Source organism: Tamlana sp. I1 (assembly GCF_015355625.1).
In the GTDB taxonomy this organism is placed as follows: domain Bacteria; phylum Bacteroidota; class Bacteroidia; order Flavobacteriales; family Flavobacteriaceae; genus Pseudotamlana.
Map to the genome: position 1 here is coordinate 57,672 of NZ_JACLAF010000016.1, position 54,152 is coordinate 111,823.

Consider the following 54,152-nt stretch of genomic DNA (forward strand, 5'->3'; position numbering starts at 1 on the left):
AGCAAAATAGCGAGTTTTACGATAACTTTTTAGAAATGGGTTACGACCTGTCTAAAGTTATGTTTATAGCGACTTCCAATAGCTTATCAACCATACAACCTGCTTTGTTAGATCGTATGGAAATTATAAATGTTACGGGCTATACCATTGAAGAAAAGGTTGAAATTGCAAAACGTCATTTATTACCAAAACAATTAAAAGAGCACGGTTTAACCGATAAGCATTTAAAAATAGGAAAACCACAGTTAGAAAAAATTGTTGAAGGTTATACACGCGAATCTGGTGTTCGTGGGTTGGAAAAACAAGTGGCAAAAATGGTGCGTTACGCAGCCAAAAACATCGCCATGGAAGAGGATTACAACATAAAAGTAACCAACGAAGATATTATTGAAGTTTTAGGCGGCCCAAAAATGGAACGTGATAAATACGAAAATAATAATGTTGCTGGTGTGGTAACAGGATTAGCGTGGACACGTGTTGGTGGCGATATTTTGTTTATCGAATCTATTTTATCTAAAGGTAAAGGCACCATGACCATTACAGGGAATTTAGGTAAAGTCATGAAAGAATCGGCTACCATTGCCATGGAATATATAAAATCGAATGCTGATGAGTTTGGTATAGACCCAACAGTAATTGATAATTATAATGTACACATTCACGTGCCTGAAGGTGCAACGCCAAAAGATGGACCAAGTGCTGGTGTTACCATGTTAACCTCGTTAGTGTCTTTATTTACGCAAAAGAAAGTGAAAAATAGTTTAGCGATGACTGGCGAAATTACACTACGTGGAAAGGTGCTTCCTGTGGGCGGAATAAAAGAAAAGATTTTAGCAGCAAAACGCGCTAGAATTAAAGAGATTTTATTGTGTGAAGAAAATAGACGTGATATTGAAGAAATAAAACCTGAATATTTAAAAGGGTTAACCTTTCACTATGTTACCGATATGAGCGATGTAATAAAAATAGCGATAACCAATCAAAAGGTTAAAAACGCTAAAAAATTATAATTTGAAAATATTTTTAAAAAAACCTCGAAATTCATCGAGGTTTTTTTATGCCTTAAAATTTCAGACAGTAATATAGCATAAACGCTTTTCATACATTTAGTATCATATAATTAAAACAGAATAAAACCTAAGAAACTATAATTTATTCATCTTAAAATGTAGCAACCACATTAAAATATTTTATAGCATTAATCCTATATAAGCCTGAAACTTATTAATCAAATAAAAACATCTCTCTAGTATGTTTTTTATGTAGATGTATTTAATTGAAGTGCGCTAAAATGTAAAGCGATTGTTGTGGCTTTACAATTAACTTTAAATTAGTTAATTATACTGATTTTTAAGTATAAAAAATTGAAAAAATAATAGCGGTTTAGTAAAATTATTTTTTATGAAAATTAAAGCTTGTTCTTGTTTTGGACGATTCAAAACACCACTTTTGATTTCTAAAGATTGAATTACTGAATTTTTTTTGTTCTATTGATGATTTTTGACTTATAGACAGACTACCTTTATTAACGCTATTAAAGAAGCCGCTTTAGTGGCTACTGAAGATAGAGACTTTCATAAATAGAAAAAATATGACAGACTTAACTTTAGTTTATTTTTCTTAATTTTATGAGATATTAAAACTATAACTTAATTAATCCCTTTAACTATTTACCCAAAAAGAACACATTATGAAAAGAACTTTACTTGTATTAGGCATTATGATGTCAGTAAATGTTTGTTTATCACAAACAACATCAGTTCCAGACAACAATTTTGAACATTATTTAGAAACCCATAATGCTGCAGGAACTGCAGTGCCAGTAGGAGATCCTAATAGTATGGGCGATGGAACCGATGGAAATAACTTGGTTTTAACTAATAGAATTGACACTGTGCAATCACTTAATGTCAGTGGTTTAAGTATTGCGGACTTAACAGGTATAGAGGGCTTTTTATCATTGAGCGATTTAAACTGTAGTAATAACCAGATTGCAATGTTGGATTTACAATCTAATTTGTTCTTAACTAATTTTAATTGTAGTAACAATGGTATGAACAGTTTAATATTCGCTTCTAGTCCTCCTTTAGGAGGCATGACTAGCCTAAATTGTAGCGCCAACCAATTAACTGCTTTGGATGTGTCTAATATGCCTAATTTGCAAACGTTGAATTACAGCGAAAATCAAATCTCTAATTTAGATTTATCAAGCAACCCCGATTTGGAAACCTTAAATTGTAGTGGAAACCAACTTGCCGATACAGATACAGCATTAACAAGCGTGACCAATAATTTGAAAAATTTATATTGTTTTGACAATACGATTTTAACTTTAGATTTAACCAGTAAAAGTAATTTGGTAGAATTGGCATGCTATAATAACGGCATGACCAGTTTAACTCTGCCAACTACTGCATCTTCATTGACCACAGTTAATTGTTATACCAATGCGTTAACAGGTACTATAGATTTTACAAGTTTTGCAGCTAGTTTAACTAATGTTGATTGTAGTGAGAACCAATTAACAGGAGTAAATGTTACTGGTTGTACTTTATTGGAGAGCTTAGCTGTAGAAATAAATGACTTAACAAACTTGGATGTTTCTACCTGTAGCGGATTACAATATCTTGAGTGTGGAACCAACGATATGAGTAGTGGTGTTTTAACTTTGCCAAGCACAACCACTAATTTAGAAGAATTGTATGCATACGAGATGAATATTTCGGCTTTAAACTATGCTAGTTATACGGCGCTTACCGATTTAGATCTTAGTTCTAATAACTTTTCAAGTTTAGATATTAGTACAATGCCTAATTTAACATCGTTTTATTGTAACGATAATGCGTTGACTACGCTTAACATAAAAAACGGGCAAAACGGTATTTTAGCTTTTATGCATGCTGCTAATAATACAGGGTTAACCTGTATTCAAGTGGATAATGTTACTGGGGCCAATGCTAAAACCACAGCTGGCGATTGGCAAAAAGACAGCTTCGTTTTTTATAGTTTAGATGCAGGTTGTACAGGTACTCCAGTTACAACTATTTCCGATGTTAATTTTGAACACTATTTAGAAACCCATGATAAGGATGGTAATATCGTACCAGTAGGGGATGCCTCGAGTCTGGGTGATGGATCAGACGGTAATGGGGTGGTCTATACAGACCAGCTAGAAACGGCTTTAACTATATATGCTATTGCTTCGAGTATTACAAGTTTATCGGGTATTGAAGTTTGTACGGATTTACAAACTTTAGATTGTACTGCAAATCAAATAACAACTTTAGATTTATCTAGTAATACCAATCTGGTGTCCTTAAATTGTACAGATAATTCAATTAGTAGTTTAACTTTACCAACAACGGCTGCATCATTAACCACTTTAAATTTAGAAAACAATAATATAAATGGATCACTAAATTTATCAACTTTTACAGCTTTGGAAACCGTTGATGTTAGTAATAGTGGAATAACAGGTATTAATGTATCTGGGTTATCAAACTTAACAGTGTTGGAGGTTGATAACAATAATCTTTCAGCCTTAAATGTTTCAGACAATGGTGCTCTAGAAGAGCTTTATTGCAATAACAATACCTTAGGGGCAAATTTAACTTTGCCATTAACAAAAACCAATTTGGTTGTTTTAGATGCTTCAGAAATTGGAGCGTCTTCTTTAAACTATGCTTTATATACAAACTTAAATGAATTGTATTTAGCCGGAAACAGTTTTACGGATATAAATGATGTTAGTGCCTTAACACAGCTTACCGATTTAGACTGTTCTGATAATAGTCTTACAAGTTTAGATGTATCTGCAAATGCCAATTTGGGAATTTTTGTATGTAGTGGGAATGCTCTAGGAACTAATTTAAATTTACCAACAAATACGAGTAATTTATATCATCTAGGGGCTTCAGATATTAGTACAAGTTCTTTAAATTATGCTAATTATCCGAACTTACAAACTTTATATTTAAGTGAAAATAACTTTACTGATATAGACATAAGTGGTTTAACAAATATTCAGGAATTATATTGCGATATGAACCAGTTATTAACCTCTTTAAATATAAAAAACGGCACTAATAATGCTACTTTAAATGTGATGGAGGCTAATAATAACAGTAGTTTAAGCTGTATAGAAGTTGATGATGTAACAGTGGCAGAAGGAAAGGTGTTTTGGGTTAAGGATGCCAGCGTTTCTTATAGTACAGATTGTAGTACTTTGAGTGTTAATGAGGCTGATAGTAACAAGCTGTCTCTGTATCCTAACCCAAGTAGTGATAAAATTTATGTACAGCTACCGGCACCCGCTTCATATCGTTTGATTAATATTTATGGACAGGAAGTGTCTAAAGGTGCATTTGTGCAAGGAAAAAACACTTTAGATGTTCAATCCTTGGCTAAAGGTGTTTATTTCTTAAAGACTGAAACCAATAAAGGAGGAGCCATTAAAAAGATAATTAAAGAATAATACAGCACGGTATTTATAATAATAATAATAATAATAATAATAAGCAACCTTAACGGGTTGCTTTTTTATTGAAGGTGTTTTTTAGGTGGTATGTGTAGTTTAATATTAATGAAATTAACATGCTATGGATGATCTTCAATTCCCATGAAAAGCCCTAAATTAATGAGTTCGAACCAACTACTTTTATCTAATTCGGATGAAATAATAAAAACGAATTGATTTTTGAAAGCGGTAAAATAAGGTTTGTAAAATAATTCAAATCATTCCAATAAAAATGAAATAGCAGAATTGGATATTTCTGAAGCTTCTCGATTTGGCCTCGCTATTAATACATCGGTTGAAAAATGCCTGTCTAAATCTAAAAAAGATAATTCGGGGTAATTATGACTGTTTTTTAAACTTCTTGGCACGATAGAAACCCCTAAACCATGCCTTACTAATTGAATTATGGAATTGATATTATTTGATTCGTGAACCACATTTGGTGTAAATTTGTATTGCGCACAAATTTCAAGAAGTGAGTTGTAAAACATGGGCGCATACTCTTTATTAAAAAACACAAAGACCTTGTCTTTCATATCCCCTAAATCTTTAACGTTTTCAAATAATGTATTGTTGTAAACCAGGGCATAAGCATCTTTAAACCAAAGTTTAGAGTTGACTTTTGTAGATATTAACGGCGCTCTTACAATGCCTAAATCCAGTTTATTTTGTTCTAAAGCTAAGATTTGTTTAGAAGTAGAGACCTCGTATAATTTAATTTTAAGAAAAGGGTATTTTTCGGTTAGAAACTGAACAAGTTCTGAGATTTTATTGGAGAAGGTAGAACTAATGTACCCAATTCTATATTCGCCATTTACATGTGTTGAAATTTTTCTAGTTTTTAAAACTACCGATTCTAAATCTTGTAACTGGCCAACTATTTCATGCTTAAAAAATTTTCCAGCTTCGGTTAAAGTGACCTTTTTGTTGTTTCTTTCAAACAACTTGGCGCCTATTTCATTTTCAAGTTCTTTTATCTGCCTGCTTAATGGCGGTTGCGAAATGCAAAGCTTTTCAGCAGCTTTTGTGAAATTTAATTCTTCGGCTACCGCTAAAAAATATTTTAAATGTCTTAATTCCATAATAATACTTAAAAGGTATTAATAGTTGACAAAATAAGTCTTTTTAAGTTAATTTAAAAAATTATAGATTTGAAATATCAAATAAAATATAGAAATGATGAGCAAATCAACAGTTAAAGAAATTAGAGAACGATTTGACAATGACGTAGAACGTTTTTCAAATTTAGACACCGGGCAAGTGGCCACCATTGATGCTAAAATTTCTCTTGAACTTTTAACAGAAGCTTCAAAACGCATAAAGCCTGATGCTGAAAGTTTGTTAGACATTGGTTGTGGTGCAGGCAATTATAGCTTAAAAATGTTAACTAAAATTGCCAACCTTAATTGTACTTTAGTTGATTTGAGTAAACCTATGCTTGACAAAGCAAAGGAAAGGGTTTCAGAAAAAACGAAAAATCAAGTAACGACCATTCAAGGCGATATTCGAGAGATTGATTTGAAAGAAAATAGTTTTGATATTATTTTAGCTGGTGCTGTTTTGCATCATTTAAGAGATGATCAAGACTGGGAATCTACGTTTGATAAATTATTTCGTTTATTAAAACCTGGCGGATGTTTAATGATTTCAGATTTAATAACTCAAGAAACACCTGCTGTAAATGATTATACCTGGGAGCGTTATGGCGATTATTTAGAAGCTATAGATGGTAAAGCATACCGAAAAAAAGTGCTTGATTATGTTGAAAAAGAAGATTCACCCCGATCCATGACTTATCAATTAGAGTTAATGAAAAAGGTGGGTTTTAAACAAACAGAAATTTTACATAAAAACATGTGTTTTGGTGCATTTGGCGCCATCAAATAATAAGCCTAATAGGTGTATCATAAGGTCGTTATTACTTCAATTCTTTACTGAAATGAATGTAATAGCGACCTTACTGCTTAAGTTGCCTTGCAATCATAAATCAGCCAAATCAGGATGATTTAGTATTCAAAACGTCACTCATTTAAATCATGAAAGTTATCCAGATGATTTCCTTTATGGAGTTGAAGATATTGTGGCAGATTTAAAATCTATAATTTTTAAATGGTTTGCTTTTGAAGATTTGCCAGAATCTGTCATTTAAAGCCAGAAGCATTGATGAATTAAATTTAAGACATTAGCATAAGTAATGTATTACAACTATCTGATAAATTGGCGATTAAGTCATTTAAAATTCTAAAAAAACAGTTAAAATTGGTATATTTCATTTGCACCCAACTTGAAGTAAACGTACTATTGCATGAACGATGCCTGAAATTTTAAAAATAAAATTGAGAATGATACGAAATTATTGGAATGAGGAATGGAAAACGATTGAATTTGACGACAAGATTTCCGAAAAAGAAAAATTTAAAATATCGAATTACGGTAGACTTTTAAACTGTAAAACAGATCAGGAATTTTTAGTTAAAGAGTACTTTATAAACGGATACCAAAATTTACCCCTTAAACAAAAAAAGAACGGAAAACAGACTAGCAGATACGTTCACAAACTTGTTGCTGAACATTTTCTGGAAAAAAATAACGGCGTTTGTGTGATTCATTTGAATTATGACAAAACCGATAATCGTGTTGAAAACCTTAAATGGGCTACCAAAAGAGAAAAAGAGCTTCACCAATTTAACAACCCAAAATGGGAAGACATTGTGAAGCGAAGAAATAAAAATATAGGGAAATTAACCGAAGGGAAAGTAAAAATTATTAAACGCCAATTAAAAAACAACCGAACTCGAATTAAAATGATTGCAAAACGTTTTGGAGTGTCTGATATGCAAATTCATAGAATTAAAACGGGCGAAAACTGGAGTTCTGTAACCGAATAGTAATGCAGGATTTAAACCTGTATAGACATTTTAATGAATCCATGTAACACTTCAACAATTACACATTTAAGCAACTTCAGTATTAATTATGATAATGCACAATTCTATTATTAAGCGGTTGTTCGTTTCTATAATTATTTAAAGGCATGTTGTTTTTAAGTTTTAAAACTTCATCTACCGATAAAATAATGGGTTCTTTAAAAACAATCCAGTTCACACTTTCGGAGCAAGGTGGTGTGGTTAACGAGCCTCCATACGAGTAGTAATGCCTGTTTTCAAGCTTTAAACTAGACAAATCAATTTCTTGATGAATTTCTTTTTTGGCCCCTGCTTTTAAAGGCAGAAAACTTTCAAGAAATTCGAACAATTCACTTTCTTTTCCTTCCTTACCTAGTAAAGCCAAAACTGTAATTTCTCCCGAAGTATTGGTATGTACAAAATGAATTTCAATCGGATAGGTTACACCATCAATTTTATGTTCAGAGGGCTCATGGAAATGAATTTGTTTTAAGCAATAACGCTCGTTTTTGTAGTTGATATAATCGCCCATTTCAAAATCAAACTGGATGCTATGGCCGTTATTTTCAACATCATTAATAAGTGTTGAAGGAGCATACTCAAACTGCAATTCATTTTTAACATGAGTGGAATCAGAATTTATATGAATGATGTTTATAGGAGACTGTTGCGTACCATTGCAATCGGATTGTTTTTCAATCTCAGACCAATTTTCTGGAGCTGTTTCTCCAGAGTAACTCCAATGTTTTTTGTTGTTATGGTTTTTAGTAGAATGCGTTTCATGTTGGTTAGCATATTGGTGATAAGGAAAGGTTGCTAGTCCTATAAATATAAGTATGACGGTGAATAATTTAGAATTCATAATGCGTTGATTAACTTGGTTATAAACTCAAAATTAAGGACAGGACATGAAAATAAAACTGACTTTTGTTAGTTCAATAAAAAAAAATGAAATTTTTAACGACAACTTTTATATTTCGGGGTGTTTTATGAAGAATTAGTCGTTTGGTTTGATTTTATCCATCACTTTTCTAATTAGTTTATAGAGAAAAGCATTGGTTTTGGCATAATGAAAAGCAATAAAGCAAACCACTAAAATAAATAATAAGGCTCCAATTATAGCTTCGGTAGGGGTTAATGCTTTATTGAAAAAACGTTTTAATCCGAAGCCAATAAAACTTCCGTAAAGCAGAATAAAATGAATGACATAAATAGACAATGTTTTTTCTCCTATTTTAGAAATAATCGACTGTTTTAAAAAGCGTTCTAAACTGTAAAATATTCCGAAAATAATTAAGGCATCGCCCAAGCGGATAAACAAGTAATTGTAGTTGGCACTACGTTCTAAAAGTTGAATACCTGAAATATCATAAAGGCTTAATAATAAGGATGTCGAGCCAAAAATCAGAAAAAATCCAACAGCAAAAAAACTGATTATCGTTAAAGTTTTAAAACGATCGCGATGGCCATGTCTTAAAAAAACAGTGGATATAAAAGCACCAAATGCCGAATAACCAAACCAAGGTAAAATTGTAAACACCGAACCGTTACTTTTGGTCATATAATTGGCAATAAATTTAGGAACATTTTCTAAAGTAAGGTTTCTATAAAGTGGTTCGCTAATAAAACAAATGCAGCCAATTACAAACAAAACGGTAGAAAATAGATAGCTGTGTTTTTTGAAAAGCATGTGTAAACCAACTAGAAAAATAAGCGATAATCCAATACACTGTAAAACATCGATCACAAAAAAATACGGATTAAAATAGCCAGACAACCAGCTAAAAATATTAATACGTAAACTATAACCAATGGCAATTAAAAGCAGCCCTCGAAATACCCCTTTTTTTATTCTAAGTTTATCATCGCCCTTTGCATAAGCACGGGAAAGCAGGTAAGTAAACACCAAACCAGAAATGGTAAAAAACATGGGCGCAGTAACACCCCTAAAGTAGGTCCAAATGTTGAAAGCTAAGTTGTTAGTATCGCGATATATAGGCGCTAACAGCGTATCGATAAAATGCCCTTGAAGCATCATTAAAATAGCAAATGCTCTAACGGCGTCGATAAAATATAAACGATTCGTTTGCAACTTAATTTGGTTTGGTTGCGGCAAATATACTCTTATTTTGTTCTTGATTTCCTTAAAAATGCACAACACCCAATTCAATTTCACTAAAAAAAACAAAACCTCGTAAACATAAAGCTTACGAGGTTTTTGCGGAGAAAGAGGGATTCGAACCCCCGGAGGTGTGACCCTCAACAGTTTTCAAGACTGCCGCATTCGACCACTCTGCCATTTCTCCTTGAGTGCCTCATCAGGTATTCCCTGAATGCGGGTGCAAATATAGAAACCTTTTTCAGTTCTGTCAAATAAAAAAACACTTTTTTTTAAAATAAATTTTAAGCACTCTAAAACAGCTATTTTTTTCCATTAATGTAGTAAAAAAGAAACACGCATACCTTATTTTTGCAAAAACTCAAAACCAACTAATGGATATTATAAAGCAGTTAAAATGGCGTTATGCTACAAAAAAATTCAATGCCACTAAAAAGCTTTCCTCAGAGAAATTAGATATTATAAAGCAAGCCTTTAATTTAACCGCAACATCATTCGGTTTACAAACCATAAAACTCATGGTTATCGAGGATCAAGCCATTCGCGAATCCTTAGTAAAATCGGCATTCAACCAAAAACAAGTAGTTAATGCCTCGCACTTGTTGGTAATTTGCATTCAAAACGACATTAGTCCAGACGACATCAATAACTATTACAAAAACATACAAGGCATCCGCCACACCTCAAACGACATACTAAATCCCTATCGCGAAGACCTCATAAAAACCATGCACAACATGTCGGTTGCCGAGCGTTTACAATGGTCTACCAACCAAGCCTACATCGCATTAGGAAATTTAATGACCGTTTGTGCCGTCGAGGGCATCGATTCCTGCCCCATGGAAGGTTTTCTACCAGGCGATTTCGACCAAATTCTCGAACTCGACAAACGTGGTTTAAAATCCGTATTACTATTACCCATCGGTTATCGCGCCGACGACGATATGTTTTCCGGATTCAAAAAAGTTAGAAAACCCCTAGCCGAAGCCGTCATAGAACTATAAATAATAATGGCGTTACCACAAGGGTCGGGCTTTCGGCAGTCGCTTTTTTGTGTAGCAAACCTACCTATCGGCAGGCAGGCCACACAAAAAGAGCTCCAACAAAGCCTCAATCCCTAACGCAAAGCAGAACATAAATTAATGTTTAAGTAAAAATAAAATTATGCCAGGATTTGAATTATTTGGAGATTTAGAACGCAAGGAAGTAAACGATGTTTTAGACAACGGTGTACTTATGCGTTATGGTTTCGATGGAATGCGTAATGGCCATTGGAAATCAAAAGAATTAGAATCAGCATTACAAAACACCTTTCAAGCTAATCACGTACAGCTTGTATCCTCAGGAACAGCAGCCGTATCTGTAGCATTAGCTTCAGCAGGTGTAGGGGCGGGCGACGAGGTTATTATGCCAACATTTACCTTCGTAGCAAGTTTCGAAGCCATTATGTTACTTGGCGCCATTCCTGTGCTTGTCGATATCGACGATACCTTAGGGCTTAACCCCGAAGCTGTAAAAGCAGCAATAACACCAAAAACCAAAGCCGTAATGGTTGTGCAAATGTGCGGAAGCATGGCAAATATGACAGCCTTACAAGACATTTGTAAAGAAAATAATTTGTTACTAGTAGAAGACGCTTGCCAAGCCATTGGTGGTACTTTCAACGGAAAACCTTTAGGAAGCATTGGCGATTTAGGCTGTTTTTCATTCGATTTTGTAAAAACCATAACCTGCGGCGAAGGTGGTGCCGTAGTAACTAATAATAAAGAATATTACCTAAACGCCGATCATTATAGCGATCATGGTCACGACCACGTAGGGAATGATAGAGGCGCCGAAACCCATCCGTTTTTAGGCTATAATTTCAGAATATCAGAATTACATGCCGCCGTAGGATTGGCACAAGTAAAACGACTGCCAGAATTTATAGCACTTCAAAAAAAGAATTTTAGCATTTTAAAAGAAGCCCTTTCAGAAATTCCAGAAGTTACCTTTAGAACCGTTCCCGAAGGCGGCGAAGAAAGCTATGCTTTTTTTAATTTCTTTTTACCAGATGCAGAAACTACTAGAGGTGTTATTAAAGAGTTTCAGCAAAATGGGGTAGATGCTTGTTGGAATTATTTCGATAACAACTGGCATTATATACGCAAATGGGATCATTTAAAAGATTTAAAATCATTATTCCCAATAACTGAAGAAGTAAAAAAAGGACTGGAATACCTTCAAACCAAAACCTTCGAAAAATCAGATCATTACATTTCAAGAAACATTTCTTGTCTTATAAAATTATCATGGACCGAAGCCGAGGTAAAAGACCGTGCCGCTAAAATGGTAGCAGCAATAAAACAGAGTTTGTAAAAAACACAAAATACTTTTTATACAAAAGGCTAAAACATTTTATGTTTTAGCCTTTTGTTTTTTTTCAAAATCCGAATCATTCTTGGTTAAGAATATCCTCTAAAGGGGGATTATAGGGTGTTTACTATCAATAGTAAAAAATAAACAGCCAAGCCCAATACTATTCTATAGTTTTTAAAAGTTGCGAAGTTTCAATCGCAGGATACCATCCCGAAACGGTAGCGTCATCTATAGAAATTGCAAAAGTATAGTCGTTCGAAATCATAGTACCAAGATAAGACTGGTATCCAAATGTTTCTCCGCCATGACCATAAGATAAGTCTAACAGATTAATAACTCCAGCACCGTATTTAACAACACCAGGAACCATATCATTAAAATATTCTGTTTTTATAGATTTTAAAGTTTTAGGATCTTTAAACAATAAACCTTTGTTCCAAGCGGCAATAAAAGTTTGCGTATCATCTAAAGTAGATAAAATTTCGCCTGCTGCTCCTGCATAAGTAAAAGGCAATAAAACCTCTTTATCTTTATAATGGCCTTTCGGTCTTTTATCTGTTGGGTATAAAGAACCATAGAAGGTATGTTCTAATTTTAAAGGCTCTATAATATGTTCTTTAGCGTATTCTTGATAGGTTTGTTTCGATAATTTTTCAATTATCATCGCTAATAATATGTAATTCAAGTTGCAATACCTAAAGCTTGTACCTGGAATAAATAGTTTTTGGTCTGGGTTTGCTTTAGCCAAGGCTATCAAATCTTCATTCGTAAAAACTAATGCTGGATCGCTATGAATTTCAAGCTCTTTTAATTCATCATCTAAAAAATAGTCAGGTAAACCCGCAGTGTGATTTAGTAAATTAATCACTTTAATAGAATCGATGTAGTTTTTACCATCAATAACTATTAAGTCTTTTTGTAAACTAGCATTTGGTAAAATTGATGTTAAAGGGGTGTCTAAGCTAAGTTTATTTTTTTCAATAAGCTGTAGTATAGAAGTCGCAGTAAACATTTTGGTAATGCTGCCAATTTCATACAAATCATCGAAATTGGTAATTTTTTTGTGCGTTCTTCCGTCAAAACCACTATAATAACTAGCGGTATTTGGACCTTTAATAGCGGCAGTCGTTCTGCAGCCATTGGTGTGTGCTACTTTAAAAACGATGGAGTCTAATGCAGCTTTAATAGAATCTGAAATTTGTAATTCGGCAACTTCTGTTGTAGAGCTGCTAGTTGTTTTCGATTTGTCTACATTGCTTTTGCAGGATGTAATTACAAAAAGAAGAAGGATTAAGTAATTAATTTTTTTCATGACTTTTGATTTAAAGTTAAAACTACTGTTTTTTTTCTAATTGAAGTGCCGGGGTTATAATAATTTGTAAGATTGTATTGTAAGCCGAATCTGTAGTTTTTTGTTTCAAGAATATTTTCATGCCAATTAATTTATTACTTTGCAATAAATTAAGTTTAAAATAATTTTGAATAGTATTGAAAAAGAAACTTTAGAATCTTTTATACCTCGCTTAAAAAAGGGAGACAAAAAAGCATTTAAATTAATTTTCGACACATATTTTAAAAGACTTTATGCCTTCTCACTGCAATACGTTGAAGACAAATATGCAGCCGAGGAAATTGTTGAAAACACCTTGCTTAAGCTTTGGCAAAAACGCGACAAGTTAGATAAAATAGATAATTTAAAGTCTTATCTATACACTATGGTTCGTAATGGTTCTTTAGATTATATTAAAAAAGAAAAGAAATTTATACGTTTAGATTTAAAGAAACATGATGCGATAGCTTTAAAGGATCAATTCATTATAGAAGAAGAAACCTATGCTGTTTTGTTTCAAGCTTTAGAAAATTTACCAACTAAATGCCGAAAAGTTTTTGAATTATCATGTTTGGAAGGCGTAAAATATAAAGACATCGCAGAGGATCTTCAAATAAGCATTAATACCGTGAAATCTCAACGCGCACGCGCTATAGAACTTCTTAAGTTTCATTTAAAAGACTATCCTTTATTTCAAATATTATTGGCTATTTTATAATATTTTTAATTTTATTTCATTTTTTTTCCACCCGAAACTTCTTTTTTGCAGTCCTATAGATATATTGAGACATTGACAAAGAAAATGTTATATAAATAGCATATTCGAAAATAATTAAATCACATTTTATTAAATTGAGTGTTATGCACGATAAACTATCAGAATTTCAAATTGCACAATTGATAATACAATCGATTACAAAAACAATTACTGCAGAGCAACAAGTGATTCTGGACCATTGGTTAGCTGATAAAGAGCATTTAGCACTTTACAATAAAATTATAGACAAGAATAACATTCAAGATAAATTCGAGATTTATAAGCAGATAGAAACCGAGAGGATTTACAAAAATCTTGAAGAGAAAATAGCAAACAACAACAAGAAGCTTAGAAGATTAAAAGTTTTAAATAGTTTAAAATACGCGGCAATTGCTATTGTTTGTTTAGGAATTGTTTATGTATACCAAACAGGGTACTTTAATAGTAAACCTCTATTAACACATCCTGTCGAGAATATTACGCTTCAGCTAGAAAACGGAGCTGTTAAAATTATTAAAGAAGATGGTACTTCCGAAGTAAGAGATTCTAAGGGTAATATTATAGGAACTCAAAATGGGAATCAAATTGTTTATAGCAATGATGATGCGAATGAAACCTTAGTTTACAATACCTTAAAAGTACCTTATGGGAAACGTTTTGAAGTTTTATTATCAGACGGGACTCATGTGCATTTAAACGCAGGAACCTCATTAAAATATCCTGTTAAATTTTTAGCAGGACATAATCGTAAAGTTTTCCTAAAAGGGGAGGCTTATTTTGATGTGGCTAAGGATACAGACCATCCATTTATAGTAAAATCCGATGCTTTGTGTGTTAAAGTATTGGGAACGCAATTTAACTTTAGTAGTTACCCAGAAGACACCGAAAACGATGTGGTTTTAGTCGAGGGATCGGTGAAATTATTCACGACAACAGATAGGCAAAATAAGGTGGTTTTAAAACCAGGCTTTATGGGAAGTTTAAATAAAAGAGCTACTGCTGAAATTTATACAAAACCTGTAATTACAGATGTTTATACCTCTTGGATAGATGGTGAATTGGTATTTAGAAACATCACTTTTGGTAATATTCTTAAAAAAATGGAACGCCATTATAACATCACCATTATAAATAATAATGTTGATTTAACTAACGAAAGGTTTAATGCTAGTTTTAGAGACGAGCCTATTGAAAAGATTTTAGAATATTTCAAAATCACTTATAAAATAGATTATCAAATATCAAATAATCAAATAATTATTAATTAATAAAACATGTTTTGCCTATGAAATAATCATAACATTATTTAACCACAAAAAGCATGTCTTAGGTTTATTTATTTTTAAAAATGAACAAAAAAAATCGAGAAATGGTGACGCATTTCCCGATTCAAATAAGACGTGATTAAACTAAACGTATAACCACAATTAAAACACTTCAAAAGTATGAAAAAACTTCTTAACAAGACAAGAAGCCATCATCTACCATTATTAAAATTCGACTTAAAGATGAAGCTAAGTGCTCTATTTACAATTGTTGTCTTTTTTACCTTACAAGCTAATAATTCGTATTCGCAAAAGGTGAAAATTTCATTGAACTTAAATAATGTCACCATCAACCAACTTATAGATAAAATTGAAAGCACTACAGAATTTCGATTTCTCTATAAAATAAATGATGTGAATCTCGATAGAAACATTTCTATAAATGTTGAAAAAGAGTCTATTAAAAATGTCCTAAATAATGTATTTCAAAACACAGAAACAACCTATAATATTATTGATAGGCAAATCTTCTTAATTAAAAAAGAAAAGGATTCCGCTCAAAAAAGCATGGGTGGTGTGGCTAATATAAAGACAGCTAACATACAAACTTGGGCAATAAAGGGTGTTGTTACCGATAGTTTCGGACAGCCATTACCTGGAGCAAATATTATTGAAAAAAATACAACAAATGGTACCCAAACAGATTTTGATGGAAAATTTAACCTATATGTATTTAGTGATAAAGCTACTATAGAAATATCTTATGTTGGGTTTGCAACTAAAGATATTATGGTGAATGGGCAAACAGAATTTAATATAACCTTAATTGAAGATACTGCGGCTTTAGATGAAGTTGTTGTTATTGGTTACGGTACGCAAAAAAAGACTTTAGTAACAGGTGCTAGTGTGCAAGTTAGTGGCGACGACCTTACTAAAATGAATACAGGAAATGCAATTCAGGCCTTACAAGGGCAATCGCCTGGGGTGCAAATTACTTCTACTTCTGGTCAACCTGGTGAAAGCTTAAATGTAGTTATTCGTGGGGTGGGCTCTACTTCGGGAAGTAGTCCTTTATATGTTGTAGATGGTATTTTAACCGGCGACATCACTTACTTAAATAATGCCGATATTGAATCTATTTCCATTTTAAAAGACGCGGCTTCGGCTGCAATTTATGGCTCTCAAGCCTCAAACGGGGTTATTTTGGTAACCACAAAAAAGGGTAAAAGAGGGACTTCGGCACAAATAACCTTCGATCAGTTTTACGGACTTCAATCTGTAAACCGAAAAGCCGATTTGTTAAACGCCAAGGAATATGCAGTTATGGTTAACGAAGCCGCCATGAATTCTGGTAAGAACCCATATTTTTCAAATGCTGAAATTGCAAATTTAGGTGAAGGAACCAATTGGATGGACGAAATGTTTGTAGATAATGCACCTACCCAAAACTACTCGATTGGTGTAACAGGAGGGGGAGAAAACTCGGTTTACTCTTCATCATTATCATATTTTGAGCAGGGCGGTGTTGTTGGTGGTCAAGATTTATCAAACTACGAACGTTATAATTTCAGATTTAATTCAGAGCATAAATTATATAACGACGTAGTTACATTTGGTGAAAATTTAAGTTTTGCCTACATCAATAAAAACGGTATTGGCGTTGGAAATCAATATAATAACTCCTTGCGAAGCGCTTTTACAGTAAGTCCGTTATTGCCTATGTATGATAGTGATGGGAATTATTATAATACATTTCCAGATAGTGAACCTTGGTTGTCTGGGCGCTCAAACCCTTATGCCGAGATGGTTTACAACAACCAAAACGAAAGCAATAACCAAAAGCTTTTAGGTAATGTATACTTACAAGTAGAGCCTATTAAAAACTTAACTTTTAAAACGACTTTAGGTTTGGATTATTATGCCGGAGAAGGGCATTCTTATAGTCCTGTTTATGAGTTATCTATTTACTCGTTTAGAAAACAAGATAACACCAACCAAAGTATGAATAAAGGTAAAACCATCACTTGGGATAACCTTTTAACCTACAAGTTTGATGTTGCTGAAAATCATCATTTTGAAACCATGCTTGGTACATCGTCAATTAATTATGATGGGACTTATATTTCGGGTTCTAATGTGGATAATGTTCTTGGCGGATTAAATTATGCATGGCTAGATAATACTACAAACAGTTTGGGCGCACCATTAATGAATGTTGGTGGCGGAAAATCTGAAAATAAAAGAATGTCTTATTTCGGAAGATTAAATTACAACTTCAAAGAAAAATATTTAATCAATGCAACGTTTAGAGCCGATGGTTCTTCAAACTTTCATCCAGATAACCAATGGGGTTATTTCCCTTCAATATCAGGAGGATGGGTTGTTTCTAATGAAAGCTTTTTAAGCGATTCCAACACCCTAAATTTCTTTAAAATAAGAGCGAGTTGGGGGCAAGTTGGAAACCAAAATGTAGGGGCTTTTCAATTTTTAGCACCAATTCAAACCGCTACAACCAATTATATTTTTGGTAATGAAGAAGGTATCTTAACGCCTGGAGCTTACCCTAACCGATTACCAAACCCAGATTTAAAATGGGAAACTTCAGAGCAAATCAATATCGGTTTTGATGCTAGAGTTTTTAACAACACCCTAAATATTAACTTTGATTGGTATAAAAAAACCAACAAGGATTGGTTAATTGTTGCGCCAATATTAGCGACTGCCGGAGCCGATGCGCCTTTTATAAATGGAGGTAATGTTGAAAATACAGGAGTAGAATTAGCGCTAAGTTATAGCAACCGTATAGGAGACTTCAATTATAACATTTCAGCTAACGGAGCATATAACGAGAATATCGTTGGAAAAATTCCTACATCAGATGGTATTATTCATGGCGAAACAAACCAATTATATGATAATGCCCCCGAGTTTTATAGATCGCAAGATGGTTTTCCTTTATGGTACTTCTGGGGGTATGAAACAGCTGGTGTCTTTCAAACACAGCAAGAAATAAACGACTATGGTGTACAGCCAAACGCAGCACCTGGCGATATTATTTACAGAGACATAAATGATGATGGAAAAATAAGTGATGCCGATAAAAAAATGATTGGCGATCCTAATCCAGATTTCACTTATGGTTTTTCGTTTTCAGCAAATTATAAAGCATTCGATTTTTCTATCTCTGCTAATGGTGTAGCTGGAAATCAACTGGTTCAATCGTATAGAAATCCAGGAGCGTTTGATAATTACACATCGGCTATTCTAGACCGCTGGACGGGTGCAGGTTCGTCAAACACAGTACCTCGAGTTACCGAAGATGGTAGAAATTATGCTGGATTTTCAGACCTCTATATTCAAGATGGAGACTTTTTAAGAATTAACAATTTTACTTTAGGATTGGATTTAGCTAAACTTAGAACAAGCAAACCTTTGTTTGCTAAAGAATTAAGGGTTTATGTGTCGGTTTTAAATCTATATACGTTTACGAAATATGACGGTATGGATCCTGAAGTAGGCTTTGGAACTGGTGGTACATCATCAGGTGTCGATGTTGGTTATTATCCTAGACCAAGAACACTCATGATGGGATTAAACGTTAAACTTTAAAATACTGAAAATGAAAAATACACATATATATATCATGTTATTAGCAGTATGGGCTCTAAATTCTTGCAGTTTAGATACAGAGCCATACACCGAATTAACAGAATCTAACTTTTATACCACACCAGACGATGCCTTTACAGCTTTAGTTGGGTGTTATGATGGTTTACAAGTTGCTACAGGCGCTTCAGGAATTGGACTACCAGTGGCAACCGAAGTTTTCTCAGACGATTGCTTTGGTGGTACAGGAAGTGCCGATGCTTATAATTATGCAGCTTTAGATGAGTTTGACATTTCTAGAGCACCTAGTTTTGTAGATTTATTTAACGATAATTGGGTTGCATATTATAAGGCCATTTACCGCTGTAACGTCTTATTGCAGAAAATGGATCAAATTGATTGGGGTAGCGATACTGCTCTAAGAAATACTTACGAATCTGAAACCAGATTTATTAGAGCATACATTTATTTTGAAATGGTAAGGTTATGGGGTAATATTCCCTTGTTAACAGAACCATCTACAGATAATATTCCACAAGCATCCCCAGAGGATGTTTATAAAGTAATTGCTGAAGATTTACAATTTGCTTCAAACAATTTACCAAATTCAGCATACCATACTGTTGATAATGGTCGCGTAACCAAATGGGCTGCAAAATCATTGCTTGGTCGTGTATATTTATATTATACAGGCTATTATGGCGCTTCAGATTTGGCTGGCGTAGTTACAAAAACCGAAGCTTTAGCACATTTAGAAGATGTTATCAGCTCTAGTGGACATGGACTGGTAGATGATTTCGCCTCGTTATGGCCAGTGTCATCGGCCTATTCAGGAGTTGAATATTCAGGAGAAAATAATAAAGAAACCGTCTTCTCTATAAAATACACATATACCAGTGACTATAACGGAAATACCGATGGTAACCATTGGCTAGTACTATTTGGTATGCGTGAATTTTCATATTTACCTTACGGAAATGGTTGGGGTGTAACAGTAAACTCGAAACTTTGGGATGCTTATGATGCTAATGATAGCAGACAATCGGCTACAATAATTTCGGTTGATGATGAAAGCATTCCTTTTGATAAAATAGATAACCAAAGAGAATACACTGGCTATTACAATAAAAAGTATGCACCCATGTCTATGTTAGACGAAGATGGCAACACAGTATCTGCAGTAAATCAATTTGATGTTACCGATTTTCAAATCAATCAATTTCAAGATTATGTGGTTTTAAGATATGCCGATGTGCTTTTAATGGCTGCCGAACTTGGAAGCCCTAGCGCTCAATCTTATTTCGATCAGGTTAGACAGCGTGCTTACCAAGCAAATTTTGTTTCTAAAGCAGTTACACAAGCAAATATCATGGAAGAACGTCATTTAGAATTTGCATTAGAAGGGGTTAGATTTTACGATCTGTTACGTCAAGGTGTAGATACAGCAGCAGCAACAATTGCCGAGACAACAACGCTTTTAAGCGGTGGTGTTGCAGAAACTAAAACAATTTCTGCAAATAATATAACTACAACCAAAGGATTGCAGCAAATTCCAAACACACAAATTACTTTGTCTGATGGCGTTTTAAAGCAAAATAACGGTTGGTAATTTTTAACTAAACTAAATTCATTAAAAATGAAAAATATTAAAATATTAATAGCATCATTTCTGATGTTAGGAATTGTTTCTTTAGTCGCATCATGTGATCCAGAAAATCATTCCTTAGGAAAAACCTTAGATAAATCTGATATCGATTTTGATATAGTTCAAGATTTCACCACAGATCCTGGAGGTAATACGGTAATTATGACTAATAATACCCCAGGCGTAACCTTAACTTGGGATTATGTTACAGGTAAATCTAATAAAGCAAAAGAAACGGTAAAGTATGCTTTTAAAGGCGATTACACCATTAAGATAACAGCTGTAACCGCTGGCGGACTTGTAGAATTAGACCCCGTAACAATTACGGTTACTGATGATAATTTAAGTTATGTTGATGATCCCTTATGGAATTTACTTTCAGGCGGTGTTGGAAACTCTAAAACTTGGTTATTAGATTTAGATGCAAATGGCGATTCTAAATATTTCGCAGGGCCTATGTATTTTTATGGTACAGATAACGCTTGGCTAGAAGGCGGTGAAGCGTGGGAAGGTGGAGACACAGGCTGCTACGGTGATGATTGTTGGAATTGGAGCCCAGATTGGAAAGGAAACCAATGGATTGCTACTCAGGGGGATTACGGTACCATGACGTTTAGTCTTGATGGTGGCCCTTTCTTAACAACCAACCATTTAATGATTCCTAGCTATGGTGAAGAATCGGGAACGTATTTTTTAGATATCGATGCTAAAACTTTAACAACCTCAAATGCCACCATTTTACATACCAATGAGAATGATGCTTGTGTAGATAATTGGGGGATTATGAAAGTGTTTTCAATAACAGAAAACAGCTTACAATTAGGAGTACTAAGAAAAGATAGTTGTGATGGTCCTGCCACCTTAGTATTTAATTTTATTACAAAAGAATACAGCGATAATTGGGTGCCAGAAGAGATTATTCCAGAACAAGATGAAGGATTCGAACCAACTTTTGCTTCAGGAGAACTATTACAAATACTTACAGGTGGACCAGCAGCTGGGCGTTTTTGGAAATTAGATGGTAACGGAAACCCTGTAGATTGGTTAGCAGGAGGTATTGGCTGGACAACATCAGCAAGTTCTTCTTACAATTGGGGATGGAATGATACTTGGACCAGCATTGCAGATAATTCTTGGATACGATTTGATCAATACGGAGGTTTGCAAAACTATTATAAAAATGAAAATGGAGTAGAAAGTACAGGAACATTTACCATTGATGAAGCCACTAACGAAGTCTTTTTAAATGATAGTGCTATGCTTATAGCAAACCCAGGGCATTTCATGAGTCCAACAACTAGCAGTTTTACGGTAATTAAGGCGGTTTCAGAAACTTTTGAAACCACAGGCTTATGGTTTGGTACGAGTTACGATGCTGCAAAAGATGAATGGTTTGCGTTTCATTACGTAATTAACAACAACGTATCTGGAGGCGGTGGTTCTGCAGGTGGCGGCGGGAGTAGTGGTACCGAAATCACTTTCGATACTTCTAAATTAGTTATTGGAGACCTTGAAGGTAATGGGAATTTGCGTTTAGAATTATATAACGAATATGGTTCTACAGCAGCAGATTCTGGTCTAAATAAAGCCGATTTAGCTTTCAGTAACTCCATCGAAGTAACGTTCACATTAAACGGTATTACATTAAATAGTGGCGCCGTAGGGACTTATAATACTTCAATGTATTATGCAGATGCCGATTGGAATCCAAATGGTAATGGAGACGTAATTACTGTAAATGGCGATGGTACATATACGGTTAAATACGCTCCTGGTACCGCTGCAGATGGTGTGGTTGTATTTGTTATTGATGTTGTTGGTATGGCAACAGATATTACAGACATAACAGCCGTAACCGCAACTATCGATAGTGTTGTGGTTAACTAACAAGCAGTATAAATTTAGTAAATTGGTATAGTGGTTAAAGTTTAAATCACTGTGCAATAGGTTTTTGCGCAGTGATTTTTATTCCATACAAAAGGACAATTAGATATAGATTGGTTTGGCCAAACTTTGAAAAATTTATACAAGTATTAGCTAAAATACTACTAGGGTTACCATGATATATTTTGAATATTGATAGGTAATTGCATTATCACCCCAAATAAAAACACCATGATAGCTTGTCTTGGGTATTATTTCAGTTTTTACTCAAACCGGGCGAACTACATTAAAAAACTAATTAACACGAAATGAAAAAAACGATAATTTTTCTCGGTTTATGTGCTGGAATTCTAATGAGTTCTTGTGCTTCTAAACATTTTGAAAAGACACATGACGGCATTTTAGTAAACATAAATCAAACGACCACTGGCAAAGTAAATAAGTTGCGATTACAAGTTTTAGGCAACGACCTCATTCACGTATCGGCTTCGCCAGATAACGAATTTCCTAAAGATTCTAGTTTAATTATTGTTCCTAATTTAAAAACGGTGCCTTTTAAGGTATCCGAAGTAGGCGATTCCATCACTTTAAGCACAGAAACATTAAAAGTACTCGTGTCTTTAAAAGATGGTGGGATTAAATTCAAAGACAAAGCAGGAAAGTTAATTTTAGCTGAAAAACAGGGTGGTGGTAAAACATTCACTCCAATAACGGTTGAAGGCACTAAAGGGTATACCGTGCGTCAAATTTTTGAATCGCCAGAAGATGAAGCATTCTATGGTTTAGGCCAGCATCAATCAGATGAGTTTAATTATAAAGGTAAAAGCGAAGAATTGTTTCAATACAACACCAAAGTATCTGTGCCTTTTATCGTTTCAAATAAAAATTACGGACTCTTATGGGATAGTTATTCTTTAAGTCGTTTTGGAGATAGTCGTCCTTATCAGCAACTAAATGAGGTGTTTACCTTGTATGATAAAAATGGCGAGGCTAATGGTTTAACAGGAACCTATTCTGCTCCCGAAAACGGAAATGTAAATTTAGTACGCACAGAATCTTCTATTTTCTTTGAAGACAAAGAAAGCATTAAAAGTTTACCAGAAAATTTTCCTTTAAAAAATGCTGAGGTTACTTATGAAGGCGCTATCGAAGCATCGGAAACAGGGGCATTTAATTTCATTTTATACTATGCAGGCTATGTTAAAGTGTATTTAAATAACGAATTAGTGGTACCAGAACGCTGGAGAACAGCTTGGAACCCAAACAGCTATAAATTTTCTATGGATTTAGAAGCTGGAAAGCGTGTGCCTTTGCGAATAGAATGGAAACCAAATGGCGGGACATCCTATTGCGGACTTAGAGCAAGAACACCTCAAGCTGCTGAAGAGAAAAATAATCAAGTTTGGTGGAGCGAAATGAATAAAAAAATGGATTACTATTTTGTTCATGGTAACTCTATGGACGAGGTAATTAAGGGCTATCGTACCCTAACTGGAAAATCTCAAATCATGCCAAAATGGGCAATGGGCTATTGGCAAAGTCGCGAGCGTTATAAAACCGAAGATGAAATTTTAAGCAATTTAAAAGAATTTAGAGAACGTGACATTGCAATTGACAACATCGTGCTAGATTGGAATTATTGGGAAGAAGACGCTTGGGGAAGTCATGAGTTTGATGCCAAACGTTTTCCAGATCCAAAAGGTATGGTCGATTCTATTCATGCCATGCATGCAAAAATGATGATTTCAGTTTGGCCAAAATTTTATAAAACAACAGCTCATTTTAAAGCCTTTGATGAAAAAGGTTGGATGTATCAACAGGCCATAAAAGATAGTATTCGTGATTGGGTAGGGCCTGGTTACGTTGGTTCTTTTTACGATGCGTATTCAAGTGGTGCTCGAAAATTATTCTGGAAACAAATGTATGATAATTTATATCCCATAGGCGTTGATGCTTGGTGGATGGATGCAAGCGAACCAAATGTTTTGGATTGTACCGATATGGATTATCGTAAATCGCTTCAAGGACCTACAGCTCTAGGATCATCTACCGAATTTTTTAACACCTATGCTTTAATGAATGCCGAGGCTATTTATGAAGGGCAACGCAATGTAGCACCAAATAAGCGTGTGTTTTTATTAACCCGTTCAGGGTTTGCAGGGATACAACGTTATTCAACAGCAACGTGGAGTGGCGATATTGCCACACGATGGGAAGATATGAAAGCTCAAATTTCAGCAGGTTTAAACTTTGCAGTGAGTGGAATTCCATATTGGACCATGGATATAGGTGGTTTCTGTGTAGAAGATCGTTTTGTAGCAGGACAACTTGCCTACGATAAAGATGGTAAAGAGAATGCCGATTATAAAGAATGGAGAGAATTAAATGCACGTTGGCATCAGTTTGGAGCTTTTGCGCCTTTGTACAGATCGCACGGGCAATTTCCATTTCGCGAACCTTGGAATATTGCACCTCAAGGCCATCCTGCATACACGTCTATTTTATATTATAACCAATTGCGTTACAGGTTAATGCCGTACATCTATACCTTGGCTGGTAAGACTTATTTTGATGATTACACCATTATGCGTCCCTTAGTTATGGATTTTTCAAATGATAGAGACGTTGAAAACATAAGTGATCAATTTATGTTCGGACCTTCATTAATGGTTTGTCCCGTTTATAAATATGAAGCTACAAATCGAGAAGTTTATTTTCCGAAAGGAAAAGGTTGGTACAATTTCTATTCAGGCGATTTTATTGAAGGCGGACAAACAGCAAATGTCGAAGCACCCTACGAGAAAATTCCTTTATTTATTCCTGAAGGGGCCATCATCCCAATAGGTCCAGAAATTCAATATACCGATGAAAAATTAGCAGATACCATAGTGCTTTATGTGTACCAGGGTAAAGATGGGAATTTTGAACTATATGAAGATGAAGGCACAAATTATAATTATGAAGAAGGCGCTCATGCCACCATTTCTTTTCAATATAACGAAGCAGATGCTACGCTAACTATTGGCGAACGCCAAGGTTCGTTTAATGGCATGTTAAAAAACCGAAAATTTATAGTGGTTCCGGTAAGTAAAAATACTCCTAAAGCTTTTGATTACAATGCAAAAGGCCAAGAGGTGGATTATGATGGGCAACAACAAATTATAAAATTAAAGAAACACTAAAAAATTAATCACAAATGAAAAATAGAATAATTCTTTTAGCCATGGCATCTTTAATGTTTGTGTCCTGTAAAGAGCAAGTTGTAGTTTCAAATACTTCCGAAGAAACAGAGTTAGCAACCTATAAAGGGAAAGAAATTAGCTTAGAAAACGATACAAAAATTGACGCGCTTATCTCGCAAATGACTCTTGAAGAAAAAGTTGGCATGCTACATGGCAATAGCATGTTTGCAACTGGAGGTGTAGAACGATTAGGGATTCGAGAACTAAAAATGGTTGATGGTCCGCTGGGAATTCGAGAAGAAATTTCGAGAGACAGTTGGGCTGCTGCAGGTTGGGATAACGATTTTGCAACTTACTATCCAGCTGCTGGCGCCGTGGCAGCAACCTGGAACCCAGAATTGTCATACACCTTTGGGAATAGCGTTGGGCAGGAAGCTCGCGCTCGTGGCAAGGACATGTTATTATCGCCAGCTATAAATATTATTAGAACCCCATTGGGAGGCCGTACTTACGAGTATTTTACCGAAGACCCTTTTCTTAATAAAAAATTAGCGGTGCCTTTTGTAGTGGGATTACAAGAAAATGATGTTATGGCTTGTGTGAAGCATTTTGCCGTGAACAACCAAGAAACCAACAGAGGAACGGTTGATGTTTTGGCCGATGAGCGCACGCTTCGTGAAATTTATTTGCCTGCATTTAAAGCAACGGTTGTTGAAGCACATGCTCACAGTTTAATGGGGGCTTATAACAAGTTTAGAGGCGACTATTTATGTGAAAACGATTATATGCTGAATAAAATCCTAAGAGACGAATGGGGTTTTCGAGGTGTTGTGGTGTCCGATTGGGCAGCCGTTCATAGTACGGTAAAATCTTTAAAAAATGGCTTGGATATCGAAATGGGAACACCAAAACCTTTCAATGAGTTTTTCTTAGCCGATAAATTAATTGCTGCGGCTAAAAATGGTGAGATTTCAGATGAAGAAATTAACAAACATGTGAAACGTATTTTGCGTGTTTTATTTCAAGTGAAAGCTATGGATGGCGAAAATAGAGTAAAAGGTAGCCTTGCAACCGAAGCACATTATAAAGACGCCTATGATATTGCTGCAGAATCTGTGGTGCTGTTAAAGAATGATAAAAACCTGTTGCCTTTAAAATTGGAAGGGGTAAAATCGATAGCTGTTATAGGTAACAATGCTAAAAAAACGAATGCTCTAGGCGGATTTGGTGCTGGGGTTAAAACCAAAAGAGAGGTGACGCCTTTAGATGGTTTAACCAATAGATTGCCAGAAGGCGTAAAAATTAATTATGCTGAAGGGTATTTGGAGCGCTACTCTAAAAACGAAAATGATAAAAAGGAGGAGGTGACCTTACATGGGCCATTAACTGTTGATGAACTTGATGAAGCCAAATTGAGTGAAGCTATTGAAGCGGCTAAAAATTCGGATGTGGCTATCATTTTCGCAGGATCGAACCGCGATTATGAAACCGAAGCATCAGACAGACGGAATCTGTTTCTGCCATTTGGTCAAGAAGAACTCATTAAAAAAGTATTGGAAGTTAACCCAAACACCATAGTTGTAATGATTGCGGGCGCCCCTTTTGATTTAACTGAAATTAAAAAAGAGGCTTCAACTTTAGTATGGAGTTGGTTTAACGGATCGGAAGGCGGTCATGTTTTGGCCGATGTAATTTTAGGAAATATCAATCCTTCAGGAAAATTACCTTGGACCATGCCAAAACGAATTGAAGACTCTCCGGCACACGCTACACATAGCTTTCCAGGCGAAGCTTCGGTAAATTATACAGAGGGAATTTTAGTAGGCTACCGTTGGTTTGATACTAAAAAAATTGAACCATTATATCCTTTTGGTTACGGGTTATCGTACACCAGTTTTGAGTTTTCAGAATTAAAAACCAATAAAAAAGAATACGAAGTAAATGAAGTGATTGAAGTGACTTTCAACATAAAAAACACAGGAGATCTTGACGGAAAAGAAGTGGCGCAATTGTATGTTTCAGATCCAGAATCTTATGTTGAAAAAGCCGCTCAAGAACTAAAAGGTTTCAAAAAAGTATTTGTAAAAAGCGGAGCTTCAACACAGGTTACCATACAATTGCCTGTTAAAGAATTGGCGTATTATAACGAGGTTATAAAAGAATGGTTGGTAGAACCAGGAACTTACAAAATAAAAATAGGAAACTCTTCTAGGAACATAACCGAAGAAGTTTCAGTAAACATTAAGTAATCAATTCGGAATATAACATGAAAACAATAAACATTAAATTCGTAATTACTGCATTTGTCCTTTTTATTCAAATGGGCGTGTTGTCTTGCAATTCAGAATCTTCTTCAGATGATGTGCCAGACAAAGAGGAGGAAGTGATTAATACCCTTACTGTAGATAAAACTGCAATAGATTTGGAAAGCATAGAAAGTAGTGCAGATATTAGCATTACAACCGATGTTGATACCTGGGTAATTAGTAGTTCTGGAACCAGTTGGATTACTTTAAGTGAAACCTCAGGAACTTCTGGAACCAGTACGGTAAAAATTACAGCCTCCGAAAACATAAGCATTCAAGGGCGCTCTGCGGTAATAACCGTAAACGCTAATAATGTTGATGCGGTTAAAATTACGGTTTCTCAGGCAGGAGCATCTTCGGCTAATGGTATATATCCAGATTATAATACCAACCCCATCGCTGCCGATCCTACGGGAATGAGCAGTACCGCAGAAGAAATTGCTGCTAAAATTTCATTAGGTTGGAATATAGGGAATACTCTCGAAGCTACTGGAGGCGAAACCGCTTGGGGAAATCCAATGGTAACTAAGCAACTCATCGACTTGGTTAAGGCGAATGGGTTTAATTCCATACGTATTCCTTGTGCTTGGGATCAATATCTAGAAGATGTTGATAACGCAAAAATTAAAGAAAGTTGGTTAAATCGTGTTAAGGAAGTGGTACAATACTGTGTGGATAACGATATGTATGTGGTGTTAAATATTCACTGGGATGGTGGCTGGTTAGAACTTAATGTTAACGAAGAAAGTAAAACTCAAGTTAACGCTAAGCAAAAAGCATACTGGGAGCAAATTGCAACACATTTTAGAGATTACGACGAGCGTTTGCTATTTGCAAGTGCCAACGAACCACATGTAGAAACTGCCGAACAAATGGCTGTTTTAAACTATTATCACCAAACTTTTATCGATGCTGTTCGTGCTACAGGAGGAAGAAATGCCTATAGAACACTAGTGGTTCAAGGCCCTTCAACAGATATTGAAAAAACAAACAATTTAATGACAACTTTACCGACCGATTCGGCTACAGACCGTTTGATGGCAGAGGTTCATTATTATACACCATACCAGTTCGCTTTAATGACAGCAGATGAATCTTGGGGAAAAATGTTTTACTATTGGGGAACAAATTATCACTCAACTACTGATGCTGATCGTAATACTACTTGGGGAGAGGAAACCGATTTAGAAAACTATTTCAAATTGATGAAAACCCAATTTGTAGATAAAGGAATTCCAGTTATTTTAGGTGAATTTGCAGCTATTAGACGTACTACTTTAACAGGCGATAATTTGCAATTACATTTAGATTCTAGAGCTTATTATTTAAAAACGGTTATACAGCAAGCTAAAGCAAATGGCTTATTACCTTATTATTGGGATGCCGGTGGATTAGGAGATCTTGGTACTGGTTTATTTGATAGAAGTAATAATTCTGTTTTCGATACTCAGGCTTTAAATGCCTTAGTTGAAGGGTTGAATTAAAGTTTAAAAAATAGAATTTATGAAAAACCCTTATTTTCAATGTTTGATTATTTTGTTAGTAGCGTTTAGTGTACAAGCACAAAACGCTACTAAATTTTTTCCGAAGGAAGATTTAATGGCCATCGGGATTTATTATTATCCGGAACATTGGGATAAAAGTGACTGGGAACGGGATATTAAAAATATTTCAGAATTGGGATTTGAGTTTATCCATCTTGCCGAATTTGCTTGGATAGATATGGAGCCTCAAGAAGGTGTTTATACTTTCGGTTGGTTAGATGAGGTTATAGACTTAGCAACAAAGTATAAGTTGAAAGTTATTTTAGGCACGCCAACAGCCATTTCGCCTGTTTGGATGGGCATAAAATATCCAGAAATTTATTTAATGGGTTCAAATTATTTGCGCGCCGAACACGGTACACGTGCCCAGCAATCGCTTACGAATCCAGTTTGGCGTAGTTTTTCAAAAAAAATAATCACAGAATTAGGAAAACGTTACGGGAAAAATCCAACGGTTATAGGATGGCAATTGGATAATGAACCAGAAGCCAAATCAGATTATAGTCCGTCGTCACAAAAGGCCTTTCAAAAGTGGTTACAAAGTAAATACGAATCGATTGAAGCTTTAAATTTTGCTTGGGGCACTGCTTTTTGGAGTCAGCGTTATAGTGATTTCAGTCAGATTAAAATCCATAATGCCAATCATGTTGGCTGGTGGGGCACAAATCCGCACGCACTATTAGATTTTAAACGCTATTCCGCAGATGTACAAGCCGATTTTTTAGACTTTCAAGTTGAAATTCTTCGTCCGTTAATTTCAGAAAAACAGTATATAACCACAAATTACACGGCTACAACATCAACTTCAGACCCCAGGCGTACTAAAAAGTTAGATTTTAACGCCTTTACATCGTATCCCAATAAAGGACAAGTTAATATTGGTGAAAACGGTTTCAGATTAGGTGATCCTAAAGAATTGTCTTTTGCATTAAGTTTTTATAGTCCCGAAAATCATGTTTCGGGGGTTATGGAATTGCAACCAGGGTTTGTAAATTGGGGAAACATCAATCCGTTACTTCAACCTGGCGCCTTACGTATGTGGCTTTTCCACTGTTTTGGTGGCGATTTAGCATTTGCTTGTTCGTATCGCTACCGACAAATTAATTATAGCTCGGAACAATACCACGGCGGTATAACAACTTTAGATGGCGTAACCTTATCGCAAGGCGGAAAGGATTATAAACAGGTTATTGATGAAATGAAAATGCTTAGGAAAGCCTATAATTCAAAAGCCAAAGCACCAAAAATATTAGAGGAAAGAAAAACTGCTTTGCTATGGAATTACGATAATTTATGGAGTATGAGTAGGCAAGGGCAAACGAGCCAATGGCACACGCTTTCGTTTTTTCAAAAATATTTAGAAATCACAAAGTCGTTTGGAGTGGCTTCAGATATTATTTATGAAACGGACGATTTAAGTGCTTATAAAGTGGTTATAGCTCCAGCTTTCGAGCTGGTTGATGAAGTTTTAATTAAAAAATGGGAAACCTATGTGAAACAAGGCGGAAATTTAGTTTTAACGGTTAGAACAGGTGTTAAAGATAGAAACGGACATTTATTTAGGTCGGGATATGGCGAACAAATTTATCCGTTAATTGATGCTAAAATCGATTATTTCGATCAGTTATTACCGCATATGAAGGGGACTATTTCTAGTAACCAAAAGGAATATTATTGGAACAATTGGGCAGATCTAATCAAAGCGAACAAACCAGAAAACGTTTTGGCGACGTACACCAACCAGTTTTATGCCGGTAAAGCTGCCGTGGTTACAAATAAAATAGGAAAAGGAACCGTAACCTATATTGGGGTGGATACGGATGATGACCAATTAGAAAAGGATGTTTTAAAAGAAGTCTATAAGAACGCGAATATTAGCACCGAAAATTATCCAGAAGGTGTTTATGTGCAGTGGCGTGATGGTTTTTGGGTGGCTGTAAATTATGCTTCAACAGATTACATATTACAACTTCCAAAAAAAGCCAAAATACTAATAGGAACAAAAAATGTAACATCTGGAGGCGTAACGGTTTGGACTGAAAATTAAACTAAAAATGAAAAAATCAATCTATATTTTATGTGTTGCTCTTTGTTTTTTTAGTTGTGTAAAAAACACAAAAGAACAAAAGATCGCTATAAAGCCTAAATATGAAGCAAACTGGGAATCCTTAGCTAAATATGATGAAGCTGCCGAATGGTTTAAAGACGCGAAATTCGGAATTTATGCCCATTGGGGCGTCATGTCGGTTCCAGCTTACGCCAATGATTGGTATGCAAGAAATATGCATATTGAAGGCAGCAATGAGTATAAGCATCATGTTGAAACTTACGGCGAACCTTCAAAATTTGGTTACCATGATTTTGTACCCATGTTTAAAGCCGAACATTTTAATGCACAGGTATGGGCTGATCTTTTTGAAAAATCGGGCGCTAAGTTTGCCGGTTTAGTAGCCGAACATCACGACGGTTGGTCCAATTGGGGGAGTAAAATAAACCCATGGAATGCTGTTGATAAAGGGCCAAAGCGCGATGTTTATGGAGAATTAAGTGAAGCCATTCATAAGAAAAACATGAAATTAGTGGCTTCCTTTCACATCGCTAGAAACCTTCAAATATTTAAAGAACAACCTGCAAAATGGTTAAATGATACGTCTTACTTTCCATATAATCCAAAAATGCCATCGTCTTCAGATGATCCGCTTTTAGCAAAAATGTATGGAAATATCTCAAAAGAAAAATTTAGTAACGATTGGTTGGGGCAGCTAAAAGAGGTGATTGATAATTACAGTCCAGACTTAATTTACTTCGATAGTCAAACTCAAAAGATTCCAGAGTCATATAAAAAAGAGTTTGCAGCTTATTATTTTAACGATGCAGTTGCAAAAAATAAACAAGTTGTTTTTACGCATAAAGAAGGTGAGTTCCCAAAATCGGTGAGTTTAGAGGATTTTGAAAAAGGACGTACCAACAAAATAACCAAGGATTTTTGGTTAACCGACGAAACCGTCTCGGTGGGCAGTTGGAGTTATACTAACAATTTAGGGTTGAAAAAAACTAATGAAATTATTCATGTTTTAGCCGATGTTGTTAGCAAAAACGGAGCATTAATGCTTAATGTTTCACCTATGGCAAATGGTATTATTCCTCAGAATCAGCAAGATATTTTATTAGAAATAGGAGCGTGGTTAAAAACCAATGGTGAAGCGATTTATGGTACCCGACCTTGGTTAGTTTTTGGAGAAGGCCCTACAAAACAAGAAAAATCGGGAATGTTTTTAGATAAAATCACTTATACGCCACAGGATGTGCGTTACACAAAAAAAGGAGATACCATTTATGCCATTATTTTAGGGTGGCCTGGGAACGATAAGGCTATTACTTTAAGGTCTTTTACTTTCGAAATCTTGGGAGATCAAGTACCTGAAGTTAAGCAGGTTTCTGTTTTGGGTTTTAATGGATTGGTTCCTTTTGCTCAAGATAGTAAAGGTTTACACTTTTCAACACCCAACCAAAAGATTGAGGACAAGGCTTTTGTTATTAAAATTGAAACAAAATCATGATTAAAACGAAAACTTATTTTACGGTTCTATTTTTAGCTTTATGCTTTTATTCAAACGCAGATGTTCAGCTGCCATTGTTGTTTTCAAACGATATGGTTTTACAACGCAATAAACGAATTCCTGTTTGGGGTTGGGCTGATGCTGGCGAACAAATTGAAATTAGTTTCAACAATCAAACTCTAAAAACTAGAGCCGATAAAAACGGTGATTGGAAAGTGAATTTAAAGCCAGAAATAGCGGGTGGTCCCTATGAATTAATAGTTAGAGGGAAAAACACAATTTTGATTTCCAATGTTTTAGTGGGCGAAGTTTGGATTTGCAGCGGGCAATCGAATATGGAATTCACGGTTGCGCAAGCCATGAATTTTGAGGAAGAAATTAAAGATTCAAATTACCCGATGATTCGTCAGTTTTATGTTGAAAATGATATGGGGTCTACTCCAAAATCAAAGTTAAAAGGCGGAAACTGGAGTGTTTGTAACCAAAATACCGTTGGTAATTTTACAGCCGTAGGTTTTTATTTTGCTAAAAAAATATATGGTGAATTAGATATTCCAATAGGCATTATAAGCAGCTCCTGGGGCGGAACCTGTGTGGAAACATGGACCAGTCGTAACGCTTTTGAAGGAAGTAATGAATTTAAAGCGATGGTTTCTAAAATTCCTAAAATTGACTTGGATTCGCTGGCTAAAACTCAAAGAAGTGTTATTAAAAATAAAATTGAAAAAATTCAAGGTTCTAAAATTAATACAGCTCAGGAGCATACGTTTAAAAAACTTAATTTCAACGATAAGAATTGGCCAGAAATGAATGTTCCAGACCAATGGGAACATCAGCAATTAAATAATTTAGACGGAACAGTTTGGATGCGTAAGACGATTGTTATATCAAAAGCAGATGCAAATAAAGAAGCGCTTTTAGAATTAGCTAAAATCGACGACCAAGATGTTACTTATATCAATGGAGTTGAGGTAGGTACAACCAATAAATATGATGCAAAACGAAGCTATAAAGTCCCTGTTAACCTTTTAAAAGAAGGAGAGAATTGCATTGCCATCAGAATTGTTGATTATGCTGGCGGTGGTGGTATTTGGGGAGATCAAGCAGATTTAAAACTAACAACACCAAGTGGAAGTATCCCTTTGGCTGGTGCATGGAAATTTAATGTTGTCGAGGTAAAAAGCGAAGTGTCACCTAATAGTTACCCTTCCTTATTATATAATACTATGATAAATCCTTTAATTCCCTATGCCATTCAAGGGGTACTTTGGTATCAGGGAGAAGCGAATGTAGATAGGGCAGAGCAATACAAAAAAGCTTTCCCTTTAATGATAAAAGACTGGAGAACCCAATGGCATCAAGGTGATTTTCCATTTTATTTTGTGCAGTTGTCTTCATTTGATGAATTTGGAGGAAACAGTAACAAAGGGAGTAAATGGGCCGAACTGCGAGAAGCACAAAGTTTTACGTTACAAACCGTTGCTAATACAGGCATGGCTGTAACCATAGATGTTGGAAATGCAAAAGATATTCATCCCACAAATAAACAAGACGTTGGACTTAGGCTTTCAGCAATAGCTTTAAATAATTTTTATGAAAAAGAACAGATTTGTAGCGGTCCAATTTTCAAATCTATAGAAGTGAAAGGCGCTAAAGTTATTATCACTTTCGATAATTTAGGATCTGGTTTAAAAAGTACTAATGCAGATGGTTTTGTAAACGGATTTGAAATAGCGGGTGCTAACAAAGTATTTCACAAGGCTAAAGCATCCATAATTGAAAATAAAGTAGTGCTTTATTCTGAAAATGTAGCGCATCCTATTGCTGTACATTATGGTTGGGCAGACGATGCGGGTGCATGTAACCTATATAATATCGATGGATTTCCTGCCTCTCCTTTTAGAACTGATAATTGGGATGGGCTTACTAAAGGGAAAAATTATACTTTGGATTAATAATTAAATTTATAAACCTCCTATCAAGTTAAAAATTTAAACTTCGGAAGAAAATTACTCATCCAGTAAATCCGGTCGACGCGCTTTTGTACGTAAATAAGCTTGTTCTTCACGCCACTTTTCAATTTCTGGTAAATTACCACTAAAAAGCAACTCGGGTACTTTACTGCCTTTGTAATCACGAGGTTTCGTGTAAATTGGCGGGGCTAGCAAATTGTCTTGAAAAGAATCGGTTAAGGCAGAAGTTTCATTGCCCAAAACGCCCGGAATTAATCTAATAATGGCATCGCAAAGTACAGCAGCTCCTAATTCGCCGCCAGAAAGCACATAATCGCCAATAGAGATTTCGCGAGTAATAAATAAATCACGTACACGTTGATCCACACCTTTATAATGCCCACATAAAATAATAATGTTTTCTTTCATGGACAGTTGGTTGGCAATGCCTTGTTTTAAAGTTTCACCATCGGGGGTCATATAAATAACTTCGTCGTAGTCGCGATCTGCTTTTAATGCCGAAATACATTTATCAATTGGCTCAATCATCATAACCATGCCGGCGCCACCACCAAACTGAGTATCGTCAATAGATTTATAATTATCAGTAGTATAATCTCTTAAATTATGAAAATGAACTTCAACCAAACCAGCATCAATAGCACGTTTTAAAATGGAAGCATCAAAAGGACTTTTAAGTAATTCTGGTAAAACTGTTATAATATCTATGCGCATAATTCAAATTAAAGAGCTGCAAAGATAATTTAATTGTTTGATAGTTTATCGTAGGATACTAATTCGATAGCATTCATTTGCATTAATCATAAATAGAACGGTTTACTTTGTTATTTATGGCAGGAATTGTTTGTAAATAATCAAAAATAGCCCCTGCTTCCTCATCGCTAAGCTGTGTGTATGGCATCATTGGGAAAACCATTGCTTTTTCTCCTTTTTTAATGCCATGCTTTACAACTTGAATAAAATCTGCTTTGCTCCAATTTCCAATTCCAGTAGCTTTGTCAGGCGTTAAATTAGGGGTTAGCATAACTCTACCTTGTTCGTCTAATGGTTTGTTGCCGCCTGCAAAATACCCCTCACTTAATTCCGGATTTAAGAAATTATTCGTTTTAAAATCGGCTGAATGGCAAGAGAAACATTCTAAATTGTGTGCTAAATATTTACCCAGTTTTATGGGTTCAGCAGTAGTTGGCAATTCTATTTTTTTTGATGGCAGAGGCAATGGTTTAAAAGCTATACGGCATAATATTTTTGTTAAAAGCGATGGTTTTGATGGGGTGTCTGGAGTTGCAGAAGCATTAACCATGGGGTCGTCAGATTTTAAAAATGCAATAATGGCATCTAAGTCTTCATCGGCCATATTGGGCATTTTTGCCATATACGGCGGACTATAAACGCCATCTTTTTTAATACCAGTTCTAAAAAGGTAGAGTAATTCGGCATCGGTCCAATTTCCAATACCGTAAGTTTTATCCTGAGTAATGTTTTGAGAAAATATTTCGCCAAATTCAGGCGGTGCATCTAACATTCTTTTTCCTGTTAGTTTTCGTGTTTCACTATTCATGTGGCATTGTGCACAAAGCATCATGGTTAGTTTCTTTCCCCGTACTATAAGTTCGGGACTGCTTTTTGCTGTGTAGTCAATTTTTTCTACTTCGTAAGATGGAATACCCGAGAAGTTAATGGTAATTAGGGTTGCAATAATTACAATCGCAATAATACCAATTCCAAAAACTAAAATTTTTAATACTTTTTTCATAATTACAATCTTGTTGATTAAAATAAGGTAACAAGCTTATAATTAGTTTAATATTAGGGATGTAAGACGAAATTATATCTTTTTTTGTTAAACTCAAAAATTAATTTTGGAGTTATCCTATTGTGAAGTAAACTTATTCAGTTCAATAATTAATAATATACATGTAGTAAACTTTAAATTAATGACTTGCTTTTTTTTATATGGAAGCTTGGGGTTTATGATTTGTTACGCTTTTGTTAACGGGAGTAAAACGTGCTGTTTTTTGTTGCTTAAAGGCAATGGGTTCAGTACATTTGCATTCTTTAAAAAGAAAACAACTACTTAATATAACAACTAATAAGATTTAACATGAGTGATAAAAAAACGAGTGATAAAAAAAAGCCAGCGGTAACTTTTGATGTGCTAATTGAAATTCCTAAAGGAAGTAGAAATAAATACGAATACGATTTTACTTTACACAAAATTAGATTCGACCGTATGTTATTTTCTTCAATGATGTATCCTGGAGATTACGGGTTTATTCCTGAAACTTTAGCTTTAGATCAAGATCCTTTAGATGTTTTAGTATTAGGACATCAGCCAACATATCCTATGGTTGTTATGGAAGTAAGACCAATTGGTGTTTTTTATATGACCGATGAAAAAGGACCAGATGAAAAAGTAATCTGTGTACCTGTTTCAGATCCTATTTGGAGTAACAAGGAAGATATTGCCGATTTAAACCCACACAGACTTAAAGAAATTGAACACTTTTTCCAAGTTTATAAAGATTTAGAAAAGAAAAAAGTAGATACAGGCGGATGGGGTAATGCCGAGGCTGCTATTAAAATTTATCATGAATGTGTAAAACGTTATGATGAAAGCGAACACAAGAAAAAAAGGACGTTTACTATTTAAGTAATCGTTTAAAAAAACATAATAAAAAAGACCATCTTATAATCAAGGTGGTCTTTTTTTATACCATTAATTAAGCTGTTTAGGTAATTTCTTATGTTTATTAATGCAATTTTTATTCAAAAAACAAGTAAAAACTAACATATGTCATAGAATTAAAAATAAGATAATTTAAGAGGGGTTTTGGTGAGTTATTTTAAATTATTCATGGTTTTTTTTATCATATTAATTTCCATACTTTTGGTTGAGATAACAACTTATTTATTAACCAATAACTAATTGATTGAATATGGAATTAATAGTAAAATTTTTACCACTTTTTGGAGTAGTAGCATTAATTTTTGTTTTTCTAAAAAGCGGATGGGTGTCAAAACAAGATGTTGGCGATGAAAAAATGTCTCGAATCGCTAAGAATATCGCCGAAGGTGCTATGGCATTCTTAAAAGCCGAATACAAAGTATTGGCTGTTTTTGTGGCTGCAGTAGCAGTCTTATTATATTTTAAAGGCGTTTCAGAAGTTGGTTCCAGTGGTATTGTTGCAGTATCCTTCATTATAGGGGCTATCTGTTCGGCACTAGCTGGATTTATAGGCATGAAAGTGGCGACTAAAGCCAATGTAAGAACGACTCAAGCCGCAAGAACCTCGTTAGGTCGCGCTTTAGAAGTGGCATTTGCTGGTGGTGCAGTTATGGGGCTTGGTGTTGTGGGCTTAGGCATCTTAGGCTTAAGTGGCTTATTTATGATATACCAAAACATTTGGCCAGGAGCCGATAATTTAGCCATGGTATTAAATGTACTTTCTGGATTTTCACTAGGAGCCTCATCAATAGCCTTATTTGCACGTGTTGGTGGTGGTATTTATACAAAAGCAGCCGATGTAGGTGCCGATTTAGTAGGGAAAGTGGAAGCAGGAATTCCTGAAGATCATCCTTTAAACCCTGCAACGATTGCAGATAATGTTGGTGATAACGTTGGTGATGTTGCCGGAATGGGCGCCGATTTATTCGAATCTTACGTAGGGTCTATTATAGGAACCATGGTATTGGGAGCATTTATTATTACGCCAGATATTGTTGGTGGTTTAGGTGCCGTTTATTTACCGCTTGTTCTAGGTGCGGTAGGGATTATCATGTCTATTTTAGGAACCTTTTTTGTGAAAGTTAAAGATGGAGGAAATCCGCAAACAGCATTAAATATTGGGGAATTTGGTTCTGCAATTTTAATGGTTGTAGCTTCATATTTTATTATAAATGCTTTAATTCCTGAAACGGTTGAAGGTTTACCTTATGGTGCTATGGGCGTGTTTTGGGCGACTATTGCAGGTTTAGTAGCAGGTTTGGGTGTTGGTAAAATCACCGAATATTACACGGCTACAGGAAAAAAGCCGGTGATGTCTATTGTTGAACAATCTGAAACTGGTGCAGCTACCAATATTATTGCTGGTTTAGGTGTTGGTATGATGTCTACCATGGTGCCTATTCTATTAATTGCCGCCGCTATTATGGTGTCGCATCATTATGCCGGTTTATACGGTATCGCGATTGCAGCGGTAGGGATGTTAGCTAACACAGGCATCCAGTTGGCTGTTGATGCATACGGACCAATTTGTGATAATGCAGGTGGAATTGCAGAAATGGCAGAATTACCAAGCGAAGTTCGTGAGCGTACCGATAAATTAGATGCTGTTGGAAATACTACAGCAGCAGTTGGTAAAGGGTTTGCTATTGCTTCAGCAGCATTAACGGCTTTAGCTTTATTTGCTGCCTTTATGAAAACAGCGGGAGTTATTGCTATTGATGTGTCTCAACCTAAAATTATGGCAGGATTATTAATAGGAGGGATGTTACCATTTGTGTTTTCGGCTTTATCGATGAATGCGGTAGGTCGTGCAGCCATGGCCATGATTGAAGAAGTGCGTCGTCAATTTAGAGATATTCCGCAGTTAAAAGCGGCTTTAGAAGTGATGCGTAAATACGATTCTGATATGAGTAAAGCTTCCGCAGAAGACCGTGCTATTTTTGATGCGGCCGATGGTATTGCTGAATATGATAAATGTGTAGATATTTCAACTAAAGCATCGATTAAAGAAATGGTGTTGCCAGGTTTATTAGCCATTGCGGTTCCTGTTGCTGTTGGATTTATAGGAGGTGCTGAAATGCTTGGTGGGCTACTTGCAGGGGTAACTACCTGCGGTGTGCTTATGGCGATCTTCCAGTCGAATGCTGGTGGAGCTTGGGATAACGCTAAAAAGACTATTGAGGAGCAAGGTAAAAAAGGTACCGATGCCCATAAAGCAGCTGTAGTAGGCGATACGGTTGGTGATCCTTTTAAAGATACATCTGGACCTTCATTAAATATTTTATTGAAATTAATGTCGGTTGTCGCTTTAGTTATTGCACCAAGTATTGCAATATCTGCTGAATCGGTTTCGGCTTATGCTTCTGAAAACGATGCGATTGAACAAGTTGTTGTTTCAAAAGAAATTAAAGTGGATATGAATGAAAATGAAGACGGCACCGTTAAAGCTGTTGTTACAACCATAACATCTACTGAAGGCGATACGGTTACAAGTTATAATACTTTTAACGGCACAGAAGCTGAAGTTAAAGCCGATATTGAAGCTTTAAGAAATAAACAAGGATAATCTGTTTAAGGATTTCAATTTATAAAAGAGGCTGTCTGAAAAGTCAATTAATTTGATTTGTTAGACAGCCTTATTTTTTTAGAATAAACCGTTAATTTCGGCATCTATCGTATTTATAATGCTTCCTAAATCTTCAGGATTATCAACAAAATCTAATTTGTCTACATCAATAATCAAGAGTTTGCCTTTGTTGTAGCCATGAATCCAAGCTTCGTAACGTTCATTTAATCGGCTTAAATAATCAATGCTTATCGAGTTTTCGTATTCGCGACCACGTTTGTGTATTTGCGATACTAAATTAGGAATCGAACTTCTTAAATAAATTAAAACATCGGGACCTTGAACTAAAGATTCCATCAATTCAAAAAGCGATTTGTAGTTTTCAAAATCACGATTGGTCATCAAGCCCATCGCATGTAAGTTTGGCGCAAAAATATGCGCATCTTCATAAATCGTTCGATCTTGAATGATGTCTTTACCACTTTGACGAATTTGTAAAACTTGTCGGAATCGGCTATTCAAAAAGTAAACCTGTAAATTAAAACTCCAGCGCTCCATTTGATTGTAAAAATCATCTAAATAAGGGTTGTCTACAACATCTTCAAGTTGTGGTTCCCAATTATAATGTTTTGCGAGTAACTTGGTAAGTGTTGTTTTTCCTGCGCCAATATTTCCTGCAATAGCAATATGCATAGTTTTAATTTATTTTTAATTTAAATTCTTGAATGCTTTTATTGTTGTAAATATACAAGGTTTCATTGGTTACAAAAAAATCATTTATCAATAAATTCTGGGTTTTTATTGGGATGATTTCATCGCTATTTTTTCCTAAATAAAATAAAGCATGTCCCTTTTTAAGCACCAGATTTTCATTGTTTTCCATAACCGCAGTGTACCCCGTATTTTCAATTTTCTTAATTAAACTTCCAAAATAATTATACATGTATAAATACTTTTCGGTTAGTAGCCAGCAATAATTGTAGTTGCTTTTTAGGTCTAAAACAGCACTTTGCACAGGAACGGTTTGTGTTCGCGTACTATTTGTTTTATAGTCGAAGAGTTCTAGTTTTTGTAAATCCTGATTAAAAATCCAAAGGGTATTATCGAAACCAATAGAGGTTTTCGAGACGTTTTTATAGGGATTGAGTTGGTTAAAGTCTATTTTGAAAATTTCAGCCAACCTATTGTCTAAAATTATAATGGTATTAAAATCTTTATAAAATAAACTTAGTCTTAAGGGATTAAAAGTATCTACGGAATATAAATCGCCTAATTGTAAATTGTTGTAAGTAATGGTCTTGGTAGCGTCCTTTTTATGAAAAACGTTGTTGGTAACATAATAAGCAGTTCCGAAGTTATCAATAGATATAAGGGTTTCGACGTTTAAGTCTGTTTTTTTGATAAATTCTACAGCAATCGATTCTTGTGGGAATAACGATGTTGAGAATGATAATAAAAGGATAAAGGTGTATTTCATAGACCTTCGAAAAATACAAAAATCAATCCACTATTTATGTTATAAAATGTAGGCTAAAATTAATAATGCATGAACTACTAGAATTTATCTGACTTATTTTAAGATTACTTTAACATAATTCAATTAAACGAAGTAAAAACGATATGGTCTTATACTAATTAAAGCCCTAGCTTTATTTTTTAATTAAACACCATTTTAAATGAGTTTCAATACCCTTAAAACCAAAACAAGCTTTCTGTTTTTATTAGTGACGTGCACTTTATTTGCCCAAAAAGATTTTCAAGGCAAAGCCTATTATCAAACCAAAACAACTGTTGATATGAGTGATTTTGGAGGCGGAAGATTAAGTGAAGAACGCAAAAAACAAATTGCAGAACGCATGAAAAGTGCTTTAGAAAAAACCTTCATTTTAACCTTTAATCAATCGGAGTCTTTATATGAAGAAGAAGCACATTTGGATGCGCCAGGGCAAGGTGGAGGAAGACATTTTGGAATGATGAACAGTTCGGGAGGCGATCAATATAAAAATGTGAAAACCCAGGAGATTATTCAGAAGCAAGACCTTTTTGGGAAACAGTTTTTAATTAAAGATAGCTTGCAAACACTGGATTGGAAACTTACTGGTGAAACAAAAACCATTGGAAAATATACCTGTTTCAAAGCTATTGCTTTAAAGAAAAAAACAGGATTTGATTATAGAGATTTCCGAAGAAAAAGTTCAAACGATAAACCCAAAGATTCTTCAAATACAGAAGTTGAAACACCTAAAGAAGCACCGCAGGAAATTATAGTTACGGCTTGGTATACCCCTCAAATCCCTGTAAATATTGGGCCAGATGTGTATTGGGGCTTACCAGGGTTAATTTTAGAAATTAGTGCCGATAGAACTACGATATTATGTTCAAAAATAGTTTTAAACCCTTCCGATAAAACTAAAATTAAAGTCCCTAAAAAGGGTAAAGAAGTCACTCAAGAAGAATACGATGCCATTGCAAAAGCTAAAATGGAAGAAATGCGCGACATGTATAGAGGTCGCGGTGGTAGAGGTAGACGATAAAAACAACAGAAACACAAACAATCAATCAAAACTTAATGAAGAATTTCATCTTTTTAATGCTCCTTTTGGTAGCACAAACAACTTTTGCTCAATTAAAGCTAGAAGGGGTTGTTAAGGACAGTATAGGCACACCATTGGAATTGGCTAATGTTATTGCCATAAACCAAGAAACTCAAAAACTAGATTCTTATGGAATTACTAGTACCGATGGCCGCTACAGATTGGCAATCGAAAAAAATACCAAGTATAATATTCAGGTTAGTTATATTGGAACAAAAACACTTCAAGTTGAAATAGCAACTACCGATGTAGACATCACAAAAAACTTCACTTTAGAATATGATAATGCCTTAGATGAAATTGAGTTGGTTTATGAAATGCCAGTTTCAGTAAAAGGGGACACCATTGTTTATAACGCCGATTCGTTTACTTCTGGAACCGAACGAAAATTGGAAGATGTTTTAAATAAACTCCCTGGTGTTGATGTGAATGACGACGGAGAAATTGAAGTTGAAGGCAAAGTTGTAGGTAAAGTGATGATTGAAGGTAAAGACTTTTTTGATGGCGATTCTAAATTAGCGACAAAAAACATTCCGGCTAATGCCATTGATAAAGTTGAAGTTTTAAAGAACTATGCTGAAATTGGCCAATTAAGTGGTGTAACTAATAATCAAGATAACATTGCCATTAACATTAAATTAAAGGAAGGTAAAAAGAATTTTTGGTTTGGCGATGTAACAGGAGGAGCCGGCGTAGCAACCGATGATGACCTATATTTAGTACAACCAAAATTGTTTTATTACAGTCCGGAATACAGTATAAACGTCATTGGCGATTTAAATAATATTGGAGAAATCGCTTTTACAAGGCGCGATTATTACAATTTTACAGGAGGTTTTAGGAGTCCGAGTCGAGGTAGTGGTACAAATATCGATTTGGGAAGTAATAATTTAGGTTTTCTAACTGCTCAAAACAATAGAGCAAAAGCCATTAACACCAAATTTGGCGCAGCAAACTTTAGTTATTCGCCAAAAAAGACCTTAGATTTAAGTGGTTTTGCTATTTTTTCAAGCAGTAGAACACAAATGGAAGAATATAAAGGAATACGTTATACCGACCCCGAATTAGGTATTCCAGATGAAGAAACAGAAAGTAACACCTTGCAACGAAGCGATTTGGCTATGCTAAAATTTAGTGTAGGTTACAACCCAAATGCAAATAATCAATTGGATTATAATATTTTAGCAAGAACATCAAAGGAGTCGCAAGAACAGATGTTTTATTCATCAGTAAACGGAAATATAAACGAACTAGAAAGCTCTAATCCGTTTAGCATCAGTCAAAATTTTAATTATTATTATACGCTTGATGATAAAAATATTTTTGCTGTTGAAGTTCAAAATTTAATTCAGGATGAAGATCCGTTTTACAATGCTTATCTAGAAGATAAAGCCGATTACGATGATGTTGCCGATGCTTTGGGGATGGATAATTTACAAACTGGATATAACATCTCTCAAGAAAAACGCGTAAAGTCAAATCAAACCGATGCTAAAGTTGATTATTGGAATATTTTAAATCAGAAAAGCGACCTTAATTTTACTTTAGGAACCATTTATAGTAAACAGGATTTTGATTCTGATATTTTTCAAACTTTAGACGATGGTTCTAAATTTTATGTAACACCAACCATTAATGATGGTTTAGCGACTAACAATATTGGTTATACGTTTAGCGATGTGTATTTAGGCATGCACTACCGTTTAAAAGCTGGAATTTTTACAATTACTCCAGGGTTTTCTGCCCATGCTTATGGTTCTAAAAACGAACAATTTTCGGAGACTTATACCGATAATTTTTTCCGATTACTTCCAGACTTCAACTTGAGAATGCAATTAAAAAAGAGCGAACAAATTACCTTTAATTATGCGATGAACACGAGATTTACCGATGTTAATCAGTTAGCAAGAGGTTTGGTGTTAAACAGTTATAGCTCTATTTTTTCGGGTAATCCAGAGTTGGAAAGTGCTTTGTCTCACAATTTAAACCTGTCTTATTTCAGTTTTAATATGTTTAATTACACTAATGTTCGTGCTAGAATTAATTACAGTAAAACAGTTGATCGTATTCGAACAAGCTCTCAGTTCGTACCTGGAGGTGTAGTTCGTGTAAGTTCACCTTTTAATTCAGGTTTAGCCGATGAAAGTGCAAGTATTAACGGAAGCTTTGAAAAAACTATTGGGAAATTTAGAGGGACTTTAGATGGTAATTTAAGTTATAACAAATTCAATCAATTTGTAAATAATCAAGCCTCAACCAACGAAAACTATGGGCAAAACTATAGAGCACGCATACGTACTAATTTTAGAGAAGCACCAAATTTTGAGATTGGCTACCGTTATACTATTCAAGATAACGACCAAGGGTCTAGCCGAACTAAATTTTATACCAATGCACCGTCTGTAAAATTTGATGCGCTAATTTTTAAAGCCTTTACTTTTAAAACTAATTATTCATACAACAACTTTAGCGACGAACAAAAGACCTTAAATACCTTCGAATTTTGGGATGCTTCGCTTTCATATCGCAAAAATGAGGACAGTAAATGGGAATATGAGTTAAAAGCAACAAATTTATTTGATACAAAATCTCAAAACACAAGTAATTCAAATAACTTATCTGTTAGTGTAACAGAGTATTACATTCAGCCGCGATATGTAACCTTAAGATTAAGGTATCAATTATAAAAAAATGATGCATTTTATTTTGTAGAATTAATAAAACAGTAATATATTTGCCCTCGGTTTTGGGGAGATACTCAAGCGGCCAACGAGGGCAGACTGTAAATCTGCTGACTACGTCTTCGCAGGTTCGAATCCTGCTCTCCCCACAAAACAAAAGCAAGCTGTAAAAAGCTTGCTTTTTTGTTTTAATTCTTTTCGGTATTCTTGAAGTATAAGACAATCTCGTTAGTTACTCATTAATATTATTTTTAATTTTAGGTTTTATTTAACAAAATAAAACTAAACTTAAAGATAGCTTTGACGTCTAATCAAGTTCATAAACCTTCCAGAATGAGAAAAATTATACTTGCTATTCTTGGTGTGCTCGCAATAGTCGCCTCTATTTTTATTTCAAAATCTTTAATTGAAAACAAAAACAAGGTAAAACCGGTACCTCCAAAAGTGGTAAAAGTAGTTTTTGTAGACACCGTAAAAAATAGTACCATTCCTATAGTAATTCCTGCCAATGGAAACTTAACAGCCAAACGCAGATTCGAGTTGTATGCCGAAGTTCAAGGCGTTTTTCAACCGGGTTCCGTTTTATTTAAAGCAGGACAGTCTTATAAAAAGGGGCAGACTCTAATTCGTATTGATGCTTCAGAGTATTACGCCAGTGTGCAATCGGCTAAAAGTAATTTATACAATTCGATAGCGGCTATAATGGCCGATTTAAGACTCGATTTCCCTGAGGTTTTTCCTAAATGGCAAGCCTATTTAAATAGTTTCGATTTAAATAAAACAACGCCTAAACTTCCTGAAATGACTTCAGAAAAAGAAAATTATTTCATAACCGGAAGAAGTATTGTTTCTAATTATTTTAATGTTAAAAATTTAGAACAGCGTTTATCAAAATATGTGATTACCACGCCTTTTAACGGAATTCTAACAGAAGCTTTGGTTACCGAAGGGACTTTAATTAGAAGCGGACAGAAATTAGGTGAGTTTATAGATCCTTCGGTTTACGAAATGGAAGTTGCTATTAGTAAGTCGTTTGCGGGTTTATTAAAAGTAGGGGAGGCGGTTAAGTTAAATAACCTTGAAGGTACCGAAAGTTTTACGGGTAAAGTATCTCGTGTAAACGGAAGTGTAGATGCTACCACTCAAACTATCACTGTTTTTATTGAAGTTAAAGATGAAACTTTAAAGGAAGGCATGTATTTAGAGGCTAGAGTAAATGCTAAATCTGAAGAAAATGCCATTGAAATCAATAGAAATTTATTGCTAGAAACCAAAGAGATTTTTGTGGTTAGAGACAGCGTTTTAGATATTCTTCCAGTTAAGCCTATTCATTTTAGCGATACCAAAGTGGTTTTAAAAGAGGTGCCCGACGGCACAGTGATTGTGTCGCGTCCTGTGCAGGGGGCATATGCAGGGATGTTAGTTAAAATTTATAATGAAAACGCTAATAAAAACAACTAACGCGCTATGAGAAAAGTTATCGCCTATTTTATAAGGCATCACATTGCCGTTACTATATTTATTTTAGCCTTTACCATTTTTGGAATTTTAGGACTACGTTCTTTAAAATCCTCTTTCTTCCCCATAATTGAATCTAAAATAATTACCATACAAATAGCCTATCCTGGTGCATCTCCTCAAGAGATAGAAGAAGGTATCGTGCTTCAAATTGAAGATAATTTAAAAGGTTTACGTGGTGTAGACCGTGTTACTTCTACTTCAAGAGAAAACAGTGGTTCTATCACAGTTGAAATTCTAAAGGGCGAGAATATCGATTTCATGCTTTTAGAAGTGAAAAACGCCGTAGATCGTGTGCCAACCTTTCCCACAGGCATGGAACCGCTTGTAGTTGCAAAAACAGAAAATGTTCGAGAAACCATTTCGTTTGCGATTAGCGGAAAAGATATTCCCCTAGCCACCTTAAAACAAATTGGTAGAGAAATAGAAAACGATTTAAGGGCGATTGAAGGGATTTCACAGGTTGAAGTTTCAGGCTATCCAGAAGAAGAAATTGAAATAGCCGTAAACGAGAATAGCCTTTTAGCGTATAACATTACGTTTAACGAAGTTGCTGCTGCAGTTAGTAATTCTAACATACTGGTTACGGGTGGGAATATAAAAACCAATGCTGAAGAGTTTCTTATTCGTGCCAATAACCGATCGTATTACAGTGATGAATTATCAAACGTGGTGGTTCGTGCTTTTGCAGATGGAAAAACCATTCGCTTAAAAGATGTTGCCATTTTAAGAGACCGATTTTCCGAAACGCCTAATGCTACCTACTTTAATGGCGAACTATCTGTAAATGTTAGTGTAACGAGTACTGATAATGAAGATTTAATTTCTTCGGCAGATCAGGTCAAGCTTTATATCGAGGATTATAACCACTCCCATAACAATGTCCATTTAGATGTTGTGAGGGATTTATCGATAACTTTAAATCAGCGTACCCAATTATTAACCGAAAATGCCATAGTAGGGATGCTTTTGGTATTGTTGTTTTTATCATTGTTTTTAAATACACGTTTAGCCTTTTGGGTGGCTTTTGGCTTGCCCATATCCTTTTTAGGTATGTTTATTTTTGCAGGGCAGTTTGGGGTTACCATAAATGTATTATCGCTCTTCGGAATGATTATCGTAATCGGTATTTTGGTAGATGATGGTATTGTTATTGCCGAAAATATCTATCAGCATTTTGAAGATGGTAAAGATCCTATTGAAGCTGCTATCGATGGTACAATGGAGGTTATTCCACCAGTTATTTCTGCTATTATTACAACGCTCTTGGCTTTTTCAACTTTTCTGTTTTTAGAAAGTCGAATTGGCGAATTTTTCAGTGAAGTTTCCGTTATCGTTATTCTCACCTTAGTGGTGTCGTTAGTTGAAGCGCTTATTATTTTACCAGCGCATTTAGCACATTCAAAAGCCTTAGTGCGACATAATTCGAACGACGAAGCACCAAAATCTAAAGTCAAACAATTTTTTGCTAAAATGCGTGGTATTAATGCTTTTGGCGACCGTATCATGATTTTCTTTAGAGAGAATTTTTACGTTCCTGTGCTTAATTTTATGTTCGAATTTAAAATATTAGCCTTCGGAATTTTTGTTGCGGCTTTTGTTTTAACTATTGGTGCTATTGGTGGCGGAATAATTGGCGTTACCATTTTTCCGAATTTAGCTAGTGACCGTGTTACTATTGAGTTGGATATGCCAAACGGTACCAATGTTCGGGTAACCGATTCTATCATGTCGATAATTGAAGAAAAAGCTTATCTGGTTAACGAAGAGTTTAGCGATAAATACTTAGAAGGTACAGGAAAAAAATTATTCGAAAATACTATTAAACGAATTACAAGTGCTTCTAGTGCACGCTTGGATTTAAATATGTTACCTGGAGAAGAACGTCCAGACGAAATTAATGCTTCTTTAGTTTCTAATCGTGTTAGAGAATTGGTAGGCCCAGTAATTGGTGCAGAACGCTTAATTTTTGGTTCGGGTGGAAACTTTGGTGGAAGTCCTGTAGCTGTATCGCTTTTAGGAAACAATATTGATGAATTAAAGGCAGCAAAAGTTGAGCTAAAATCTATTTTAGAGGCCAATCCACTATTAAAAGATGTGGCCGATAATGATCCAGCGGGAATTAAAGAAATTCGGTTAGAGCTTAAAGAAAGTGCCTATTTATTAGGTTTAGATTTAAGCACGGTAATGAGTCAGATTAGAGCAGGATTTTTCGGGGTGCAAGCGCAACGTTTTCAGCGCGGACAAGATGAAATTCGTGTTTGGGTGCGTTACGATAAAGAAAATAGAGCTTCTATTAACGATTTAGACGATATGCGTATTGTAACCCCTACAGGCGAGCGTGTTACTTTAAAAGATATTGCCAATTATTCTATTGAACGTGGTGATGTTGCTATAAATCACTTAGAAGGACGTCGAGAAATTGAAGTTTCAGCCGATTTAAAAGATCCTAATGAAAGTGCTACCGATATTTTAGAAGATATTAAAGTTAATATCATGCCCAATTTAAAAGCGAAATATCCAACCATTTCTGCTTCTTTTGAAGGTCAGAATAGAGAGGCATCTAAATTAAATCGCTCTTTAAAAAGTGCTGGTTTAGTTATTATTCTTCTAATTTACATCACCATTGCTTTTACTTTTAGAAGTTTAAGTCAGCCCTTACTTTTAATCCTGCTCATTCCGTTTAGTTTAACGGCTGTAGCTTGGGGACATTGGCTTTTAGGATTTCCTGTAAATGTTTTGTCGTTGCTAGGTATTATTGCTTTAATAGGGATTATGGTAAACGATGGCTTGGTACTTATAGGTAAATTTAATACGAATTTAAAAGCTGGTTTAAAATTTGACGAAGCCTTAAAAGAGGCTGGAAAATCACGATTTAGAGCTATATTTTTAACTTCGGTTACAACCATGGCCGGACTTGCTCCTTTATTGCTAGAAAAGAGCAGACAGGCTCAATTTTTAAAGCCTATGGCTATTTCAATTACGTTTGGAATTGCTTACGCTACGATACTTACCTTGTTGGTATTACCATTGTTTTTATCGTTTAGTAATAGTATTAAGCAGAAAGCAAAATGGTTGCAAACAGGTGAGCCAGTTACCAAAGAAGAAGTAGAACGCGCTATTAAAGAACAAAATGAAGAACATGCACATTAAATATAAATTATTTATACTCGTGTCGTTTATAATGGCATCGGTTTCAGCACAAAAAACATTACCTGTTTCTGAAGCGATTTCTATTGCATTAGAAAATAATTACGGCATTAAAATAGCAGCGAATAATACTGAAATTGCCGAAAACAATAAGAGTGTTTTAAATTCTGGCTATTTGCCAACATTAACAGGGAATGCGGGCGCAAATTATAATTTGGATAACACGGAAGCTGAGTTTTCCGATGGCAGAATAACCACTTTAAATGGCGCAGAAAGTTCAGGTTACAACGCCTCTTTGAATTTAAATTATACCCTTTTTGATGGTTTAGGCCGTCATTATGATTATAAACAACTAAAAGAGCAATATCAATTATCGGAACTTGAAGCTCGAGAAACCATTGAAAATACCATTTCACAATTATTCACGGTGTACTATAATGTATCTCAAGTGTCTGAAAACGTTAGTGCTTTAGAGCAAACGTTAGATATTTCTAACGACCGAATTGTTAGAGCTAAATATCAATTTGATTACGGTCAAGGGACGATGTTAGATGTTTTAAATGCCCAAGTAGATATTAATAATGACAGTATTAATTTAATGAATTCCAAACAAAACCTTTTAAACACGAAACGTGATTTAAATGTGGTTTTAGGAACAGAATTACCTTTAGATATTAAAGTAGATACTTTGGTAACTTTTATGTTAGATATCGACAAAGCCGATTTATACGCTAAAATGCGAGCCAACAATGTATCCCTTTTACAAATTGATAAAAATATAACTATAAACGAGTTTACGGTAAAAGCCAACAGATCGGGGTATTTGCCTACGGTTGGACTTACTGGATCTTATGGTTGGAATAAAAATAACAATAATGCAGCAGCTTTCGTATCGCAATCTACAAACACAGGGCTTTCAGGAGGTCTTAATTTAAGTTGGGATTTATTTGATGGAGGTAGAACAATTACTACGGTTAGAAATGCTAAGATTAATTTAGAAAATCAAGCCCTTCAGAAAGAGTCCCTGTACATAAGTTTAGATCGTGATTTTGAAAATGCCTGGGGCGATTATCAAAACAAATTGAAAATTTATAGAATTCAAGAAAATAACATCATCACCTCTCAAAATAATTTCGATAGAACTAAAGAGAAGTTTAAACTCGGCCAAATTACTTCAATCGAATTTAGACAAGCCCAGTTAAACCTATTAACAGCAGAATTTAGTAGAAATAATGCCAAATATGAGGCCAAATTAGCTGAGCTGTATTTACTTCAACTAAGTGGCGAGTTATTGAATATTGCTTTTTAGTTGTTGGTTTATAGTTGTTGGTTTTTAGTTGTTAGTTTTAAATTTGACTACCGACTACCGACTATTTGCCATTAGTCTTTTGCATTTGGCCTTTGGCGGATATATAACTGTAAGTTTATTTTCAGTTATATACATAATACAATTGTGCACCGCAATGTCAGGCAGAGCTTGTCGAAGCGATTTTTACTGAAGTTGGTTATTGGTTTCTTGTCGATAATTTTAAATTTGACTACTGACTACTGACTACTGACTACTGACTACCGACTACTGACTATTTGCCGTTAGCCTTTTGCTGTTGGCCTTTTGCGGATTTAGAACAGCAAGTTTATTTTCAGTTATTTACAAAATACATTTGTGCTCCGCGATGTCAGGCAGAGCTTGTCGAAGCGATTTTTACTGAAGTTGGTTATTGGTTTCTTGTCGATAATTTTAAATTTGACTACTGACTACTGACTACTGACTACTGACTACTGACTACTGACTACTGACTACCGACTACTGTCTATTTGCCGTTAGCCTTTTGCTTTTGGCCTTTGGCGGATTTAGAACTGCAAGTTTATTTTCGGTTATATACAAAATACATTTGTGCTCCGCGATGTCAGGCAGAGCTTGTCGAATCCATTTTTTTGAAGTTTATTTTTGGTTTCTAGCTGTTAGTTTTAAATTTGACTATTGACTATTGACTATTGACTATTGACTATTGACTATTTGCCGTTAGCCTTTTACTTTTGGCCTTTTGCTGACTTAAAACTGCAAGTTTATTTTCTGTTATATACATAATACATTTGTGCTCCGCGATGTCAGGCAGAGCTTGTCGAAGCGATTTTTACTGAAGTTAGTTATTGGTTTCTTGTCGGTTTTCAGCCGTTATGCTTTATGTGGAAAAAATTGAAATTAAATTAAACTTCAGTAAAAAAAACATTAAATTTGAAGTAAAGCAAAGAACAATGAATATTCAAACAATATCCATAGATTTTCCAAATGATATTCTTTTGGCTTTAAATGAGTCAGAAAGTGAATTAAAAAAGCGAATTAAAGTTACATTAGCAATTCAGTTATATAAGTTACAAAAGTTAACTATTGGAAAGGCTTCTCAACTTTCAGGAATGTCACGACTTGAGTTTGAAAAAGAACTTTCTAATAATAAAATTTCAATTTCAAACTTAAACGAAGAAGATATTTTAGGTGATATTGAAAAATTAAAATAATGAAAAAAGGACTAGTTATTGCCGATGCTGGGCCGATTTTTTCATTAGCAATCATTGATAAGCTAGAACTTTTAAATCTTATTTTTGATGAAATCAAAATACCTAAAGCAGTTTGGGAAGAAATAACTTTGGACAAAAGCACAGAGTTTTATCATAAAATAGAATTGTTTTTCAAATCAAAAGTAGTTAACATTAAAGGGTTTAACGAGCTTACTTTTGTAATGGATTATGGGGAATCTGAATCGGTAATTTTGTATAAAGAACTGAATGCAGATTTTTTACTCATTGATGACAAAAAAGCACGAAAAATTGCCGAAAACTTTGATATTAAATGTATTGGAACTTTAGGTGTTTTATCAACTGCAAAAGACAAAGGACTAATCAAAGAATTAAGACCTATATTACAAGCTTTTCTTAAAAATGACAGGTATTATTCTTTAAAGTTATTAAATATTCTACTCGAAAGACATAACGAACTGAAAATAAAACATAAAGTATAACAGCGTGTATAATTCATGGCTAGTTTGATATATCTTACTTATTGTTGTTTATTTTGTTTATTAATTTGGTGCAGAAGCTAGCCTTTTGCGGATTTAGAACTGTAAGTTTATTTTCTGTTATATACAAAATACATTTGTGCTCCGCGATGTCAGGCAAAGCTTGTCGAAGCTATTTTTACTGAAGTTGGTTACTGGTTACTGGTTTTTAGTTTTTGGCGAGTTTAGAACCATGAGTGTATTTTTGGTTTTTAGTTGTTAGTTTTTAACTATTAACTATTAACTATTAACTATTGACCGTTAACCTTTTGCTTTTGGCCTTTGGCGGATTTAGAACTGCAAGTTTATTTTCAGTTATTTACAAAATACATTTGTGCTCCGCGATGTCAGGCAGAGTTTGTCGAAGCGATTTTTACTGAAGTTGGTTATTGGTTTCTAGCTGTTAGTTTTTAAATTTGACTATTGACTATTGACTATTGACTATTGACTATTGACTATTGACTATTGACTATTTGCCTTTTGCGGATTTAGAACTGTAAGTTTATTTTCGGTTATTTACAAAATACATTTGTGCTCCGCGATGTCAGGCAGAGCTTGTCGAAGCCATTTTTTTGAAGTTTATTTTTGGTTTCTAGTTGTTAGTTTTTAAATTTAACCATTAACCATTAACCATTAACCATTAACCATTAACCATTAACCATTAACCATTAACCATTAACCATTAACCATTAACCATTAACCATTAACCATTAACCATTAACCATTAACCATTAACCATTAACCAGGCGCATTCAGAATTTAGCTTAATTACATAATAATCAAATATAAAAACCAAAAATTGATTAAATATCAGTCTTGGTTTTTTGTTTTTTTATTAAAATCTTGATGCATTAGAGTTTTTAGGTGCTAATTGAACATAGGTATCCCTGTGAAGTCTTTAAAACAACTAA

At 34.7% G+C, this 54,152-nt stretch carries 34 protein-coding genes and 2 tRNA genes (1 of these 36 only partly in view); 27 read left to right on the forward strand and 9 right to left on the reverse strand.

The genetic code is table 11. The annotated features are described in order from the left end of the window. Together lon and H6X70_RS14660 are read left to right on the forward strand one after the other, a co-directional pair. A protein-coding gene (lon, locus tag H6X70_RS14655) for an endopeptidase La (RefSeq protein WP_194768445.1) crosses the window boundary here: on the forward strand, positions 1 to 1,010 show its 3' end. Its footprint begins 1,441 nt before the window's first position; 1,010 of the gene's 2,451 nt are visible here — the last part of the coding sequence; the start codon falls outside the window, past its left edge; it ends in the stop codon at positions 1,008 to 1,010. 680 nt (positions 1,011 to 1,690) lie between these two features. After that, positions 1,691 to 4,474 (forward strand): leucine-rich repeat domain-containing protein, encoded by a 2,784-nt coding sequence (locus H6X70_RS14660; protein ID WP_194768446.1) that lies wholly within the window; start codon positions 1,691 to 1,693, stop codon positions 4,472 to 4,474. A gap of 260 nt (positions 4,475 to 4,734) precedes the next feature. Here H6X70_RS14660 and H6X70_RS14665 read toward each other — a convergent pair whose 3' ends face one another. Continuing rightward, positions 4,735 to 5,598, reverse strand: a complete 864-nt coding sequence (locus tag H6X70_RS14665; protein ID WP_194768447.1) for a LysR family transcriptional regulator — start codon at positions 5,596 to 5,598, stop codon at positions 4,735 to 4,737. Positions 5,599 to 5,692: 94 nt separating this feature from the next. Here H6X70_RS14665 and H6X70_RS14670 point away from each other — a divergent pair, with 94 nt between their 5' ends. Beyond that, entirely contained in the window at positions 5,693 to 6,403 is a 711-nt protein-coding gene (locus H6X70_RS14670) for a class I SAM-dependent methyltransferase (RefSeq protein ID WP_228530386.1), read from the forward strand. 455 nt (positions 6,404 to 6,858) lie between these two features. Next, positions 6,859 to 7,404, forward strand: coding sequence for an HNH endonuclease (locus H6X70_RS14675; protein ID WP_194768448.1), 546 nt, complete (start codon positions 6,859 to 6,861; stop codon positions 7,402 to 7,404). A gap of 82 nt (positions 7,405 to 7,486) precedes the next feature. Here the strand turns inward: H6X70_RS14675 and H6X70_RS14680 are convergent, their stop codons facing one another. From H6X70_RS14680 to H6X70_RS14690, 3 genes are all read right to left on the reverse strand, one after another. Further along, positions 7,487 to 8,284: a carbonic anhydrase gene (locus H6X70_RS14680; protein ID WP_194768449.1), complete on the reverse strand. Its 798-nt coding sequence runs from the start codon at positions 8,282 to 8,284 to the stop codon at positions 7,487 to 7,489. Between the two features lie 135 nt (positions 8,285 to 8,419). Then, positions 8,420 to 9,538, reverse strand: coding sequence for a heparan-alpha-glucosaminide N-acetyltransferase domain-containing protein (locus H6X70_RS14685; RefSeq protein WP_228530387.1), 1,119 nt, complete (start codon positions 9,536 to 9,538; stop codon positions 8,420 to 8,422). A gap of 105 nt (positions 9,539 to 9,643) precedes the next feature. Beyond that, positions 9,644 to 9,728, reverse strand: a tRNA-Ser gene (locus tag H6X70_RS14690). A gap of 187 nt (positions 9,729 to 9,915) precedes the next feature. Between H6X70_RS14690 and H6X70_RS14695 the strand changes: the two genes are divergently transcribed. Then, on the forward strand, positions 9,916 to 10,545 hold the full coding sequence (locus H6X70_RS14695) for an NAD(P)H-dependent oxidoreductase (RefSeq protein ID WP_194768450.1): 630 nt from the start codon (positions 9,916 to 9,918) through the stop codon (positions 10,543 to 10,545). A gap of 160 nt (positions 10,546 to 10,705) precedes the next feature. Further along, entirely contained in the window at positions 10,706 to 11,899 is a 1,194-nt protein-coding gene (locus H6X70_RS14700; protein WP_194768451.1) for a DegT/DnrJ/EryC1/StrS family aminotransferase, read from the forward strand. Positions 11,900 to 12,059: 160 nt separating this feature from the next. Here the strand turns inward: H6X70_RS14700 and H6X70_RS14705 are convergent, their stop codons facing one another. After that, entirely contained in the window at positions 12,060 to 13,211 is a 1,152-nt protein-coding gene (locus tag H6X70_RS14705) for a serine hydrolase domain-containing protein (RefSeq protein ID WP_194768452.1), read from the reverse strand. Between the two features lie 166 nt (positions 13,212 to 13,377). Here H6X70_RS14705 and H6X70_RS14710 point away from each other — a divergent pair, with 166 nt between their 5' ends. The 11 genes from H6X70_RS14710 (at position 13,378) to H6X70_RS14760 (ending at position 34,933) form a co-directional block, all read left to right on the forward strand. Next, complete coding sequence (locus H6X70_RS14710) at positions 13,378 to 13,947, forward strand: RNA polymerase sigma factor (protein WP_194768453.1); 570 nt, start codon at positions 13,378 to 13,380, stop codon at positions 13,945 to 13,947. 143 nt (positions 13,948 to 14,090) lie between these two features. Continuing rightward, positions 14,091 to 15,254, forward strand: coding sequence for a FecR family protein (locus H6X70_RS14715; RefSeq protein WP_194768454.1), 1,164 nt, complete (start codon positions 14,091 to 14,093; stop codon positions 15,252 to 15,254). Positions 15,255 to 15,431: 177 nt separating this feature from the next. Next, on the forward strand, positions 15,432 to 18,860 hold the full coding sequence (locus H6X70_RS14720; RefSeq protein ID WP_228530388.1) for a TonB-dependent receptor: 3,429 nt from the start codon (positions 15,432 to 15,434) through the stop codon (positions 18,858 to 18,860). A gap of 10 nt (positions 18,861 to 18,870) precedes the next feature. After that, entirely contained in the window at positions 18,871 to 20,466 is a 1,596-nt protein-coding gene (locus H6X70_RS14725) for a RagB/SusD family nutrient uptake outer membrane protein (protein WP_194768455.1), read from the forward strand. Positions 20,467 to 20,493: 27 nt separating this feature from the next. Then, a complete protein-coding gene (locus H6X70_RS14730; protein WP_194768456.1) occupies positions 20,494 to 22,389 on the forward strand; it encodes a hypothetical protein in 1,896 nt (631 codons plus the stop codon). Positions 22,390 to 22,694: 305 nt separating this feature from the next. Next, the gene (locus H6X70_RS14735; protein WP_194768457.1) at positions 22,695 to 25,568 is read left to right on the forward strand and encodes a TIM-barrel domain-containing protein; all 2,874 of its coding nucleotides are present in this window, start codon (positions 22,695 to 22,697) and stop codon (positions 25,566 to 25,568) included. Between the two features lie 14 nt (positions 25,569 to 25,582). Then, positions 25,583 to 27,817, forward strand: a complete 2,235-nt coding sequence (locus H6X70_RS14740) for a beta-glucosidase family protein (RefSeq protein WP_194768458.1) — start codon at positions 25,583 to 25,585, stop codon at positions 27,815 to 27,817. A 17-nt stretch (positions 27,818 to 27,834) separates the two neighbouring features. Continuing rightward, entirely contained in the window at positions 27,835 to 29,358 is a 1,524-nt protein-coding gene (locus H6X70_RS14745; RefSeq protein ID WP_194768459.1) for a cellulase family glycosylhydrolase, read from the forward strand. A gap of 19 nt (positions 29,359 to 29,377) precedes the next feature. Then, on the forward strand, positions 29,378 to 31,465 hold the full coding sequence (locus H6X70_RS14750; RefSeq protein ID WP_194768460.1) for a beta-galactosidase: 2,088 nt from the start codon (positions 29,378 to 29,380) through the stop codon (positions 31,463 to 31,465). A 7-nt stretch (positions 31,466 to 31,472) separates the two neighbouring features. After that, positions 31,473 to 32,978 (forward strand): alpha-L-fucosidase, encoded by a 1,506-nt coding sequence (locus tag H6X70_RS14755; RefSeq protein WP_194768461.1) that lies wholly within the window; start codon positions 31,473 to 31,475, stop codon positions 32,976 to 32,978. Beyond that, positions 32,975 to 34,933: a sialate O-acetylesterase gene (locus H6X70_RS14760; protein WP_194768462.1), complete on the forward strand. Its 1,959-nt coding sequence runs from the start codon at positions 32,975 to 32,977 to the stop codon at positions 34,931 to 34,933. The genes H6X70_RS14755 and H6X70_RS14760 overlap by 4 nt, the downstream gene beginning before the upstream one ends. A gap of 54 nt (positions 34,934 to 34,987) precedes the next feature. Here the strand turns inward: H6X70_RS14760 and trmD are convergent, their stop codons facing one another. Further along, positions 34,988 to 35,665, reverse strand: coding sequence for a tRNA (guanosine(37)-N1)-methyltransferase TrmD (trmD, locus tag H6X70_RS14765; RefSeq protein WP_194768463.1), 678 nt, complete (start codon positions 35,663 to 35,665; stop codon positions 34,988 to 34,990). Between the two features lie 82 nt (positions 35,666 to 35,747). Then, positions 35,748 to 36,707 (reverse strand): c-type cytochrome, encoded by a 960-nt coding sequence (locus H6X70_RS14770; RefSeq protein WP_194768464.1) that lies wholly within the window; start codon positions 36,705 to 36,707, stop codon positions 35,748 to 35,750. 348 nt (positions 36,708 to 37,055) lie between these two features. On the opposite strand from H6X70_RS14770, the gene H6X70_RS14775 reads away from it, so the two are divergent. Then, a complete protein-coding gene (locus H6X70_RS14775; protein WP_194768465.1) occupies positions 37,056 to 37,604 on the forward strand; it encodes an inorganic diphosphatase in 549 nt (182 codons plus the stop codon). Between the two features lie 286 nt (positions 37,605 to 37,890). Next, on the forward strand, positions 37,891 to 40,245 hold the full coding sequence (locus tag H6X70_RS14780; RefSeq protein WP_194768466.1) for a sodium-translocating pyrophosphatase: 2,355 nt from the start codon (positions 37,891 to 37,893) through the stop codon (positions 40,243 to 40,245). A 78-nt stretch (positions 40,246 to 40,323) separates the two neighbouring features. Here the strand turns inward: H6X70_RS14780 and H6X70_RS14785 are convergent, their stop codons facing one another. Further along, positions 40,324 to 40,938 (reverse strand): deoxynucleoside kinase, encoded by a 615-nt coding sequence (locus H6X70_RS14785; RefSeq protein ID WP_194768467.1) that lies wholly within the window; start codon positions 40,936 to 40,938, stop codon positions 40,324 to 40,326. A 4-nt stretch (positions 40,939 to 40,942) separates the two neighbouring features. Further along, positions 40,943 to 41,722: a hypothetical protein gene (locus H6X70_RS14790; RefSeq protein WP_194768468.1), complete on the reverse strand. Its 780-nt coding sequence runs from the start codon at positions 41,720 to 41,722 to the stop codon at positions 40,943 to 40,945. A 199-nt stretch (positions 41,723 to 41,921) separates the two neighbouring features. On the opposite strand from H6X70_RS14790, the gene H6X70_RS14795 reads away from it, so the two are divergent. From H6X70_RS14795 to H6X70_RS14830, 8 genes are all read left to right on the forward strand, one after another. Beyond that, on the forward strand, positions 41,922 to 42,779 hold the full coding sequence (locus H6X70_RS14795) for a GLPGLI family protein (protein WP_194768469.1): 858 nt from the start codon (positions 41,922 to 41,924) through the stop codon (positions 42,777 to 42,779). A gap of 35 nt (positions 42,780 to 42,814) precedes the next feature. Next, positions 42,815 to 45,526, forward strand: coding sequence for a TonB-dependent receptor (locus H6X70_RS14800; RefSeq protein ID WP_194768470.1), 2,712 nt, complete (start codon positions 42,815 to 42,817; stop codon positions 45,524 to 45,526). 61 nt (positions 45,527 to 45,587) lie between these two features. Beyond that, positions 45,588 to 45,669 (forward strand) — tRNA-Tyr (locus H6X70_RS14805). 184 nt (positions 45,670 to 45,853) lie between these two features. Then, the gene (locus tag H6X70_RS14810) at positions 45,854 to 46,981 is read left to right on the forward strand and encodes an efflux RND transporter periplasmic adaptor subunit (RefSeq protein WP_194768471.1); all 1,128 of its coding nucleotides are present in this window, start codon (positions 45,854 to 45,856) and stop codon (positions 46,979 to 46,981) included. Between the two features lie 6 nt (positions 46,982 to 46,987). Continuing rightward, the gene (locus H6X70_RS14815) at positions 46,988 to 50,191 is read left to right on the forward strand and encodes an efflux RND transporter permease subunit (protein ID WP_194768472.1); all 3,204 of its coding nucleotides are present in this window, start codon (positions 46,988 to 46,990) and stop codon (positions 50,189 to 50,191) included. Further along, positions 50,181 to 51,497, forward strand: a complete 1,317-nt coding sequence (locus tag H6X70_RS14820) for a TolC family protein (RefSeq protein WP_194768473.1) — start codon at positions 50,181 to 50,183, stop codon at positions 51,495 to 51,497. Before H6X70_RS14815 ends, H6X70_RS14820 begins: the two co-directional genes overlap by 11 nt. An 878-nt stretch (positions 51,498 to 52,375) precedes the next feature. Then, entirely contained in the window at positions 52,376 to 52,705 is a 330-nt protein-coding gene (locus H6X70_RS14825) for a UPF0175 family protein (protein ID WP_317171477.1), read from the forward strand. Further along, complete coding sequence (locus H6X70_RS14830; RefSeq protein WP_194768474.1) at positions 52,705 to 53,205, forward strand: DUF3368 domain-containing protein; 501 nt, start codon at positions 52,705 to 52,707, stop codon at positions 53,203 to 53,205. The genes H6X70_RS14825 and H6X70_RS14830 overlap by 1 nt, the downstream gene beginning before the upstream one ends. Positions 53,206 to 54,152: the final 947 nt, after the last annotated feature.

What these genes read in the sequence shown, in the direction of transcription:
- H6X70_RS14660 (WP_194768446.1), top strand. Translation starts at nt 1,691, where the DNA reads ATGAAAAGAACTTTACTTGTATTAGGCATTATGATGTCAGTAAATGTT.
- H6X70_RS14665 (WP_194768447.1), bottom strand. Translation starts at nt 5,598, where the DNA reads ATGGAATTAAGACATTTAAAATATTTTTTAGCGGTAGCCGAAGAATTA.
- H6X70_RS14670 (WP_228530386.1), top strand. Translation starts at nt 5,693, where the DNA reads ATGATGAGCAAATCAACAGTTAAAGAAATTAGAGAACGATTTGACAAT.
- H6X70_RS14675 (WP_194768448.1), top strand. Translation starts at nt 6,859, where the DNA reads ATGATACGAAATTATTGGAATGAGGAATGGAAAACGATTGAATTTGAC.
- H6X70_RS14680 (WP_194768449.1), bottom strand. Translation starts at nt 8,284, where the DNA reads ATGAATTCTAAATTATTCACCGTCATACTTATATTTATAGGACTAGCA.
- H6X70_RS14695 (WP_194768450.1), top strand. Translation starts at nt 9,916, where the DNA reads ATGGATATTATAAAGCAGTTAAAATGGCGTTATGCTACAAAAAAATTC.
- H6X70_RS14700 (WP_194768451.1), top strand. Translation starts at nt 10,706, where the DNA reads ATGCCAGGATTTGAATTATTTGGAGATTTAGAACGCAAGGAAGTAAAC.
- H6X70_RS14705 (WP_194768452.1), bottom strand. Translation starts at nt 13,211, where the DNA reads ATGAAAAAAATTAATTACTTAATCCTTCTTCTTTTTGTAATTACATCC.
- H6X70_RS14715 (WP_194768454.1), top strand. Translation starts at nt 14,091, where the DNA reads ATGCACGATAAACTATCAGAATTTCAAATTGCACAATTGATAATACAA.
- H6X70_RS14720 (WP_228530388.1), top strand. Translation starts at nt 15,432, where the DNA reads ATGAAAAAACTTCTTAACAAGACAAGAAGCCATCATCTACCATTATTA.
- H6X70_RS14725 (WP_194768455.1), top strand. Translation starts at nt 18,871, where the DNA reads ATGAAAAATACACATATATATATCATGTTATTAGCAGTATGGGCTCTA.
- H6X70_RS14730 (WP_194768456.1), top strand. Translation starts at nt 20,494, where the DNA reads ATGAAAAATATTAAAATATTAATAGCATCATTTCTGATGTTAGGAATT.
- H6X70_RS14735 (WP_194768457.1), top strand. Translation starts at nt 22,695, where the DNA reads ATGAAAAAAACGATAATTTTTCTCGGTTTATGTGCTGGAATTCTAATG.
- H6X70_RS14740 (WP_194768458.1), top strand. Translation starts at nt 25,583, where the DNA reads ATGAAAAATAGAATAATTCTTTTAGCCATGGCATCTTTAATGTTTGTG.
- H6X70_RS14745 (WP_194768459.1), top strand. Translation starts at nt 27,835, where the DNA reads ATGAAAACAATAAACATTAAATTCGTAATTACTGCATTTGTCCTTTTT.
- H6X70_RS14750 (WP_194768460.1), top strand. Translation starts at nt 29,378, where the DNA reads ATGAAAAACCCTTATTTTCAATGTTTGATTATTTTGTTAGTAGCGTTT.
- H6X70_RS14755 (WP_194768461.1), top strand. Translation starts at nt 31,473, where the DNA reads ATGAAAAAATCAATCTATATTTTATGTGTTGCTCTTTGTTTTTTTAGT.
- H6X70_RS14760 (WP_194768462.1), top strand. Translation starts at nt 32,975, where the DNA reads ATGATTAAAACGAAAACTTATTTTACGGTTCTATTTTTAGCTTTATGC.
- trmD (WP_194768463.1), bottom strand. Translation starts at nt 35,665, where the DNA reads ATGCGCATAGATATTATAACAGTTTTACCAGAATTACTTAAAAGTCCT.
- H6X70_RS14770 (WP_194768464.1), bottom strand. Translation starts at nt 36,707, where the DNA reads ATGAAAAAAGTATTAAAAATTTTAGTTTTTGGAATTGGTATTATTGCG.
- H6X70_RS14775 (WP_194768465.1), top strand. Translation starts at nt 37,056, where the DNA reads ATGAGTGATAAAAAAACGAGTGATAAAAAAAAGCCAGCGGTAACTTTT.
- H6X70_RS14780 (WP_194768466.1), top strand. Translation starts at nt 37,891, where the DNA reads ATGGAATTAATAGTAAAATTTTTACCACTTTTTGGAGTAGTAGCATTA.
- H6X70_RS14785 (WP_194768467.1), bottom strand. Translation starts at nt 40,938, where the DNA reads ATGCATATTGCTATTGCAGGAAATATTGGCGCAGGAAAAACAACACTT.
- H6X70_RS14790 (WP_194768468.1), bottom strand. Translation starts at nt 41,722, where the DNA reads ATGAAATACACCTTTATCCTTTTATTATCATTCTCAACATCGTTATTC.
- H6X70_RS14795 (WP_194768469.1), top strand. Translation starts at nt 41,922, where the DNA reads ATGAGTTTCAATACCCTTAAAACCAAAACAAGCTTTCTGTTTTTATTA.
- H6X70_RS14800 (WP_194768470.1), top strand. Translation starts at nt 42,815, where the DNA reads ATGAAGAATTTCATCTTTTTAATGCTCCTTTTGGTAGCACAAACAACT.
- H6X70_RS14810 (WP_194768471.1), top strand. Translation starts at nt 45,854, where the DNA reads ATGAGAAAAATTATACTTGCTATTCTTGGTGTGCTCGCAATAGTCGCC.
- H6X70_RS14815 (WP_194768472.1), top strand. Translation starts at nt 46,988, where the DNA reads ATGAGAAAAGTTATCGCCTATTTTATAAGGCATCACATTGCCGTTACT.
- H6X70_RS14820 (WP_194768473.1), top strand. Translation starts at nt 50,181, where the DNA reads ATGCACATTAAATATAAATTATTTATACTCGTGTCGTTTATAATGGCA.
- H6X70_RS14830 (WP_194768474.1), top strand. Translation starts at nt 52,705, where the DNA reads ATGAAAAAAGGACTAGTTATTGCCGATGCTGGGCCGATTTTTTCATTA.